Source organism: Psychrobacter sp. Choline-02u-9, assembly GCF_002836505.1.
GTDB lineage: Bacteria > Pseudomonadota > Gammaproteobacteria > Pseudomonadales > Moraxellaceae > Psychrobacter.
This window is the reverse complement of record NZ_PJBF01000043.1, coordinates 1-57671: the sequence shown is the minus strand read 5'-3', so window position 1 is coordinate 57671 and position 57671 is coordinate 1. Positions and strand designations below refer to the sequence as shown.

The following is a 57671-nucleotide window of genomic DNA, read 5'->3' as shown; positions in this document are numbered from 1 at the left end:
CTAAAAAGCGCGTTGGCATTTTGGGCGGCGGTACTGCGGGATCGACGATTGCGATTCGACTTGCTGCGTTAGGATTAGAGACCTATTTGTTTGAAAAGAAAAAATCTCTCATTGATGGACCACCTATGTGTCATTTGCATGCAGGTGGTAACTTGTACCGTGAAATACCGGACGAAGATTGCGTAGCGCTGCTTAAGCAATGTATCGATATTTTGCGTTTGTATCCGCACACTATTGACGTCCGTCCTACTGTGTTTGCTGTACCGACACGTGACGAAGGACTGCCTGAAGATTTACTACCGCGTTTAGACATTTTGACCGATGCTTATCAAGAATTGATCGAGCAAGATGCTAATAATAAGGTATTGGGTGAGCCTGAAGATTACTATCAACTCTACAGCCATGAGCAATTGATTGAGCTGTCTGAACGTGAGCAAGTCGCTGTACCAAGTACGATTGATGAATGGATGGTTCCAGTCGCTAGATACTTGGATTTAAACAAAGTTAAATTTCCGTTAATTGTTGTCCAAGAATATGGTTGGAACATTTTTCGTTTAGCCGCTTCTGCCAAACTTGCACTTGAAGAATACGATAATGCGCACGTATTTACCGAAACTGCTGTGCAAAAAGTCGTACCAGTAGATTGTGAGAACTGTACCAACGCTGACCATCATGTCACCAAATGGCGTATCGACTATCAACAAATCCATAGTCAAGAACATGCCTCTCAGCCTGAGTCTATTGAAGTTGATTATCTAGTCAATGCTTGCGGATTCCGTACAGGTGTTATTGACGATATGGTCGGTGTCGAAGTCACACGTATGGTCGAGTTCAAATCGTCTTATGTGACCCATTGGGGCGATGCTGGTGGACAGATACCAGAGATTATCGTCTACGGTCAACGAGGAACGCCAGAAGGCATGGCGCAGCTTACTCCCTACCCTGGCGGATACTTTCAGATTCACGGTATGAGTAAAGCCATTACTCTGTTTGATGATGGTCTTGTCGCATCGAGTGAAGACAGTGCGCAGCCCAAACTGCCACAGCAATATGTGCATTATATTGAAGATGGTTGGGATAAAGCGCCCCTACAGGCACGTAGTCAGCAAGCGATTGAGTATGTGGCGGAGTTTGTACCGACATTTAACAGCGCACGTACTGTTGGTAACGCACTATATGGTGGGCAGCAGATTCCTGGGCAGGATGATACGCTGCGAGTCGCTGACGTGAGCTTGTACTCTAATATACGCTATGCCCGTGCAGAAAACGTCAAAGCATCTTCGACCTTGATTGCCGCTGATCAAATAGTTAATGAGCTGACAAATCTAGGCTTGATAGAGAACGATACACCTCTGAATCGTAGTCGCTATGCCCATGAGTGGTCATATCTTGTCCATAACGATAGCCTCGCTGTCGATGAGGTTGCTCGTGAGCTCGCTGAGCAGCGTGGATTTCCAATCGCTATGGCTCATGTTAATCATAGTATTCGTGAAGTAGCATTGGACGATCTCACGCCTGCTGATGCCTAATAGACATGATTCGCTGATAGGTTGTTAATACATATAACAAAGGAGCAGATAACCGAGATTTGGTTATCTGCTCCTTTTTTCGTCATAGCTTTTAATATTTAAGCATTTGCTATGTATAAATAGCTATACGGCTTAACTATTACTGCCTGCCATCTTTTCTGTATCCACAGCATCATCTATGGTCACTACTGTCTGTAGCATATCGATCGCTTCGCTGATGGTATTGCACACCACTAGACGGTCTAAATCTTCCTGCTTCATAAAGCCTTGCTCAGTGGTATATTTCAAATGCTCAATCATACGGTCATAAAAACCATTGATATTTAGAATAATCATTGGTTTTTCGTGCTGGTACAATTGACGCCACGTGGCGATTTCCATAATCTCTTCTAATGTTCCTAGCCCGCCTGGTAGCGTGATAAAGGCATCGGCATACTCTGCCATAACGGTCTTACGCGTGTGCATAGTGTCAGTCAAATGCAAACGAGTCAGCTGCTCGTGAGCGATTTCGTGCTTGAGCATAAAGGTTGGAATCACGCCCACTGCTTGCGCGCCGCCATTGATTACTTCATCCGCAACTGCGCCCATCAGACCGATACTAGCGCCACCATATACTAGCCCCATGCCATTATTTGCCAAAGCACTGCCAAGCTCGCGTGCCGCCTGTTCATACACATCACCATTGCCCAAGCGCGAACCGCAATACACAGCCACGAGCGGCATTGACAAGGCAGACTTATCGACTGCTTTTTCGATATTTGTAATGTCTTTACTCGTGATTACGTCATAAGTATCATCGTTGATTTTCATTTGCATATAGCTTCCTTAATTACCTGTCAGTTTTTATTGAGCGCTTGTTATTAGTGAAGGCTGCATACCGACACCTGTCATTTATATTGTCATGCACATGATTCATAAGACAAACTCAGCCAAGCTATACAAAACTTGTAAGTCATATTTGAGCAACTGTCTTGCCAGCATTTATCTTAACATAAGCAATGCTACCACATAGTCACAACGATTTATCACTACGCAACGACTACACTTTCAAGATGCGCATTTATTGTTCATCATAGTTCGATATTCATTATCTACTAATAAAAATACTAAGGTATACCCATGGATAATCACAACACCTCTCCTACTGCCGAGCTATCAAGCTCTGTGGTTAATAGCAATCTCACTAGTAAAAGCAATACGAATGACGCGAGCAATATTGATACTTACTCATTAAGCATCATGACCGATCGCAACCAAGCATTGGCAGCCACGGTCTATCGCCCTAAAGATGCAACAAAAAAAGCCGTCATGATGGCACCTGCCACAGGTATTAAGCGTCACTTTTATCATAATTTTGCGACCTACCTAGCAGAAAGCGGCTTTGGAGTGCTGACCTTTGATAATGAAGGAATCGGTGAGTCACTATCGACCGAACTGGCAAAATGTAGCGCTTCCTTAATCAGTTGGGGTCGCCACGACATGCCAGCTGTACTTGATGCCTTACAAGATGAGTTTCCTGATGCGACTTATCATCTTATCGGTCATAGCGCAGGTGGTCAGCTCATTGGCTTGATGCCCAATTATCAGGCGATTGGCTCAGTGTTCAATGTCGCTTGCTCGTCAGGGCGTATCAAAAACATGGGCATGCCATATAAACTCAAAGCTATGGGCTTTATGGATGCGTTTATTCCATTCACTAATTTAACACTAGGCTATACGCCGTCAGACAAAATCGGTATGGGTGAGCCGCTACCACGCGGAGTAGCGCGTCAATGGCGTGAATGGTGCAATGGCGAAGGCTATATCAAGACCGCATTTGGCAAAAGCATACATACGCATTTCTATGATGAGCTCAGCATGCCAGCACTGTGGCTTGGCTTTAGCGATGATGATATCGCCAACAGTGAAAACATGGACGATATGATAAGGGTATTTACAAAAATGCCTGTCGAAAAGCGATTCTTAGACCCTGAGGATTTTGGACTAAATAATATCGGTCATATGCGCTATTTTAGCAGTAAGACCAATATCAAAGCACCGCAGCTATGGCAAATGGCAGTGACATGGTTGCACGACCAACCATAAGCTTAGCACCATGTCGCACCTTACATAGCAGACCTATGATAACTTAGATTACTTTTCCGCGTTTTCCGCTTCTTCTAGCTGTAAACGTTTAGTCAGTGCCGAATACAGCGAAGGCTGCATATTATGAATATTGCCTATCATCCATTTAACATAGCTGATGGGCACATCTTTGATCGGTTTGCCTTTATGCTTACCAAACGGCATCTTGCTCACAGGGGTCGCTTTATTAGAGATAGCATGTGCCGCTGCAAAATCTGTCGGCGCAATCTCTAGACGCTCGCAGCATGCTTGATACAGCAAATAACACATTCGAGCATCGCCAAGCGCGTCATGAGCGGCAATTGTCATTGCACTCGCCTCACCCTTGCCCAACAGCTGCTCGATACACTTAGATTGACCGTAAGCACGCCATTCTGGAAAGGCTGCCCGCGCAAGTCTCACTGTACAAATCAGCTTAGCAGAAGGACTGCCAATCACTCGCCAATCAAAGCGTACATTATGACCAATCAAATACTCTGGCAGCTCAAACTGATCCAGCTCAAAACGCTCAAGACCAGCTACATCATCATCGGTAATACCATGCACCTTTATGACAATAGGTGAAATAGATCGACCACTATTAAAGTATTTCATCCACTCAAAACCAGTTGCTACATTGATAGTAGCAACTTGGATAGGTCTGGGATCACTGCCCTGATCTGTTTCGGTATCGATAACCAGCGCTGTTTCGCGCGTGGCAGAAATATCAGTAGGCTTAAAAGCATCATTCATAAAGTATTAACCATCAGTAGCAACTGTCTATGCTCAGCAGAAATGTTAAGTAGATAAAACTGTATTTGCTGTCTATATTCTTAACCATAAGAATATCTATGGGGGTAAAAACGATAGATAACAATGCGATACATACGTTGTTAGACGAAGCTTTTATAATCAAAACTCAAATGACATCAAATATATATGAGACATCAATGCTAGCAGATGGAAATAACCAGCCTCCCAGACCTTCTTTTTTTAGTCGTTTAATAAGCCTATTGATTAAGGCTATCGTATTGCTAGCACTGTTATTTGTCTTCGATAAGCTACTACCTAGTATTAGCCAACAGACGCAGTCATTTGTGGTTGCCAAATGGCAGCAATTGAGTCTATTGCAACAAGAACTGCCGACCGAAAACAGCTTGCCCAGTCCACTACCAGAACGAAACCTGACAGACACTTGGGGCGCGGCACGTAGCCAAGGCCGCTCCCACGAAGGCATCGATATCTTTGCGCCGCGCAACACTCCTGTGCAGTCGACCACACAAGGCGTAGTAAGCAAAGTTGGTGAGAACACATTAGGTGGGCGCGTAGTCGTGGTGGTAGGGCCTGGTGGCGCAGGACATTACTACGCTCATCTAGAGGACTATGCTGACATCTCCCCCAATGACTGGGTCAATCAGGGCGACGTGATAGGTTATGTGGGTGATAGCGGTAATGCAAAAGGAACACCGACACATGTACACTATGGTATCTATATTAATGGCAGTGCGGTCAACCCTTATCCACTTTTGCAAAAGGATTAGCGAATACAGAAAGGTATGTCGTTAACCTAATTTGAAGTAGTGCTAAGTTTGTATTAACCAAAAGATCGAAGCCGAAAAACCAACGCTAATATAAGCCAGAAATTATATTAATTGGCTGTGACGGATCTGACGTAGTTTGAAGGAAATACCACACTAAATGTCGACCCTTCCCCTTCTACTGAATCGATTTGCAATTGCGCTTCGTGCTGGTGCAGTACGTGTTTTACAATCGCTAATCCCAACCCCGTACCACCTGTTGCACGGCTACGACCTTTGTCGATACGATAGAAACGCTCTGTCAAACGGGCGATATGCTCTGACGCAATACCGATCCCATCATCTTCGACCGCGAAACGGCAGCCATCAGACGTCCTTGTCCAGCTGATAGTGATATTGCCACCCTTTGGCGTATATTTGATCGCATTGATTACTAGATTGGATAGCGCACTATTCAAGTACATCTCTGACCCGTACAGCCCATCATACGTATCTATATGCAAATGAATGATGTGTTTGTACGCTTGGTTGTAGGCCTGTGCATCGTCATAGATATTGGTCAGTAGCTTAGTCATATCTATGTAATGCAGCTCGTGTGACTCTTCGATTTCAATCTTAGACAATAGCAGTAAGTCGTTCACAATTCTGTTCATACGGGCTGTTTGCTGGGTCATCAGCTCAAAACCACGACGCCATTGCGGCGGCATATCTGGCTGATCGGAGAAATTTTCTAGGTAGCCCATCATTACCGTCAATGGTGTTCTAAGCTCATGCGAGACATTTGCGACAAAATCCTGACGCATTTGCTCTAAGTGCCGCAAGCGGGTCACATCATATACAAACAGCAGTTTTTCATCACCGAAAGGGGTCAGTTCACACTTTAAGTAGCGACTAGGATCTCGCCATGATTCTATATGGACGCCATCGTTAGGTATCGTTGTACCTTCATAATACTGGCGGAACTCAGGTACAGTGATAAAGTCAAAAATATTTTGACCTTTATCTTCTGGCTGTAGCAGCAATAAGTCTTGTGCTGCCTGATTCCACCATTCCAGACCATCATTGTTGTTGAGCAAAATCACTGCATCGCGCAAGGCTCGTAGTGCACTGCCGATTTTTTTGAGTTGCTCCGCTGTACTTTGAGTAGATATTTGCTCTAATAGAGCTGATTGCTCACGTTGTGCTGGCGCTATCTTGTCCATTTTTTATCCTTACCACTATCCGCTGCCTTTATATTGCTGCGGCATTATTTGTACAAGATTAACTTGGCTCAATCAGGCTAGAAAATCGGTAGCCTGTTCCACGTACCGTCTGTATCAATGTATCACAGTCATAAGGTCGCAGTAATTTACGTAGACGTTTGATATGCACATCGATGGTTCGGTCTTCGATATATACATTGCCGCCCCATACCTGATCGAGTAGCTGCGTTCGTGTATAGGCGCGCTCAGGGTGACTCATAAAAAATGCCAATAGGCGATACTCTGTGGGCCCAACATCAACGATTTTACCTGCAGCTGTCACACGCTGACTCTTGGTATCTAGACTTAACTGTCCAATTTCGATAGGTTTATCGCTACTCATAGCACTACTGCGGCGTAGTACGGCTTTGATTCTAGAAATCAGCTCACGAGTCGAAAAAGGCTTGGTCATATAATCATCTGCGCCTGCATCAAGACCATGCACCTTACTGTCTTCTTCACTTTTTGCCGTTAGCATAATGACTGGTATTTCAGAGAGTAGTTCATCATTTTTGAGCATACGACAAAAATCCACACCGCTCTTGTCACCCGGCAACATCCAATCTAACAGTATCAGTGATGGTCTATGATCTACCACTTGCTGATGCGCCTCTGACACATCTGCCGCTTGCAAGCTATCAAACCCAGCCATCTCTAGCGTCATGACAACCATTTCACGAATCGCAGGCTCATCTTCAACAATCAAAATTTGCTCATTATACATAGGACATTCTCGGTGTTAGCGGACAAAATCTAGCATTTAAAAAGGCGATATATACTCACCAGTCTCTACCTATTAAACGGATTAATTATGACAGCTTGATGACACTCTAAAATCAGATTTCTAGTAAAAAATTAAGCGGCCCATCATTGACACTCGACACTTGCATATCCGCACCAAACTGACCAGTTGCCACGTTCGGGTGCTTAGTTTTGGCATAATCGACCAGTTGTTCAAATAATGCTTGCGCCGCAGCAGGTGCCATCGCACCACCAAAGTCTGGACGGCGACCTTTGTCTGTTTTTGCCATCAAGGTAAATTGCGAGACCAATAATAGCCCACCACCAATCTGCTGAACGTTTTTATCCAGTTTACCAAATTTGGCCGGATCTTCGTCATTTTCAAAAATGCGATAAGTCAGTATTTTGTCAATCATACGCTGTGCAGCGGCGAAATCGTCTTCATGCCCTAAGCCAATATATGCCAATACTCCATGCTCAATCTCACCAATACACTGTTGATCGACGACCACACTAGCGTGCTTCACCCGCTGTATGAGTGCTTTCATTTACTAATTCCTTAACAGATTATGGCCATACAATAATATGCTGTCCATGATAAAATACCGTCATTAACTTAACTATTATTAGGGCGTGTTTGATATTCACAAATAGGTACTGCGGATCGCTAAAACTGTTCCAGACAAGGCGTCAAACGACGATAATGCTCATGCCTTATCTAGATTTACAACGTAGTATGGCGCAATTTTAGCCACTGTCAGTGCCATGGTCGAATTTCCAACACGCCCCTATTACATTACACCTTATTTTGGTAGCCTTATTATGAATGTATTTACCACCTTACAACAGCTTGTGCCGCAGCAAAAGCTCAGTAAAGTCGCTGGACGTTTGGCCGCCAGTCGTCATCCTTATGTCAAACGCACCTTTATTCGTAGCTTTGCTAAAGCTTATAATATCAGCTTAGACGAGTACGAACGCCAAAGCCTTAACGCTTATGAAAGTTTTAATGACTTTTTTACCCGCGAGTTAAAAGAAGATGCTCGTACTATCGACGCCACGGCAAACGGTATCGTGAGCCCTGCGGACGGTATTATCTCTCAGCTAGGACAAATCGAAGATCACAAACTGCTACAGGCAAAAGGTCGTCACTATGATGTCGGCCAATTGCTTGCTGATAGTGAAGATGGCAGTTATTTTGCTGATGGTAGTTTTGCAACTATCTACTTAGCACCTAGCAATTATCACCGTGTGCATATGCCGTTTACTGGCACATTGACCAAGACTCGCTATGTACCTGGCACGCTATTTTCGGTCAACAATACTACGGCGGCTAACGTGCCAGACTTGTTTGCGCGTAATGAGCGTCTGGTCTGTATGTTTGATACCAAGTACGGCAAAGCAGCTGTCGTGATGGTTGGTGCTATGATCGTCGCTGGTATTGAAACTGTCGCCACTGGCAAGATTGCTCGTACTGACGACATATTCGAGTCTGATCATGACATGCAGTTTGCAGCAGGCGAAGAGCTTGGACGCTTCTATCTAGGCTCAACGGCTATCGTGGTATTACCAAAAGCAGCGAAGGCTGACTGGCTAGATAGTATGCAAGCCAATAGCGTCGTGCAAATGGGTCAATTGCTAGGAATGGCGAACGCTCAATAACACGCCTGTATAAGAGTACTGAAAATATCAGCCCAGTTAAGCGTGAATCATAAAGCTTAATTGGGCTTTTTTTATGCCTGCTACTTATGCAGATTTACGCATCAATCAGCCAGCCTTGCTGAGCTGCGTATGCAATATTATGTGAGAGCCAATCATGAATAGGAGGAAAGCTGTCTTCGATAAATGCATGCGCACCCGCCACCTGCGAGCGCGTAACACCAAGCTCAATCCATGTTTTACCATCGGTATTTAGATTGAGTAAAAACGGCAATAAGCGATCGACCACTCTGAGTAACTGACTCTCTTTGCTACTTCCTGTTTCCTGCGCTTCCCAAACTTCGCTTAAATCACTAATGCCATTGCCTCGCTCACGTTGCAATCTGGCAATGCCTGCACGCTCTTCGACGTGTGCATCAGTACGCGTATCAGCATATAAAAAAGTATCCCCCGCATCAATCTCACCCAAATCATGAACCAATGCCATCTTCAGCAATTTTTCATGATTGACGTCTAGTGCAAATAATTCAGCAATCGACCAACAGGCCATCGCTAAATGCCAAGAATGTTCGGCAGAGTTTTCTTTACGAGTAGTCTGTGTCACATAGCTGCGGCGACTCACGCGCTTGAGCGCATCTAACTCCAATAAGAAATGAGTGACATCGTCGATGTCGATATGTGAAGTAGATTTGGAATTAGTGAGTGATATAGAGCTGGCTTGCGACATTGATTTTCTCTGGTTTTCTCTAGTTATTGGTTTTAAATATTTATGAGTTCTGGCGATTTTAAGTTTCATTGTTCAAGATATTATAGTTAGTTTGATATCTAACAATGGTTAAAAGACTATTACCGTTGTCAAAAAAATAGCGCTTATTTTACCAAGCGCTATCTATTATAAATTAGAAAATAAATGGTCAAATTGAGTCCCTATTTATCCAAGTCCTTAAGCACCTAAATATTAACCACCTACTTAATCAAATTAATAATGGTTTTAAACGCAGGATCTTCACTGCTACGGCACAGCTCAAATAAGATTGATTCAACAGTGCTGATTACCCCACCTGCACGGCGAATACGGCGAATTGCTTGCTTTTTGTCATAAGGAAAACGAGAACCCACCGCATCCCCAATAATGACAGGCTGCATACCATTATCCAATAAATCCAGTGCCGTTTGCATGATACAGACATGAGCTTCAGCACCAAAGAGCAGAACAGTACTACGGTTCTGCTGCGCTAGATGGTGCCATGAATCATTGTTGTCGCAGGCACTAAAGGTGACCTTTTCAAAGCTCTTGGCATTGTCTCCTTCGAGTACGTCGCGCAGCTCTGGTAAGGTATCGCCCAATCCTTTTTTATATTGTTCATTGAGCATGATTGGAATATTGAGCGCTTGCAGCCCTTTAATCAAGGTAACGGTTTTTTTTACGATATTTTCGTGATCATAGATATGCGGCGTTAAACGCTCTTGCACATCGACAATCATTGCTTGGGTATTCTCACGAGCGATTCGATAGGTGCGATCATTAATCATAGTAGACATAGTACACTCCTTGTACGGCTGACAGTTGCAACTAAAACTATTTTAGAATTATCATAAACAGTGCCATGGTTCATCTTCCTCTTATTTAGTCATAGTTTCATGAATGCGTCAATGGAGATAATTTTTAATCACCGTGATACTGTGTTTTTCGACTCTATGATTTACTAACTGGCCAACTATTAATTTGATCTATAAAAAAACCTCTAGCCGTTATGACTAGAGGTTTTTCGTTAGCGAGTAGCTACTTATTGAGTGTTCAAATAATCTTGTTTATGTAAATGAGATTAAACACGCTCAATAATAGTAGCGATACCTTGGCCAAGACCAATACACATTGTCGCTAGACCGATTTCAGTATCTGACTGCTCCATCGCGTTTAGCAATGTCACCGTGATACGAGCGCCTGAACATCCTAGTGGATGACCTAAAGCAATGGCACCACCGTTGATGTTAACGATATCTTGCTTGTCAGATAGGTTTAGACCTTTTAATACTGATAGACCTTGAGCAGCAAATGCTTCGTTTAGCTCGATGGTTTGCATATCATCGATGCTCATGCCAGCACGCTTCAATGCTTTTTGGGTCGCAGGTACAGGACCATAACCCATGATAGCAGCATCACAACCAGCCACAGCCATACTACGGATACGGGCACGTGGTTTTAGACCTAGATCTTTGGCTTTTTGTGCGCTCATTACTAGCATCGCTGACGCACCGTCAGATAATGCAGATGAGGTTGCCGCTGTTACTGTACCGCCTTTTGGATCAAACGCTGGACGTAGCTTTTGCATTTGCTCCATCGTTGCGTCTGGACGAATGACTTCATCAACCGTACATAGTTGCAAGCGACCAGCAGCATCATGACCTTCGATACCGATGATTTCATTGTCAAAACGACCTTCAGTGGTTGCAGCCCATGCGCGGCGATGTGACTCAAGACCAAACGCATCTTGCTCTTCGCGCGTGATGTTGTTCATACGACCTAGCATTTCAGCAGTCAAGCCCATCATGTTTGATGCTTTTGCATAATGCTTAGAAGCAGCAGGGTTCAAATCAACACCGTGCATCATGCCTACGTGACCCATGTGCTCAACACCGCCGATGATGAATACATCACCTTGGTTGGTCATGATTTGTGCAGCAGCAGTATGTAGCGCCTGCATAGAAGAACCACATAGACGGTTAACCGTTTGGCCACCAGCAGTCTTTGGGATACCAGCTAGCAAACCGATGTTACGACCAATGTTCAAGCCTTGCTCTAGCGTCTGGTTGACACAACCCCAGATAATGTCTTCGATATCATTGGTGTCAAAGTCATTACGTTCTACTAGCGCACGTACTAGTTCCGCTGACATGCTATCAGCACGTACATGACGGAACATACCGTTTTTGGTTTTGCCCATTGCCGAGCGCACGCCATCTACGATGACCACATCTTTTGGACTTAAAGTTGTCATACCATATTCCTTTTCAATTTTTATTGTCAGTGTAGTCAGCCCAATTTACGACTATTACCTTGTTAATCTCGCTCAAAGTACAATAGGTACATTTGCGCTTGATTTACTCGTACTAGCATTAAACTGAACCAACTATAATCGTACGTTCGCTATTGGAGACGATTCATGTCTCAATTGCTTTCATGCAAAATAGCAAACGTACTGCACTTCATCCTAGTAATGACTGACTATTACGCTGTTGCGTAAAAAGTCTCGCCTGCGGCTGCCATGTCGCGAATCTTTTGTGGCGCTTCATAAGCTTTGCCAAGATGTGCGTATTTTTCACATAGTGCCAAGTAGTTATCTAGACCCATTTGGTCCACATAACGGCAAGGGCCACCACGGAATGGAGGGAAACCTACGCCCATAATCATCGCCATGTCGGCCTCGCTTGGTGTGCTTACGATGTTGTCTTCTAGGCAGCGAACGGTTTCGTTGCAGAAGGCAATCATAGTGCGATCAATGATTGCTTGATCGTCAAACGTTTGCTTTTCGCTGTCAGTCGTGGCTTTTAGCAACTCGTAAGTGGCTTCATCAGCAACTTTCTTTGGCTTACCGCGCTTGTCCATTTCGTACTTATAGAAACCGATACCGTTTTTCTGACCCAGACGCTCATTGTCATATAGATGCTGGATAGCACCTTTATAATCAGGCTTCATGCGGTCAGGGAAACCATCAGCCATCACTGCTGCGCCATGTACACCTGTATCTAGACCGACCACGTCGATTAGGTATGCAGGGCCCATCGGCCAGCCGAATTTTTCCATAACTTTATCGACATGAGCAAAGTCAGCACCTTGCTTCAGTAGCAAGTCAAACGCGCCAAAGTATGGGAACAATACACGGTTTACCAAGAAACCTGGGCAGTCGTTAACTACTACTGGCACTTTACCCATTTTAGAAGCAAGTGCAACGGTAGTCGCGATGGCTTCTTCAGATGATTTCTCACCGCGGATAACTTCGACGAGTGGCATACGATGTACTGGGTTGAAGAAATGCATACCAACGAAGTTTTCTGGACGCTCAAGCGCTTCTGCTAGGAACGTAATAGAGATAGTCGAGGTGTTTGACGCTAGGATACAGTCGTCTTTTACCAAGCCTTCTACTTCTTTAAGTACCGCACGCTTCACGTTTGGATTTTCTACGACCGCTTCGATTACGATATCAGTCTCAGCAAAATCACCGTAGTTCAAAGTAGGACGGATACGGCTCAACGTTTCACCCATTTTTGCTGGGGTCATCTTGCCGCGTTCTACCATTTTGCCAAGTAGTTTGCTCGCTTCGCCCATACCAAGGTCTAATTGCTCAGACTTGATATCTTTCATGATGATTGGCAAGCCTTTGCTGGCTGCTTGATAAGCGATACCGCCACCCATGATACCAGCGCCTAGTACAGCGGCTTCGCTGATGTCGTGTGCTTGCTTGCTGTGTTTTTTGGCCAGTTTTTTGACTAGCTGATCGTTTAAGAATAGACCAACCAAGCTCTCTGCTTGTGGCGTCTTAGCCGCTTTCGCAAAACCAGCAGCTTCTACTTCGATTGCTTTGTCACGTGATAAATTAACGTGCTTTTCAATCGTTTCGATAGCGATTGCTGGTGCTGGGTATTGCTTAGGATTGGCTTTAGCGAAAATAGCACCTTTGGCACTGTTGAACGCCATTGCTTGCTCAAGCTGGTTTAGCTTAACTGGAGCCAGTTTTTCTTCACGTTTTGCTTTCCAATCAAGCTCACCTGAGATACATTTTTTGACTAGGTCAATTGCTGCATCTTGCAAGTCATCAGCAGGAACCGTTGCATCAACCAAGCCTAGCTTCAATGCTGCCAATGCTTTCTTTGGGCTACCAGTCGCGATCAGCTCAAGTGCGTTATCGATACCGATGATACGCGTACTACGAACTGTACCGCCGAAACCTGGGAAGATACCTAGCTGAGTTTCTGGCAAACCGATGATGGCTTTGTCACTCATGACACGGTATTCACAAACCAAAGTCATTTCACAACCGCCGCCCATCGCCGCGCCATTGATAGCAGCTACTTTAGGGAATGGTAGGTCTTCAAAACGATTGAAAGCGTCATTAACATGAACGACCCAATCTTTGATCTCGCTTTCTGATTTTTTGAAAGAACCGACGAATTCTGTGATATCAGCACCAGCGATAAACACGCCTTTGGCTGAAGTAACGATAAGACCTTTTACGTTGTCGGCTTTTTCTAACGCACTAACTGCTTCACCAAACTGTTTGTTGGTTTCGGCATCAAATTTGTTCACGCTCTCATTTTCGGCGTTGTACTGCATGTTGGCGATGCCATCCTCTAGCATTGTCACCGTGATGCGATTTCCTTGGTATACCATTTGAAACTCCTTTCTATATAACGAAAGCTACGTTTTGAATTAAAATAAATAGCCAGTTACTGTTAGTAAAATGGGTAATAGCACTGTGCGCTTGTCATGTTATAAAGACAAACATATAACCAGCTCACAAGTGAAGATGTCTTTATTATCCAGCGTTCATCATGATGCACGCATTTTGCGTCTCTTGCATGACATCATATGACGCTTCATTTATGTACTGCTGTTGCAGGTACTGATGTTCAAAATATTGACTGAGACTTGGTCTAACACTCGGTATCGACGATTGAACATCCTGAGAAAAAACCCAGTAGGGTCACCATCAGACCATTTTCACGTCAATTAGTGTAGGGGATTATGCCCCTAACTGTCACAAGCTAATACCATACTCGCAAGTCACTCTTAAATCACTTGCAGGCATTTACCTTACGTTAAAAGTATTTTAGTGAATAAATGTATACTGAATTGTTAGTTTAGATTTATTTCGTGTTGTTGACTTCATGCATGCCATCTTTGGAATGACAGTCCGTTAGCGCTACTGAATAAATGCTACTTGGTCAGTGCTAGCTATTCAGTGTAAGCATTCAGTACCATTTTTCTACGGTAATAAGATGAACGTGCTAGCCTAGCTTGCTCTTTTATCAGAACATATTCAACCAGAGAGTGACATCATCCATCGGTAACGAAATCTTGTCGTTATATTGCAGCTAAGATTGCTCTACTTTCGAATAGCCTTCGGCAGAAAAATGCAAAAAACAATCAATTGATACCGTGTGTCACATAAGCGATATGACTGATCATGCTACACTAATAGCGTTTTTACCTTATCCCTAATAAGTTTTACTGTATCCCTGATAAATGGTTGGATTATGACTGTTTCCCTTACTTCTAGCACTACCTCTACTGGCTTCATCCCTTCTAACTTTGTCTCTTTTCAAAGCACTGAGCAGTTTCATGGTGCTGTGCGCGAGCAATTGGCGCAAGATATCGAGGTCTTGTTTGCTTATGCCAAGCTCCCTAGCCCGCTAGTAGATGCTTGCCACTATGTCATGACGGGTCAAGGCAAACTGGTACGCCCACTGATGGTTGCCAGCGCTTTTGCCAGTATTAATAACAGTAATAATGAACGTACAGACGAACCTAATGATGATATCGATACTCTCGATGCTGATCTGGACACGCTACTAGAAAACGACTCAGACTATGATATGTCGCGCCGTGCTGCATTGGCGGTAGAGCTATTGCATACTTATTCGTTAGTGCATGATGATTTGCCCTGTATGGATGATGATGAGCTGCGCCGTGGTCAGCCGACGGCTCATATCGCCTTTGATGAAGCGACGGCTCTGCTGGCAGGAGATGTATTGCAGACACTAGCCTTTGAAGTACTAACCGCGGAGATGCCAACCTTTGCGCCATTCGATGCAAATATCGCAAGTCAGCTTATGGCAATATTTGCGCCGCGCGCCAGACGCATGGTGTCAGGTCAAATGCTAGACCTCAATGCCGAAGCCAGTGCCAATATTGCACAGGATGATTTAGAAGCCATTCACCGTGATAAGACAGGGGCATTGATTGAAGCGGCGATGCTCATGGGCGGCGTCTGTGCTGGTGCAACGGCCCCACAGCGCATGGCATTGCAAGAATGCGCGCAATATATCGGTCTCGCCTTTCAAGTCCAAGACGATGTGCTAGACGTCACCATGACGACAGATACACTTGGTAAGCCTGCGGGTAGTGATGAAAAACTAGACAAATCTACCTATGTAAAACTAATGGGTGTCGATGACGCGACCAGCTATGCGCAATCATTGTTTAATGACGGGCGTGCAGCCATTTCTCATGAACTACATAGTCGTGAGCTTAGCGACAATGAAGATACCGTTGGCACAGATAATGATGCACTACTGGCACTGATTGAATGGCTCTGGTCGCGTAAAAAGTAGCTTGTCAAATAGCAGTCGAAAGTAGATATCTTAGTAAATTTTATTACCCAAAACGGCAATGAGTGGTCAACATGGACAGTTCCCCTACCCCGCGCATTTACCTCGGCACTGGTGGCTATAGCGATACCGATTTGCTCGGTACGCTGTATCCCACCGGCACCAAAAAAACCGACTTCTTACGTGAGTACGCCAAACAATATGGCGCAGTCGAAATCAACAGTACCTTTTATGCGCCCATCGGGCAAAAAGCGTTCGCGGGTATGGTCAATAAAGCCTACGTGCAAGCCGACAGCCAGTTAAAGTTTGCCGTCAAACTGCATCAAGACTTTACCCACGCTCGCAAAGGCACACCCGAGCATGCACAGGCATTTCTAAACGCCTTATCCCCGCTTATCGAAGCAAATGCTTTAGCGCCATTATTGCTTCAGTTCCCACACGGTTTTGACCGTACTCGCGAGCATCGTCTGTATCTGGCCAATCTCGTCAGTTGGTTTCAAGACTATCCACTCGCCATTGAGTTTCGTCATAATGGCTGGCACACACCGCAAGTGGTTGATAGCTTCCAGCAGCAAGGTCTCATTTGGTGTAGCGTCGATTATCCCAAAGTTAGCGGACTGCCACCATCACGATTGATATTTACTGAACGCACTGGCTATCTACGTATGCACGGCAATAACCTAAACTGGTGGGATGCGATGAGCGCGGCTGATCGCCATGATTATCGCTATAGTGAGTCGGAGATGCAGGACTGGGCACAAGCGATTGCCAACCAGCGTCAGCATTTTGATACGCTCTATATTTTCTTTCAAAACACTGTAAATGCACATGCTTATTATAATATTGCGATGTTGCGTGAAGCGTTGGGCAAGTTTGGGTTTGAGGTTTTGTGAATACTTACATTACAAGGCTATCACTACTAAAATCTAGCCTAATGCGAATACAGCATAGTATTATATCCAAGCTTTATTTATGTTATAGACATTAACTCTTCAACTCTATTCAAGAGAAAATCTCAATTTTTCTTGACAGCTATAGGCGTTAAATCCGAAGAGTATGGTATTTTACAATAGCTCATTCAAGTCTACTAACCAATATCATACTATACAAATATATATAAAGACTTCCGTAGTTTAAACAACGATGTTAAGAGAATAAAATGACTATAGACTATAACGATGGGCTAGAAGAGCTCCAAAGTGAAAATAATGACCTCGAAGCAACACCGGCTGAGTATGAGGTCATTACTTACCCTGCTGATTATACTTTAGAAGGACTAGTTTCTAAATTTAAAAAGGGCTCAATGACAGTACCAGGTTTTCAACGTAACTACGTATGGAATATCAAACAAGCAAGTAGACTAATCGAATCATTCTTGCTTGGACTGCCCGTCCCTTCGATATTTTTGTTCACTGATGAAGCTAATAATGAACAGTTAGTGATAGATGGTCAGCAAAGACTAATGACTGTAGTATATTTTTTCGATGGTTATTTTGGTGAGCCTGACTCGAATAACAAAAGAAAAGTATTCCATTTAACAGGACTTAACGAAAAAAGCCCTTATTACAATAAAACTTATGCCGACCTTCAAGAATCAAATCAGCTAGCTTTCAATAAGCTAAATGATAGCGTCTTAAGAGCATTTATCATTAAGCAGATAACACCAAACGGAAATACTAGCATTTATCATATTTTTGAACGGCTAAACACTGGTGGTACTCAACTAGTCGGGCAAGAGATCCGAAACTGTGTATATCATGGTTCGTTCAATGACCTTTTGTGCGAGCTCAATGAATATGGAAATTGGAGAAAAATATTTGGTAGCGTGACTCCGCATAAAAGACAAAAAGATGTAGAGCTTATTTTACGATTTTTTGCATTTTATGAAAATGGAGAGAATTATGAACGACCAATCAAAGACTTTATGTCCAACTACATGAGAGATAATCAGGAAATAACAGATATTAAGTATCGAAGACTAGAAGAACTATTTAAGAAAACTTGTGATGATATTGTAGATACTTTAGGCGAAAAACCTTTCCACATATGGTCTGGCTTAAATGTAGCAGCATATGATTCGATATTCACAACTCTAGCAATTCATGGTTTTAAAGATAATCTAGCAGAATCATATGAAAAACTTAAATCAGATGAAAATTTCGTCAAGGGTGTGCGAGGAGCAACAGCTGATGAGTCAATCATTGAGTTGCGAATGAACCTTGCTAAACAATATTTGGTGCAATAATGCTATATCAAAGAATTGAGAATGCACTAAAGCTCTGTGGCGAGCATATAGCTAGCTTTGACTCTAGTGAGGCTAGATATAGAGAGGTAGAAACGTACTTAGTTGCTGGTCTCGTCTTGTTAATTGTATCAGAATATGAAGACCACCTTGAATCCGTATTTGTTAAACGAGCTGAACAGTGTGGCGATTTACACGCTATAAATTATATAAAAAAGACTCTGTCACAGAAATTTAGAAGTCCTGACCTTGGAAAAATTAACGAAACTTTGAATAGGTTTGATAATTCGTACAAAACTTTATTTTTCAAAGATATAGAGAATTCACCAGAACATGCAGCTTGGGATTCCTTGCTTAAGGCTCGTCATGCAGTTGTACATAAGAAAGGAACTTTGAACCTCACATTTCGTGAACTTCAAACCAACTACCTTTTGACGAAGAAAATTGTTCGTGAGGTTGAAACTGTTTTGAATGTAAATACTCAAACTGATTTAGTATAAGAACGATGACAAAAATTTATACTACAAAAAGGACGCCTCACAGCGTCCTTTTGTCTTATCCAAACCCTCAGCAACGCAAAATTTTTATCTTTCAAACCTACAGAAACCCAGCTCATACACTTATCTAAAAACAAGCATACAGAATCGTTCTACTTATTCGTTTTGCACACTGGTAACTTATATCCTACTAATCAAGAGACATCAGTCAAAACGCAATATAAGCGTACTGATATTCACTGATAATATTGGAGAAAGTATCGATGACAACACTAAAAAATAAAGTCGCGATTGTAACCGGTTCATCAAAAGGTATCGGCGCACAGATAGCCTTATCACTTGCAGAATCAGGGGCTAAAACCGTCATTAATTATGCAAATGATGATTCAGCAGCGAATGATATCGTAAGCCAGATTAAATCAGCAGGTGGTGAAGCCATTGCCATTCAAGCTGATGTCAGCAATACCAAGCAAGTCGAAGCAATGTTTGATGCCACTATCAGCGCGTTTGGTAAGCCAGATATTTTGGTCAATAGCGCAGGCATAATGATTAATAAACCCATTGCCGAGACCACCGACGAAGACTTTGATCGTATATTTGCTATCAATGTAAAAGGCACGTTCAATACATTGCGTGAAGCTGCGACTAAACTCAACGACGGTGGTCGTGTCGTAAATCTCTCAAGCACAACCACTCGCATGCTGCTACCTAGTTACGGCACCTACTGTGCGACCAAAGGCGCGGTCGATCAGCTAACCCGTATATTTGCCAAAGAAGTTGGCGCGCGCAACATCACGGTCAATGCAGTATCTCCCGGCCCTACTGATACCGAGCTATTTCATCAAGGTAAATCGGATGACACGGTAGAAAGACTTGCTAGCATGTCACCGTTTAATCGTATCGGTGAACCAGTCGATATTGCTCATGTGGTAGCATTTTTGGTCAGTGAAGAAGCGGCTTGGGTTACTGGACAAAATATCGGTGCAAACGGTGGTATTGCCTAATAGCGATGCTCTATCAAAAATATGTTTTGATCAGATATCAAAATAGAAAGCTATTATAGAAAGTTATCACAAAAAAAAGGACACCTCTCGGTGTCCCTTTTTTCAATCAAATACTTAGTCGTTAAAGATTACTCTTCAACGCCAGCATCTTGACCTTTATATTTTGCGTTTGCGTAGTCCCAGTTCACTAGCTTGTCTAGGAACGTATCAACATAGTCAGGACGACGGTTACGGTAATCTACATAGTAAGCGTGTTCCCATACATCACAAGTCAATACCGCTACTTGGTCATGTGCAAGTGGGGTGTCAGCGTTAGCAGTTTTGGCGATTGACAATTTGCCACCGACTTTATCAGCAACTAGCCATGCCCAACCTGAACCAAACTGAGTCAACGCTGCATTTTTGAACTCTTCACGGAACTTGTCGTAGCTACCGAAATCTTCTTCGATTTTTGCTTTTAGATCGCCAGTAGGTTCGCCGCCGCCGTTCGTTGGCGTCATGCAGTTCCAATAAAACGTGTGGTTCCATACTTGAGCTGCTTGGTTGAACATACCTTGCTTGCTGTCATCTTTAGCAGTCGCTACGATGATTTCTGGCAATGTTTTGTCTTCTAGACCAGAACCTGGCAACATGTCTTTTAGCTTGTTTACATAAGCAGCATGGTGCTTGTCATGATGATACTCTAGCGTTTCGGCACTGATATGTGGCTCTAGTGCGTCTTTTGCATATGGTAGGTCTGGTAAAGTAATGTTTGACATAATTATTTTATCCTTGCTGTTTAGCCGTTAGTTTATAAAAACTTGCTTATAGAAACTGGATTTTACGCTATTTTTACACCGTAAAAAACACTATAAAATAGCGGACTAAATTGGCTGAGTTTATTGTTTGAAATGAACTTTATCGCTTGATACACGGTACTGCTCAATACAATATCACGTATCATTATGAATCCAAAATTAACCTAGCGGTTACTTATTGCTATTATTCTTCGCCAAAAAGCCAAGTCTCTGACTTTATAGACTTTTATTAAATTAATATTCACAAGCTATAAGATATAATTCACTGTAGCTTGGTATCTATTATAGCAATAGTGACCAATAATATCAGTTACCAAATGTTATAGCCCGTACAATCTGTATAGCGATTGGTTATTTATTAAGCGGTAACTGCATTCACTCTAAACTCATGCGTTATCATTGTTAGTATAACTACTTCAATCGACAAACAATTTACCGATTAACGCTACAGAAGATAAATAAAGCCTACTCGAATAATAATTTTTCATCATTTTCATATAACGGACTGACTTTATGAGTATTACTGATACCTCGTTAACTGCTACCCATCCGACATCTGGCAACCAATGGGTACTGGCCAGTAATAACAAAGGCAAGTTGGCTGAGTTTAAACGGCTATTTGCCGAAGCGAACTTGGACGTGACGATTGTCCCGCAAGGTCATCTCGATATTGAAGACGCCATCGAGGATGGTCTAAGCTTTGTGGAAAACGCTATTATCAAAGCCCGTCATGCGAGCCGTATCAGTGGACTGCCTGCTATCGCTGATGATTCAGGACTGTGCGTGCCTGCACTAGGTAATGCGCCAGGTATCTACTCTGCTCGCTACGCTGGTGAGCACGGCAACGATAGTAAAAACAATGCCAAGCTCGTCGCTGACTTGCAACCTATCCGCGCAGCGAGTCCAGATGCTCCGATCAAAGGTATGTTTGTTTGCGTACTGGCAATGGTACGTCATGCTGATGATCCGTTACCAATCATCGCCCAAGGATTATGGCATGGCGAGATTTCAGAGACAGCGCATGGTGACGGCGGTTTTGGCTATGATCCATTGTTTTGGTTACCTGACTTGCAAGCCAGTGCGGCTAGTCTAAGCGCTGCTGATAAAAACAGCATCAGCCATCGTAGTCAGGCAATCCAGCAGCTATTGGCGCAGATACCTTTATAAGTACCTTATAGCTATTCTATCTATAGCTATCCGTAAGTGCGCTTAATGCTCATAATGCGCTTACAACCTTATCGCTGTTTTTTATCCGTTATCTTATTTATTGAATACGAATATGACTGATTTTTTATATAAAATTAAGCCATACAAGAGCAAACAACATAAGGAAACATGCCATCAAAGAGATAATTTTTACTTTAATAAACAGATAGATTATACTGTTCTACTTTTAAAATTTTATTGAAAGCCGTTATTTGTCTGTATAATTGAGCAAAAAGCGTTATTATGCGGTACATTAACGGCTTATTATTGATATTTGGTAGCGTTTATTAAAATAAAGCGTTTCACATTTTTGTGTCAGTAGCGATTGCTACAGGCATGGGCTGCGAAATTGCGCGCTATCAATATCCCCTATTTTATTCCAGCGGCAATCAGCAGCACGCGCCCGTATTTTGCGGCACGATTGTCTATTACCATTTAACCCTAAGTACTATTTAATTCAAAGTACGATTTAATCCTAAAGGTGTAATTAACATGGCTACAGATTTACAAGTCACAACCAACAAGCTATCTAATAAAGAAACTCAGCTAACGGTTAAAGTACCCGTTGAAAAAATTCAAAACAAAGTTGAAGGCCGTATTCGCCAAGTAGCGAAAACTGCCAAGATTGACGGTTTCCGTAAAGGTAATGTCCCTATGTCACATATCCGTTCACAGTACGGTGCTGGCATTCAACAAGAAGTCATCAACGATGTGATCCGTGATACCGTTTTTGAAGCGATCAAATCTGAAGACATCCGCGCAGTTGGCATGCCTAACATCGACGATGTAAAACTAGAAGACGATTTCTTGGTTTATCAAGCCACTGTCGAGATCTTCCCAGAAGTTGACGTCCAAGGTATCGATGAAATCGAAGTTGAGCGTCACACGGCTAAAGTTAGCGAAGAAGACGTCGACACAATGATCGAAAACCTACAAAAACAACGTGAAGAGTTCGTTGAGAAAAAAGGTAAAGCGGCCAAAGACAACCAAGTAACCTTTGACTTTGAAGGCTCAATCGACGGCGAAAAATTCGAAGGCGGCTCATCTGAAGACTTCAAATTGGTCATAGGTAGCAACCAGATGATTCCAGGCTTTGAAGATGGTATCAAAGGCATGAAAGCTGGCGAAGAAAAAGTGATCGACGTCACGTTCCCAGAAGATTATCAAGCTGAAAACTTAGCGGGTAAAGAAGCGCAATTCAAAATCAACGTAAAATTGGTTGAGAAATCAAAATTACCTGAAATTGATGATGCGTTCCTAGAGCTATTCGGTGTTAAAGAAGGCGGCGTTGAGAAGTTGAAAGAAGACGTGCGTAAAAACATGGAACGCGAAATCAAGAACGCAGCGCGTAGCCAAGTAAAACAAGCGACTTTTGATGCGCTACTAGAAAAGAACGAGTTTGATGTGCCAAACGCCATGCTAGAGCAAGAAATCGAGCGTCAACGCAACATGATGATGCAACGTTTTTCTCAGCAATTCGGTGCCAATGCTGATAGCTTCGATAAAGACATGCTGCCAAATGAATTGTTCGAAGAGCAAGCGCTACGTGCTGCCCGTCTTGGCATCATCGTTGCTCGTGTTATCGACACCAAAGGTATCGAAGTGGACCAAGACCGCGTTGAGACTTTCATTAAAGAAGCCGCTGAAAACTATGAAGATCCAGCAGAAGTGATCGAGTACTACACCACTGATAAGCAACAGCGCGCGAACATTGAGTCTGTCGTTCTAGAAGACCAAGTGGTTGATTATCTAATCGAGCAAGGTAAAGTCACGGATAAAGAAGTGAGCTACCAAGATTTGCTAGCTGCTCAGCAACAACAGCAGCAAGCAATGTAATTAATACGACAAGCTGTCTTTTGAGATATGCTGTAGTCGGTTATCAAAACTAAAATGCGCCCCCGACCTTTTGATCGGGGGCGCATTTTTTATGGCGTTCGCTAGCTAAGTAAGTTCAGCAGCAAACATCGTACTTGTACTATAAAGCGCGCTTTATACCAAAACAGGTGCAAATACGGCGCTCAATCCTAGCAGCACTAGTCCTCGCTGTAACCACAAGCTATCACTAAAGCGTTGCTGCAACTGCTGACTAACCAGCGTACCAACTGCATATAGCGCTAGCATCGTGACCATCATCCCTGCATAAAATCCTAGCTGACCGCTCACACCGACATTCGCTGGTACTTCCATCGCGTGTGCCATGCCATGAAACACTGCCAGACCACCAAAACCAAACAATGACAGCCGCTGAATACTTGGCGTGCGTGCTGTATGGGTCTGAGCAGAGAATGCTTCTTGTCTGCTTTTTTGGCTCATCAAGACCATAGCCAATACGACTACCGACAGTGATATTGCCACTTCAATTAGCCCAGATGATGCAACAAATGCAATACCGCCAATCAGCACACCAGCCGTGCCCAATATCGCGCCTAATGACAACCCTGCCGTCAATGACATCATGCCTAAGCGCTGCTTTTGCAGGCCATAAAACAACATGCCCATGCCGACTGCTAAAAACAAATGATCAAGGCCAGTTACTGGATGCATCAGTCCTGCTTGCAACGTACCCAAAAATGACGGCGCTTGCGCGGTAGTCGAGTGAATATGACCTGAATGCGCCTGCGCCAATGACGGTAGCATTAGTGACGTCATCACAGCCGAACCAGATACGATATGAGGAGCTGAGAGCACTTGTGAAAAGCGAGAGCTTTCGATATGAAGACCTTTTGTACACTGTGTCATGCGGTTTTTCCTTATTCTTTATATTTTAATGGTAAAAGCTCATCTGCTCTTTAGGCAAGCATGCCATGTTCTTTAATAAAGGCGATAATCTCATTTAGCCCATCACCCGTTTTCATATTGCTAAAAACAAAAGGTTTGTCGCCACGCATTTTTTTGGCATCGCGTTCCATCACTTCAAGCGAAGCACCAACCATTGGTGCAAGGTCAGTCTTATTAATAATCAACAAATCAGACTTGGTAATGCCGGGGCCACCTTTACGAGGTATCTTATCGCCTGCAGAGACATCAATGACGTACAAGGTCAAGTCAGACAACTCTGGGCTAAATGTCGCAGCTAGATTGTCGCCACCTGACTCAATGATAATCAACTCCAACCCTTCAAAAGTCGCTTGTAGCTCAGCAATCGCAGTCAGATTAATAGAAGCATCTTCGCGGATAGCCGTATGCGGACAGCCGCCCGTCTCTACGCCGCGGATACGCTCAGCGGGCATGGCATCATTGCGGGTCAAAAACTCTGAATCTTCTTTGGTATAGATGTCATTGGTCACCACTGCCATATTGACCGTATCACGCAGGTTTTGGCATAGCCTTAAAGTCAAAGCAGTCTTACCACTACCAACTGGCCCGCCAATACCAAGGCGTAAGCACGATAAGGCAGAAGATGGTTTCTGGCTATCACTATCAGTTTGTACATCTGATGCAACATTAGAGTTTTTTGGTTTGAGCGGAGTTAGAGACATATTAATTTCCTAAAACAGTTTGTATATTAATAAGTATAAATAGAAATAAAGATAAAATTATGAGCGGAACAACCGACTGTATTGCTCCTCGTGCATGCTCGAAAGAATAGCCAAATTGGGCAAGTTATTCGAGATATTAAGCGATTCATAGAGGTCTTGGCATAACTGCTGACAGTCTGGTTCTTCACTTGTATCTAAGGTATCCATAGTATTTATCGATGTGATTAAAGCATCGAAAGCCTGTTGCACATTAGCGCTTAGAGCATCAACCTGAGCACCCAGATCGCTTTGCAATTGCCACAGAATACGCTGACCTGCCATTTGTCCTAGCGGCACTGTCTTGACAGCGGCGAGCACCATATTCTCTAATTGCGCAAATCCATAAGTAGTCATCGACTGCGCTAGTGGCAGTTGCCAATGCTGAGCAACATGAGCAAATAGCGGTAAAAACCCATCTTCAGGTATTTCGGCCGGTATGCCAAGACTCAGGACTTCGTTGAGCCAAGACACCATTGCCTGTGCCAATTGCTGCGACTCCAGTACAAACTCTTTACTCTCGAGACCAGCATGATAATCATGTGCCAGATTTGCCGCTAGCGCTTCATGACCTTGGCTGAGCGCACACATTATTAGCCCTAATACGGGCAACTCGTAGCCAATCACTGCAAGCGCTAGATAGTCCTGCATAAATGTAAGCGTACTGGCTTCATCAGAGACAACCCCTGACTCAATCGCTGACTCCACACCTTGCGAATAGGTATAACTACCAATCGGCAAATTGCTCGATGCCAGCATCAGTAGCTGTCCAAGTTGGGCAGATTGAGCAGGCTGAGCACTGGTATCAACCATCATTTGAACGACCTACAGGCGCATCATGATGGCTATGGCTATGGTGATGTCCGTGGCTGTGGCTTTCGTCATGGCTATGACTTTTCTTATGACTATGAGAGTCACTATGCGAATGTGCATGGGAGTGAGAGTGGCCATGCGCATGCCCTTGTCCCGTTTGATAAGCGCCCGTTTCAGGCTCAAAAGGCACTGACGTAGACTCGATATGTAGACCAAGATTTTCTAACATTTGTGCAAGTACATGATCGTTTTCAAAATATAACGCATAGCCTGCATTACCCTGATCAAAACTGTGGTCAAACATCAATGGCACATGACGGTTGCCCAAGTGATAAGCGCCTTTCATTAGTAGAAAATCATCTGCAGCCGTCACTTTGGTCACCGCTTGCGGCTTGGCGATGACTTGCATCAACTCCCCTGCTGCATTGATAAGGACATCATTTCCTTTTAGTACACCTGTACGAGGCAAGTCAACACCAACTGCCTCACCTGAAACAGTAATGGCTCTAAAGCGAGAATGCTGACGAGTATCAAAGTTTAACAGCAGATAATCATCGGCTTGATACTGTTCTGCCAATTGCGCTTTTTGGACATCGCTAAGCGTACTTAAACGGGTATTAAATATTTTCATTATTCTTCTCTGGCTGTTGTTGCTCAAACTATTGGTCAATAGTATTGATGGTAAAAGTGTTGGGAATAAAGATACGATCTCATTCAAGAAACCAACTGACTATTGGTATACATGGTTTATGGCTCACTGTCCTAGAGCTCTTATAAACGTGCATCATAAGCTTTAAAATAAGAAGTAACGCTGTGCCATGGGTAATACATCAGCTGGCTCGCAGGTCAGTGTCTTACCATCGGCACGTACTTCATAAGTCTCAGGATTGATATCCATATCTGGGCAGTAGCTGTTAAAGCGCATATCGCTTTTACGAATTTTACGGATGCCGTGTACTGGCTGAATGACTTTGGTCAACCCAAGCTGCTTATCCACTTGTTTGTCGATCGCCGCTTGCGACATAAAGGTAATGCTGGTCTGGGCAACCGATTTTGGATATGTAGCAAACATAGGACGATAATGCACAGGCTGAGGAGTAGGAATAGAGGCATTAATATCGCCCATCGGTACCGCAGCGATAAGCCCGCCTTTGATGATGCACTCAGGCTTTACCCCAAAAAACTTGGGCGACCATAGCACTATATCTGCCCATTTACCTACTTCGATTGAGCCGACCATATCGCTGATACCGTGAGTAATCGCAGGATTTATGGTATATTTTGCGATATAGCGTTTGATACGAAAGTTGTCGTTATCCGCGCTTTGGTCATAGTCTGTCAAAGTGATGTACTGTTGCTCATCCTCAATGTTCGCCGTTGCATCTGGCGCTAGATGGCCACGTTGAACTTTCATTTTGTGCGCGGTTTGCCATGTACGGATGACTACTTCACCCACCCGCCCCATCGCTTGCGAATCACTACTCATCATCGAGATAGCACCCAAATCATGCAAGATATCTTCTGCGGCGATGGTTTCTTGACGAATACGGCTCTCAGCAAAGGCCACATCTTCAGCAATAGCAGGACTTAGGTGATGACAAACCATCAGCATATCGAGATGCTCATCAATGGTATTGACGGTGTATGGTCGCGTTGGGTTGGTTGAAGATGGCAGCACATGCGACTCGCCAATAGCCTTTAGAATATCGGGCGCATGGCCACCACCTGCCCCTTCAGTATGAAAAGTATGGATACAGCGGTTTTTAAAAGCAGCAAGTGTACTCTCTAGATAGCCACTTTCATTTAAAGTATCGGTATGAATGGCCACCTGCACATCATAGTCGTCAGCGACACTCAAGCAGTTATCAATAGCTTGCGGTGTTGTACCCCAATCTTCATGTAGCTTCAGCCCCACGGCACCTGCTTCGATTTGTTCAGCAATGGGTTCTGGTACACTCACATTGCCTTTACCCAGTAGTCCAATATTCATAGGGATACTATCAGTAGACTTTAGCATTGAGGCAATATGATACGCCCCTGGTGTACAAGTAGTAGCGAGCGTACCTTGAGCTGGCCCTGTGCCGCCGCCCAGCATCGTAGTTACCCCTGACATAAGCGCCGTCTCACACTGCTGGGGCGCGATAAAATGAATATGACTATCGACGCCACCTGCTGTCAGGATTTTGCCTTCGCCAGAGATGATTTCGGTAGCTCCGCCAATAGGAATATCAATAGCGGGCTGGATATCAGGATTGCCCGCTTTGCCAATGGCACTGATACGACCATCTTTGATACCAATATCCGCTTTATAGATGCCTGTATAGTCAACGACCAATGCATTGGTAATAACCGTATCGGCAACTTCCGCGCCTAGTAACTGTCCTTGTCCCATGCCATCACGGATGACTTTACCACCACCAAATTTGACTTCTTCGCCTTTTATCTCGATAGGTTTGCTAGCACGCTCACCGTTTTGCAGTGCTGCAGCCTGATCAGTATCCTGATAACTGGTCAAGTCAGCCTCAACCTGTAGCCACAATTCCGTGTCGGCTAGGCGAACCTTGTCACCTGTGGTAGGACCAAAATGCTCAGCATAAATACGACGACTGACTCGCTTCTGCGAAGTAGTGGTTACCTTTTTATCAGTAGTGCTCTCTAATGCTTCGTCTGGATGAGCGGCGCCCATGACGCGCCCAGCAAAACCATATACATCTTGCTTGCCAGCGTATGCTACCAATTCTACTTCCCGCGATTGACCAGGTTCAAAACGTACGGCGGTTCCAGAGATAATATTGAGACGAAAACCCCGAGTCTGCTCTCTCTCAAAACTCAAGGCATCATTGACTTCATAAAAGTGATAATGCGAGCCGATTTGGATAGGTCTATCACCAGTATTACTCACACTGATGGTCTGCACCTGTCGCCCTTGGTTTAAGATAATATCGCCATCTTGGATATGGTATTCGCCTGCTTGCATGGTAGCCGCCTTATTTTATAGTGAGCATTTCAGTGCTATAACAATGGTATACAGCGTTACACGATGGGATTATGTACCGTGACCAGTTTGGTGCCATCAGGAAAGGTCGCCTCGATTTGCACTTCATCGACCATCTCTGCCACCCCTTCCATGACATCATCAGCAGACAAATACGTAGCACCTTCACTCATCAGCTCGGCGACTCTTTTACCGTCTCGTGCGCCTTCCATCAGCAGCATACTGATATAAGCGATGGCTTCGGGATAATTGAGTTTAACACCGCGATTTTTGCGACGCTCAGCCACCATACCAGCCGTAAATAGCATGAGTTTGTCTTTTTCTGTTGGGGTCAGGTGCATGACAATTCCTTATTGTACTTATCATTATATTTATAGCAGATTAGAGGTTTTCAAAGCATTAAATATCGATTAAAAATAGTCGCAATATATCTTAGTTTCATTATTAAAAGTGGCCGTATTAGGTGTCCCAAATACGTGGACGACAAGGCTCAAGTTGCCACCAATGATCTCGCAAGACTTCTCTTAGCTGATAAAACGCTTCAAAACAACCTCGTACATCTGAGCCAATGTAGCGGATATTGATCGCTTGGCAATTATGAGTGCAGTAGACAGGCAGTTGTGCTTGAGCAATTACTTGTCGTAATGCTGCTACGGTATTGTCTAGATAGCGGGTTAATGACTGCTTGATAGTTGCTTGGGCTGTTTCGGTCGATTGCGTGGTTTGTGACGCGGAGAGTGCAAGATTGTCATGGACATCGATTAAGCTTGGTACTGCCCAAAACGATCCATAAATATGCTGGTTTGCTAATCCTAAATTTGAGGTAAACCAGCGATTTTGTGCTGCCTGTGCCACTCGCTCAGCAACGACAACCTTACCATCTCGGTAGATGTTCAATCCAGTATGATAATGCCCTTGCAAAAACTGCTCGTCGTAAGCTTGCCGCCCAAATACGCTAATCTCCCATGTTAGTAGACTAGAGGAATCTGTCAAATCGAAGCGACTCACTGCATGCATATTGGCTTCGTTATAAATGATACTCTCTTGCAGCAGCCATTCTAAACGGGTATGTGCTGCGAGGTTTGCCTGTACATGTTGGCTTGCATAGGCAGCTATTTCATTTTGATCCATACTTTGGTGAGTGTCGTTGGCGCCCAACGGAGCTTTATGTTTTTGGCTAACGCTGTCCTTGCCGTACCACTTACCTGCCCCTGGTGTGGTGATAACAGCGTGGCTACCACTATCTAAGTTTAGGTCTATGGTCAACGTATCGCCACCTGCGATACCGGCTGGCGGGTACAACATTAGTATGTGACAAATACCCTGCTGTACGCTTGGCTCAGGATATAGAGCACGCTGTACCATCAAGGCACCTGTATGCTTACGATGATAAAGCCGCGTTTTTGAGTTATCAGCCGTACCTTCTTTGGCCGTACTTGTACTGCTAACAGTGTCAAAGCTTAATGCTAAAGAAGAGGCCCAACTCATTTTATATACTCATTTACCAATTAAATATGTTTCAGTATTTTGTATGACAGCTATCATTTGCTATGTGTTAAGAACCCTATTGCCAATCGTTAACTACAGTACATTAGCGACAGTAATATCAGAATAATAACGGAGAAATACAGCGTACACCATTTATCGTGCCTATAGCGCACCACGATAAATAAAAGCGTCAATGTTTTTATTGATACAAGCACTGTGCCAACTCTTGATAGCAGATAGTCAAATAAAAACCTTACCAACTCAAAACTTTGATTTGTCTGTGCTTTTTCTTTTTTGGATTGGACGATAAAAATAACCGTATATTTCCAGCTATTTTCTAAACGTTTTTTGAGCCTTATCTATTTATAAAATCAGCAGATATTTGCACCAAAACGGTACATTTTGTCCATAACGGTGCATTTTTTAGCGTTATTGTTAGCGCAATACTCTCTGAGGACATTAGATAAGCAAAAATACTAAACGCATAACTATTTGCAGGCTTAGTCAGTAAGATAGGTGGATTATAGGGCTATTAATCAGGTATTCTATGTTAAAAAGTCAGGTCAGACATGATTTACGCTATTTGTATCGATACAGATACTGTCGATATCTGTACGACTTGATAATAGATAAGATAGTATTTATCTACTTCTAGACGTATTTTTAGTATCAGTTTTAATATAAGTAATGAGTCCTAGCAATATCGGAGGGTCACTTTTTCACCTATTTTATGCACAAACCAGTTTTGTAGGCTTGAATAGTGAGCGCAGCCCCCTTATAAACAACCCATTAGTCAAAAACTACTAGACAATAAAATCATTCAATCCATTTTTATTTTATACATTTATCGATAGGACTTTTCTATGACAGATTATGATCGCATCACTGCCAACCCGCATTTTGATATGCTGATGAGTGCGCACAAAGAAGTACAGACCACACAAGCGGCTTTAGTACCTATGGTGGTTGAACAGTCCTCACGCGGTGAACGCTCGTTTGATATTTTTTCACGTCTATTACGTGAGCGCGTTATCTTTTTGACCGGTCAGGTCGAAGACAACATGGCTAACCTTATCGTTGCCCAGTTGCTATTCTTAGAAGCTGAAAACCCTGACAAAGATATCCATTTGTATATCAACTCACCAGGCGGCTCAGTAAGCGCTGGCTTGGCTATTTTCGATACCATGAACTTCATCAAACCTGAAGTATCTACTATCTGTATGGGCGGTGCTTACAGCATGGGTTCATTCCTATTGGCCGCTGGTCAAAAAGGCAAGCGCTATTCACTTGCTAATGCTCGCGTTATGATTCATCAGCCTTCAGGCGGCGCGCAGGGTCAAGCAACAGATATCGAAATTAATGCTCGTGAAATCCTTAAAACTCGTGCACGTCTAAATAGTATCTTAGCTGAGCGCACTGGTCAGCCAGTAGAAAAAATCGAAAAAGACGTTGAGCGTGATTATTGGTTAGATGCACAAGAAGCCAAAGAGTATGGTTTGGTTGACGAAGTATTAGAGCGTCGCCCCGAGTCTTTGTAATCTAAGCATTAACGTGATGCCTCTTCATCGAGAGTGCAGTCATAAGACCTTTTATAGTTTATTTGCCGTACGATAAACCGTTATCAATGTCATACCTGATCTATTGGAAGGTATGACCATTGAATGAATACGATAATTGACATACTACAAATAAACTAACCAGTTTTAAATTTTAGGAGCGCCTTTTATGGCAGAAGATAATACCCCGCAGTGTTCGTTTTGCGGTAAAGCCAAAAGCGATGTACAGCAACTGATTGCTGCTGACGATGCCAATATCTGCAATGAATGTATCGAGCTATGTACTGACTTAATCGCAGACAGCGCAGAGCACGGTGATGACGATAGCGAAGTAGATACTTCTTGGGTCAATAAAAAACTACCAACGCCAAAAGAGCTGCGTGCCAAGCTTGATGAATATGTCATCGGTCAGGACGCTGCCAAAAAAGCATTGGCTGTTGCCGTCTATAACCATTACAAACGTCTAAAAGTTAGCCAGACGCTAGCCAACGACAGCAAAAAAGCCAAGATCGGCGCTGACGATGCAATGGTAGAATTGGCTAAGAGTAATATCTTGCTAATCGGTCCAACTGGTTCTGGTAAGACGCTACTTGCGCAAACCTTAGCTCGTCTATTAGATGTACCTTTTGCGATGGCTGATGCCACGACCTTAACCGAAGCTGGTTATGTTGGTGAAGACGTTGAAAACATCGTACAAAAGCTACTTCAAGCTTCTGACTATGATGTGGCCAAAGCTGAGCAAGGTATCATCTATATTGATGAAATCGACAAAATCAGTAAAAAAGGCGACAACCCATCTATCACGCGTGATGTGTCAGGTGAAGGCGTGCAGCAAGCGTTGCTAAAGCTAATCGAAGGTACTGTAGCTGCTATCCCGCCGCACGGTGGTCGTAAGCACCCACAGCAAGAGTTGATCCAAGTTGATACCAGCAACATCCTAATCATCGTTGGTGGTGCATTTGCTGGACTTGATAAAGTCATTCAGCAACGTACCGAAAAAGGCGGTATTGGTTTTAACGCCGATGTTAGCTCAAAAGACGACAGCCGTCGTAGCTCAGACTTGCTACAAGAAGTCGAGCCAGAAGATCTGATCAAGTTTGGTCTGATTCCTGAGCTGATCGGTCGTCTGCCAGTACTTGCGGCACTGCAAGAGCTAGATGAAGCAGCCTTGGTACAAATCCTGACCGAACCTAAGAACGCACTGGTAAAACAGTACAAGTACTTGTTCGATATGGAAGGTGCTGAAATTAGCTTTACCCAAGGAGCACTAGATGCCATCGCCAAAAAAGCAATGGAGCGTAAGACTGGTGCTCGTGGTCTACGTTCTATCGTAGAAAATGCGCTGCTTGAGACCATGTATGAGCTACCTTCTATGGAAAATGCTAAAACTGTAATGGTTGATGCGGACGTTATCAATGAAGGTAAAGTACCTAAAATTGCTTAAGTTATAATTGTTATAAATAGTCCGTTATCATTAGCGGACTACTAAAAAAGCGTCTGGCTAAATAAGCTCAGGCGCTTTTTTTATGCCTATTATTTAATCAAGTTATCTGTTAGATAGCTTGCCTACTAGATAACTTGCCTACTGAAAATTGGCGACATTCATTACTTCTGTCCTGAAATGACAGCAGCGTTTATCAATCGCGAGTAAGCATCAGTGCAAACCATGCTAATGTAGATAGTCTGTTTTGACCTTTATACTTTATTTCTATATACCACTATATATAGTCCTTACAACTCATATGATTAATAAGACAAAGGATTGTTTATTATGCTCAACCATGTGACCGCTATGGCGACTTCATTGCGCCAACATTTACCATTTTCTTCTAACCATGCTTCATTGGATGACTCGGACGTTGAATCCTACTATCGCAACCATGTCGCTGCTATCACAGGCGCAGGCTCTGGTATGGGGCGTGAGCTGGCCGTTCATTTAGCAAAAATGGGCTGTCACGTTGCACTATCAGACATCAATCCTGAACAACTGGCAGCGACCAAACAGTTACTTACCAATTATGATGTCAACGTCACGATGACTGTACTCGATGTGTCAGATCATAAAGCTGTAGAATCGTGGGCTGATAGCGTCATGAGCGATCATGGCAAAGTAAATTTTATCTTTAACAATGCAGGTGTCGCGCTCTACTCTACTGTCGAAGGCAGTAGTATTAGTGAGCTTGAATGGGTAATGAACATTAATTTTTGGGGCGTGGTTTACGGCACTAAGGCATTTTTACCATTAATCAAAAACAGCGTTAAACAAAGCCAGTTTGGCGAGCATGGACATATTATCAATATCTCAAGTCTGTTTGGTTTGACCGCTCAGCCATCACAGTCCGCCTACAACTCTAGTAAATTTGCCGTACGCGGCTTCACAGAGAGCTTACGCCAAGAGCTAAACATTCAGAACTGCGGAGTATCAGCGACTTGTATCCATCCAGGTGGCATCAAAACCAATATTGCCAACAGTGCGCGCGGCAATGAGAGCATCCATGATATTGGTATGAGTACTGGGCCTAAAACCATCAGAAGTTTTAATAAATTCTTAAAATTCGATGCCAATGAAGCGGCTTGGATTATCCTATATGCCGCAGCGACCAACCAACAGCGCTGCCTGATTGGTAACGATGCCAAGATGATTGATGCCATCCAACGTGTATTTCCCTCACATTATAGTCAAGTGCTGAACGACTTCCATCAACTGTCCCGCAAGCTAAAACCACGTCGTCATAAGAAGCTAAAGACGGTCAAATAATATTTTATAAACACTGCCTATTTCATGAGAAAGTGATGAATTTATATATAAAAAGCCCAGCTATAGTCGTAGCTGGGCTTTTTTAAGCATTGTTATTGCCGATTGAGGATAAGACTGAATTTTGAGACTATTGATGATATTTCAGTTCAATACTTCAAAGATTAAGGCAGCTTCATATCACCAGCGACTAACCAGCCTATACGGCGCATGATATAAGCCACCAACCCTGCAATCACCGCAGGCAGTACAAACATCAATAGAATAATCGCTGTCCACAGCTGACCAGTGCTCATAATCTCTTGTGACGCTTCAATCACCCCAAACACACCGACCAAACCAGCAGTACCCATACCCGCACCTGTCGCGGTACAAGCTAATCCAAAACCAACGGTCGCGATCGGCCCAACAATAGCGCTAGCAATGACAGCAGGTAGCAGAACGATAGGTTTTCTGAGCACATTAGGGATTTGCAGCATACTGGTACCCAAGCCTTGAGAGATAACGCCACTAACGCCATTGTCTTTAAAACTTGCAACAGCAAAACCAATCATATGCGCTGCACAGCCAACCACTGCTGCCCCGCCCGCCAAGCCACCAAGCCCAATAGCAATACAAATAGCTGCACTTGACGTTGGTAGGGTCAATAAAATACCAACCACTACAGCAATGACGATACCCATTAGCAGGGGCTGTAATTCAGTAGCGGCATGAATACCCTGGCCGATCGCAGCGACCCCTGCTACGATCGGCGGATTAAGCAGTGCGCAGACTAATAGTGCAATACCACACACAACCAATGGCACCAATAGAATATCAAGCTTCGTCTTACCAGCGACCCAAGTGCCAGTACGATAAGCAAACACAGAGGTCAGATAAGCACCAATGGGATTACCCGGCAGTGCTACAAAGGTTGCAGGCCCACCCACTTGCGGCGTAAAGAGCGTGCCTGCCATTAGTGCTTCGGAATGGGCACCAAGCATACCCGCTACGAGGCAGCTAAGCATCACTAGCGTTGGTGCTTTGAGATAGTAAGCGATACCTACCCCGATACCAGCACCCATTAATATCGAGGCAAGTTTCCCGACCGCGACCAATGCTGGCAAATCTAACCAGCCACCGATTTGCGAGATAATTAGACCTGCGATCAACGTGACAAATAGCCCGAGAGCCATACCAGTAAAAGCATCGATAAAGTATTTTTGAAAGAACGCTTTAATAATGCCTGCTTGCGGTGTTACTGAGTTAGATACGGTCATAGCCATACTCTTAATGGACGTTTAATAGGATAAAACAGCTAGAAAGATTTTGATAAAATAAAGAGATAAAAAAAGCGTCATTACGACGCTTTTTTAATAAATACAATAACTTTAAACGACTGAACCTAGCGACGCTGTTCAACGATAATAGAGTCTATACCATTGTTCTGTAGGCGCTGCTGTGCCGTCGTTACTGCTTGACGGTTATTCAAAGGACGCGAGATGACTTGATAAATTGGCAAGCCATTGCCCGTCGTGTTTTTGACCACGCGAGCATCGACACCCGCCATCAGTACTTGCGCACGGCGACGATCTGCTTCATCTGCATCACTAAAGCTATTGATCTGCAAGATATAGGTCGCTGCAGGTTTGGCAGCTTGGATGCTCGCCGTCCCTGCTGCTGCACTGTTATTGCGGGTTGTAGCGTTACTAGTAGCAGGCGGCGTACCATCATAAGTTGCATCTTCTTCAACGACAACGATATCCTCACTCGACCCAGCATTGTTAGCACCAGCAGGTTCGACAGTCGCATTTTCCGAACCACCGAAGCTGCCCGTTTCGGTACTGCCTGCATCACTATCTGGTTGAGTCACGACGACGTCTGGTTCAAACGCACCTATATCACCTATTTGATCATTATCAATGTCAGCGATATCTTCGTCAGGGATGGTTGCCATCTCTTGATTAGGTAAAATATCGTAGAACTCATAATCGCCATTGTCAGTATCAGTATCCACACGTGGCTGTACTTGGCGATCAGAATCGTTCTCAGCACTACCATCAGCGGGGCTGAAATTGAATAATGGTGAGAGGTAGATAAACACCCCAATCATAAGGGTCAATACGGCCCCAACAAACATCCACAATAAGCCTGATACGCTACTTGATTTGCGCTTTTCTGTTGCGCCTTTAGGTTTTTTGGCTAGCATGGATCTCGTTCTCCCTACTGGATTTAACTATCATCATCGAATTAATGCTATCAGCTGTCTATACTCATGTCACATATTAGAAAAGCACTACATGCTAGACGGTGCAGACAAGCCTAGCAGGCTAAGCCCATTTGCCAGTACCTGTCTAACGGCTTTGGACAGACGCAAACGTGCTTGCATTAAGTCTAGCTCATCTTGACTTGGCGTTTCACCTGACGTCAGGCTCATAGGCAAGATACGGTTGGTGTCATACCAACCATGGAACAATGCCGCCAGCTCTTTTAGGTAGTTGGTCAAGACGTGCGGCTCGTAACCAGTCGCTGCGCGAAGTAACGTCGCTGGATATCCTGCTAACAGTTTAATCAGCTCGTCTTCGTTTGGTGCACTTAGCAAATCTTGATGTGCCAAACCAACAGCATCATCTACTGCCAAATCGTAGGTTGCCAGTTTTTCTAACACGCGGCAAACGCGCGCATGAGCATACTGGATATAATACACTTGATTGTCTTTGCTTTGTGATTTGGCAAGTTCTAAATCAAAATCAACATGCACTTCAGGCTTACGCGCGACATAGTAGAATCGTGCAGCATCGTTACCGACTTCTGCACGTAGCTCACGCAAAGTCACAAACTGACCAGAACGCGAAGACATTTGTACCTTTTCAGAACCACGCCATAACGCGACAAACTGTACAAGCACCACGTCAAGGCGTTCGGCATCAATCCCAAGAGCCAATAGAGCGGCTTTTACGCGTGGGACATAACCATGGTGGTCTGCGCCCCAAACGTTAATGACTTTATCAAAGCCGCGATCAAACTTGTTTTTATGATAAGCGATGTCAGAAGCAAAATACGTCGACTGACCATTGGCACGGCGTACCACACGGTCTTTCTCATCGCCAAAATCGGTCGATTTAAACCAAATATTGCCGTCTTTTTCGTATAGGTAGCCTTTGTCATCTAGTATCTGTAGAACAGGCTCAATCTCGCTATCGATAGATCTTTCGCTAAACCAGCACTCGTAGCTCACGCCAAAGTCGTTTAAGTCGTCTTTGATATCCGCCAAAATACTGCTCAAGGCTGCGTTTAAAAATAACGCATAGCTGTCACCTAGCAAAGACTTACTATTGGCAATCAAGCCATCAATATGCGCTTCTTTATCACCTGAAACTAAGGTCTTTTCGCCGTCAGCATTAATCTCAAACTGAGCATCTTCTGGCACATCTTTGGCAACGTTTGCAAAGCTATGTACGTAGCTATCGCCATGCTGTGTTTTTAGCGTCTGGGCGATGTCACTGACATAATCACCTTGATAGGCGTTAACTGGGAAAGTTATCTCTTCACCATTTAGCTGTAGATAACGTAAATATGTACTGGTGGCCAAGATGTCCATTTGACGACCAGCATCATTTACATAATATTCACGCGTGACGTCATAGCCGATAGCTTCTAGCAGGTTAGCAACGCTCATGCCAAATGCAGCACCGCGACCGTGACCAACGTGCAGACTTGACGTTGGATTGGCAGAGACGAACTCAACTTGGACTTTTTGACCGTCAAACTGATTACTCAAGCCAAAGCGATCTTGCAATGTGAAGATATCATCCAATACGGAAAACTTAGCTTCCGAGTTTAAGAATACGTTGATAAACCCTGGTCCTGCGATTTCTACTTGGCGAATATCTTGATTGTCAGGCAATGCGCTGACGATTTTTTCAGCAAGTTGACGCGGATTGGCCTTGGCTGCTTTCGCTGCCGTTAGTGCGATATTACTGGCAAAATCACCGTGACTTAAATCTTTTGTACGGGTAATTTGACTGTTGTTTTGCCAATCGCTTGGTAGCGTACCATCTGCTTGTAGGGTTTGAATTGCATCATTAAATAGGGATGCAAGCGTATCAATTTGGGCTTGTGACATAGGAATTTGAACTCAATTAAATAAACAACAAAAACGGTGCGAATGCGAGCAATCGATAACTGCTTATTATAATAGCGGCCGACATTGCAGGGATAGAATAATGTAAAAAGATAAGTAACCTGTAAATATAACAATCTTTGCGCTTTATTGCACCATTTGCGCCAAAATTAGCACTAAAATCTTACCGTTATCGTGATTTGGGCTGACTAATATCAATGATGCAAAACTGATAAATAACTCATAACGTGAATTGTAGCGTTACTGTTGCTCAATACTGGGCAGTCGTTTATACCTGACTGCTTCCACGTTATAATAATGGTTTGTACGGCTCTTCTAAAATATAGAAGACGCGTTACTACTCTATTATAGGATTACGCCATGTTTGCTATTGCCGCCAGTACTGTCACCAGTTGGGGACTGTACGTCTTGTTGCCGATATTCATCGCTTTCTTGTTTTTTATTATGTGGGATATCTCTAAAACGTCTGAAGCTGGGCGCGCTGGTACTTTTTGGATATTCTTAGCCCTAGGCGCAGGTTCTGTTGGTTTTATCCTTAAGATAGTCATGGAAGTCGCTTTCAAAAAATGGTTAATCTAATTGGCCATTTTTATCACTATCCTTTGATATCGCTTAGGACATAAGTAGCAAAACTAAAAATGTAATGTATGGCTTGTGACTGCTGCGCTTTATAAGGTGTCAGTCATTTAAATCAAGGCTTCTTAGATCAAAGTCTTCTAAATCAAATAAGCTATTGAGCCTTAGCATCATTTTTTGTGACCTGACTCACATAAGTTGGTAGGTCCCACGCTCCGCCAGCAAAACCTCGGCACATGCCCGTACTAGACTCTTCACTCTTAGCAAACGTTTTACCATTCCACGTCCATGCAGTACGGTTCCAGCAGTCACCGATACCTCGGTCTTTGTGAGTAGCGAAAATCTCACCATCAAAATAATCATTCCCTGCTGTCGTGATAAGCGTAGGCTTGCTAGGTTTTGCATTATCAATGAGCCAATAGCCGTTACTGGAATTGTAAGCGCCTAGCCAGCAACTATGCGCGGCTAACGTATAGCTATCATCAACCGGTATAAAATCCCAACCAAGCAGCGTAGAGCCATACTCTGACATTCGCTGATATGTTTCAGTTTTTGGGTTAATCAGCTCACAGTCGCCCATCGCGTCCTTGGACCCTATAAGCTGCTCGACATTAATATCGACCCAGTTATCAATATTTTTCTGAAAATACGCCAGCTTTGATGGAGCAAGTGTTTTATTGTCTTTTGCTGAATACGCAAATGCTTTTTGAATGATTGGTTTTGGCAAAGCTACTTTAGGACGTTGACGATTTGGGTGGTTCTTACTAACCAATGCTATCGGCGTCCCTACTCGACCTTGTACATCGTCTAGTTTAAGCAATACTGCTGACATGCCTTTATCGCTAATCTGCCAGTAGTTGTCGCCTGCTCTAATTTCTATCTTAGTCACTATACGAGCATGATCAAGCAGTGCTTGAGTCTGCTTGGCTGATAAGTCGTATAGTAGACTGTCTTTTTTGTTGGCTTGCAGTACACCATAGTTTTTATTATTCAGCCAAAGCTCAGCAGGCTTCAGATCATCTAGCGGCACTTCTGAGATAAACTGAATTTGCGCTTTTGGCAGAGCTACTTTTGGCAACGCTGTGAGCAATATTGAGGCAGGCTCATCTATTAGTGCTTCACTAGCGTAACCAGCCGCTCGACAAGTCCGCGTATTATCACAAACCACTTGCCAGTCGTCTTGTACAAAGCCCCAGCCTTCGGATACAGTTCCATAACCTGCCATAGCAGGTAGCGATAGCAAGCTGATGGTAGCTACAATAAAAGTCTTCAATGTCTTCATAGTGCTTTCCTTATGTTAGCTACCACCATCAATGCTACTTTTTGGCAATCAAAGTCGCACGCATGGGAGCAGGATATCCTTCGACGGTCTTAGTAGAATCATTAGGATCTAAAAAATCTGCTAACGAATGATAGGTCATCCATTCGGTTTGTCGTTGTTCCTCAGTCGAGGTGACTGCCACATCGACGCAGCGCACGTCTAAAAACCCTGCTTTCTCTAACCAGCCAATTAATGCCGACACCGATGGCAAGAAATAGACGTTATTCATCTGCGCGTAGCGGTCGTGCGGCACCAGTACAGTATTGGCATCACCTTCAATCACCAACGTCTCAAGTACCAACTCACCACCTTTGACCAACTGTCCTTTAAGCTGTTGTAAATGCTCAAACGGTGACTGGCGATGGTACAGCACTCCCATGCTAAATACGGTATCGAACAGCTGACTGTGCTCAGGTAACGCTTCAAGCGGTACAGGGATATAATGCGTACGGTAACGGCCTGTATCACTAACGTCTGCGGCACCAACGAAATGACGAATCGCCATAAACTGATGATAAAACAAGCATGACGGATCAATGATAATAACCGTATCCGCGCCAGCCCCTGCCATGCGCCAGCCATGATAACCGGAGCCACCGCCCACATCCAATACGCGGCGACCGTCCAATCTACTTAAATGCGGCGCAACACGTTTCCATTTCCAATCACTATGCCACTCAGTATCGATCTTAATACCTGACTCATCATCGCCGATTTGACCGCCAATCTGAAATGGGCCTTTACGCCACGGCATCAACTGCTTTAATAGTGCTGTTGTTTGTTTGCGCTGAGACTCATTTAGATTTGCCTCAATCGTCAATGTATCGCTGTTTAGATCGACGTTATTGACAGCTAAGTTTGGCAAACGAGCAACTGACGCTTGGTAGGCAGGCGCATGCGCATAGTTAGCTTTGTCTTTTATATCACCTAGCCATGTTGGTAATCGTTTGAGCCATTCATAAGCGTTTGGCTGCTGCTGTGCCAACTCTAGTAGAGTTAGATATAATTCGCGTTCGGCGTTGATGATAGTGTCGTTGAGCATAAAAGCAGGTTACCGTATTGATTAAGAAATAACTGTGTTAAAAGTAAGGATTATTTAAACGCCACAATAGAGACGAAGTTCAAAAACTGAAACCACGTCAGATGACGTTTAAAGCCAACATCACTCAACCGTGCATGATGCTCATCTAATGTGTCAGTAATCAGCACATTTTCTAACGCATTACGCTTGCCACTGATTTCCATCTCGGTATAACCATTGGCACGTTTGAAGTCGTAATAACGCTCTACTAACCATGCATCATATTGCTCATCAAACGCATGGGTTTTTTCAGTCAGTACCAATATGCCGCCTTCACTTAATGCCGCATAAATTTTCTCTAATACTGCCACCCTATCAGCAGCTGGCAAAAACTGTAGCGTCAAGTTCAAAATCACCATATCGCACGGCGCAAGCTCAATATCGCGGATATCTGCTGTGATTACTTCGATATCGTGCTCAGGATAATTCTCACTCAGTAGCGTGGTCGCCTCGGTCGTCATCGCTGGTGATATATCAATTGCTTTAATCTGCAAGTCTTGTGGATCGAATTCACCAGCTAGCGTCATACTGGCTGCGCCCAATGAACAGCCCAAGTCATAAACACGACTAACACGCTGACCACTATCGCTCTGCTGACGATACTTGCAATGACGACGGGCAAATATGGGTAGCATAGCCAGTACCTGCCCATAACCAGGTACACTGCGACGAATCATGTCAGGGAAACAAGCCACCACTTGCTCATCAAATGAAAAGCGTGCGGCCTTATCCAGTGGCGTGGTAAACGGTTTATCAAATAGGGTGTCATGTTTGATAGCAGGCTGGGATTGGCTCATGGGACGACTCATTTTTTAGAATAGAACTGAAATTAAGAATTACTTGGTGAATTTTGCTTGGTAGTTCGCTTGTCATTATCAGTTGATAAAGAAGCAAGATAGCAAAAGCCCATTATAACATTACTGTTTGTTACTTATCGCCTTTGGCTTGCCTGCTAAGCTGAATAAATAGTGCCAAGGGTAATGAGACGTTTGAAAGAAGCATTGAAAAACGAGAGCATCACTACCAAATATAGCGCTTAACCCATATTTATAATAATAGGAAAAAATTATGCAAACGATCGTATTAGGTGGCGGCTGCTTCTGGTGCACCGAGTCTGTATTTTTATCGGTAAAAGGTGTGCAATCTGTCGTCTCAGGCTACATGGGCGGCGATGCTGTCTCTGCCAATTATGAAGCTGTCTGTAGTGGTACGACTGGTCATGTCGAAGTCATCAAAGTCAAATTTGATGAGTCTATCGTCCCGTTAGAAGTAATACTCGATGTCTTCTTTGCTACGCATGATCCCACCACGATGGATCGTCAAGGCAATGACGTTGGTAGTCAGTATCGCAGCGTGGTCTTTTATACCGAAGACAGTCAAAAACCGACCGTTGACCGTACCATCAATAAGTTACGCGATATGGGTGTTAATGTGGTGACGGAAGTACATCCTGCCGTTGAATTTTATCAGGCAGAAGACTCACATCAAGATTTCTTCAACAGAAACCCAGGACAAGCTTACTGTAACTTTGCAATTCCACCAAAGCTTGCCAAACTGCGTAAAGAATTTAGCAAATATATGGTTAGCTAAATTGAATAAGACATTATTTATTCAAAAAGTTTCTTAGCCTAATGTTAGATACCAGCCAAACACTTATATTATAGGTGTTTGGCTTTTTATTAGTTATTCCTTTGATATATCAGATCAAGATTAGAACCTTATATATAGAAACTTGCAAATAGAGGATGGCAGCATGAACCTTGAGTTTTGGCACAAACGTTGGCAAGAAGGTCGCATTGGATTCAATCAATCTATGGTCAATCCATTATTGATTGAGTACTTTAACCGCCTCAATTTAACTGCGGGTAGCCGAATTTTCGTTCCGCTTTGTGGTAAATCTATCGATATGGTTTGGCTAGCGACGCAAGGCTATGACGTGGTGGGCGTTGAATTGGTCGAAACAGCCGTACAAGCATTTTTTGCTGAGCAAAACATCGAACCTACCGTCTATCAACAGGCAGACAATCCAGCGATTAGATACTATCAAGGCCAGTTGTCGGGACAGACCATCACTTTATGGGTCGCTGATATTTTTGCACTGACTTTTGAAGATGTTGGCTCTATTGATGCAGTATATGATAAAGCGGCATTAATCGCCCTGCCAGCCGATATGCGTGTGAAATATAGTGAGCAAGTGCGGAAACTTAGTAGCGATACCAGTAAAGCTGATGGTGCTAACAATGAAATAACACCGCAGCTTTTACTCACGCTAAATTACGATCAGCGTAAAAAGAATGGACCACCCTTCTCTATTAATGCCAACCAACTAGAGCAGTATTATAGCGCTCACTATCAAATCTGTGAGCTAGCGAATAAGCCTTCCTCTATAGGCTCTGCACCTGATATCACCGTCACAGAACATGTTTGGCTATTGAGCAATAAATAAAAACTCATGTAACCTTCAATAAGCTGCTAAATCGCAATGGAGAAAATGAATGAAAATAATAATCGGCCTAACTAGTGTAATTGCTATTCTGCTAGTCGCTCTGGCAGGCCCATTGTACAAATTTGGCGTTGTAGAATTAGGCACTGCGTTTACAGGGTTTAAATTTGGGTTATTTGCTGGTATCGCAGCATTGGTATTGTTAGCTATTCAGCTATTATTTAAACGGAATACAGCCAGTCTTGGGAGCGCATTAGCCTCAGCCGTATTTGCTATCGCTGCAATTGCTGTCCCGCTTAGCATGATGAATACGGCCAAAAATGTACCACCTATTCACGATATTTCTACCGATTTGGTGAATCCGCCTGAGTTTGTCGCGACTGCTCCACTACGTGCAGATGCGCCAAATCCCGTAGCGTACGCAGGTGCAGAAGTGGCTGAACAACAACGTACAGCCTATCCTGATTTGCAGACACTGACCTATGCTCAGTCAAAGCCTGAATTGGTTGAGGCATCCAAACAAGCCATAGAAAATTTAGGGTGGGAGCTTGTAAATGTTGATGTAGATAAAGGTATCATCGAAGCAACAGATACGACTGCTTGGTTTGGGTTTGAAGATGATGTGATCATTCGTGTGACTGACAACGATAGCGAGCGCTTAGTTGATATTCGTAGTAAGTCGCGAGTTGGACAGAGTGATTTGGGCAAAAATGCGGCACGGATTCATAGCTTTATAAAAGAGCTAGATAGTGTGCTAGCCAAATAAACAGGTTCTACCTTCTCAGAAATAGACCTCGAGTTGAAATACTGTTTAACGCTTTGCATTTTCAGCTTTATGAAATCCTCTTCTAATCTCACGGCAGCGTCAATTTATCGTAACCATTTATAACCTTGGTACTTCGACAGCTTTTCTTTACTGTTTAGATTGGTTACTCTACGTTAATATCATTTTTTGCCTTTCGATAACTATTTTAACGTTTATAGGATATTTTCATGCGTTTGACTCCTTTTTCTACTTTGTCGCTGCTTAGTGTTGCTGTCGGCATCAGCCTTGCTACTACTGCTCAAGCCGCGCAGCCGCCAGCACCTGATTTATCCAATAGCGAGTTTCAACAGTGCTTAGACAATCTAAAAAACTCTAGCAAATTTAGCGGTGTTGATAGCTATACTTTTAATAACTATCGCCCAAGCCAGCCTGATCCTAGTGTCATTCAGTCACTCAACTACCAGCCAGAGTTTCAAAAAGATGTCTGGGACTACTTATCAGCATTGGTAGACAAAGAGCGTGTCGAGGACGGTATCCGAGCCAAGCGTCAATGGGGCTCTACCCTACGTCAAATCGAATCGCGTTATGGCGTAAAAGCTGAGCATGTGCTCGGTGTCTGGGGCGTAGAGTCTAACTTTGGTCAAACGCTAGGTAAAAAGCCATTATTTGAGTCTTTAGCGACCTTATCTTGTTTCGATCGTCGTCAAAGCTACTTTCAAGGTGAGTACGCCAATGCGCTAAAAATCGTGCAAAACGGTGATATCGCACCAAATGATATGACAGGCTCATGGGCAGGTGCCTTTGGACAGACGCAGTTTATGCCAAGCACCTTTTTAGAATTGGCAGTAGATTTCGATGGTGACGGTCGTCGTGACTTGGTCAATAGCGTACCTGATGCACTCGCTTCTACAGCAAACTTCTTGGATAATCGTGGCTATCGTACTGGCGAGCCTTGGGGCTATGAAGTCAAACTACCTGATGGATTTTGGGCCGCATCTAATCGCAAAGACAAAAAATCGATAAGCCACTGGCGTGAACAAGGTCTGACATTGGCTAATGGCAGTCCGTTACCATATGACTTGAGCAGTGCAGGCTTATTATTACCTGCTGGAATGGAAGGCCCTGCTTTCTTGGTCGGTAAAAACTTTGACACTTTCTACTCTTATAATGCCTCAGAGAACTACGCGCTGGCTATCGCACACTTATCAGATCTAATCACTCGCGAAGACAGCAGCAAAACAGACTTTATCACTGCTTGGCCGACCGACGATCCTGGTATCAGCCGCCAGCAGGCCAAAGACATTCAGCAAGCGTTGTTAAACGCAGGTTATGATATCGGCGGTGTAGATGGCATCATCGGAGACAATACTCGTACTGCTATCCAGCAATACCAGACTAGTCGCGGTATTTTCCCAGCTGACGGACGCGCAGGTCAAAAATTCTATCGCGCCATCGTTGGCAATGCAGCGCCGAGTCAAACTCAATACGGCCAGCCTGCAAACAGCCAGCCCCTGAATCCTGCACCTGCCGATCGCATGGGACAATTAATTCAGCAGCAAACGACTGCTCCTAGTAGCTACTCATCTCAGCCATCAGTGAGCTCCTCAACTTCTAGCAATATACGTTATCGCCGCGTTACTGATGCCGATGGTACTATCAAACTTGTTCGTATAGACCAAGGTTCATAGTAGCAATATAAATAACGCTATTTAGACGCATCAAAAAAGCCACGCTAACGATAGCGTGGCTTTCTTATTTATATATAGTTATTAATAGAACTTATCTCATTTTCTTAAAATACCTGTCTAAACAATAGGTGGTGGCTTAGGTTGACCATTGTCGCCATTCCAATTTTCACGAGCTTTGTCATCTAGATCGGCAGCCGTTTTTGGCTCCCACTTACCATTTTCTTTCCAAGTCGCATCGCCCCAATCTTCATCTTCCGCTTTACTGTCTAAATCTTTGTAGGCCTTGCTAGGATCTATACCGCGGCGTTTCATATCTGCTACTTGCTCTTCTAACGTATGAAACTGATCAGCATCATGCATGGACTTTTCTAGACCATCAATCTCTCTTTTTAACTCGTCATTTTTAGCATTGCTCATCGTACGCTCTCCCTAATTATTAATATTATAGTTCTCATTCTAAAATAGTTAACGCTGTTAATACTGCTAACTAACTGACTTTATTATTACGGGTCTGAGGAAGATTCACAAGCATTGCACGTATGCTTTGTATTACAAAACGTAGTCGTGATGCCAAAATGGACGTTTTAGATGACTATTTTTGAACGCGCTAGCGAATAATAATTACTAGTCTTGTTTATTCGTATTTGAGGTATGACTTTGCAGTAGGTTTTTTGCGTAGAAGGTAAGCTTCCAAAGCTCTTGTGATACTCGCGTACCATAAGTCATTAGTTGTATCCAATTTGCACTGACTAGCTTACGTTGCAAATTATTGATATCAGCTTGAGAGATTTGGCAGCGTGAGACAGCATGAACGTTTGGCATCTCTTTTTTAATGTCTACTTCCGCTTTAGCGGTAATCAAACGATTGATGGCATTTTGCAAGCCATAGCTCGAAAAAGTAGACGGTATTCTCATGAGTGTCATGAGTATCTCGTGCCACGAGAGTGTGAGTGATCTGGTTACGTCCGTTAGATTGCCACCCTCATAAGCCTGAGCACTATATTGAATCTCAAAAAACTCCGTTAACTCAATTGGCTCACTAACCTTATCCGATATAAAGTCTTCTTCATCAGGACTGTTTTTCTCTACCTCGGTAGTACTAGGTAATACATCGACTGGCTTCTCATACACGACCTTTTTACTAGTAGTATCCTCTTCATCATTCGCTCTGACCCAGCCACCTATCATTTTATTATTGGCGACGGCATTATAATGAGCCTGTACTAGCAATGGCTCAATATCTTCTTCCGTATCATAGTAATGTAGCTGGTTATCTTGCTTGGTGACTAACTTAATAAACTCTTGAAGTTGTCGGCTGATGTCGGCGTCTGGAGAATGGTTTTTGACCAGCACAATTAGCGGCTTAAGCTTCGCTTTGGCATTTAGATAACTTAAATGCATCTGGCTAACACCGTTTTTTTGCACAGTCCCGTAGCTGTCGCCAACGATCATGACTGCATAATCACAAGAGTCAATACACTGACGCCCATAAAAAGAGGCTTTAGATAATTTACTAGAAACATCATAGGTCAGAAATGCGCGCGCCTGAAAAAATATCGCTAAGCTGTCTAGAACCAACAACTGGTCATTGTCAGCGCATATAATATGAATATGATAGCGACGATTCGGCACAATTACCTCTAAGCGTAGGTCGTGACATAAAAAGGATAAGGTGTGAGATAGAACACAAAAATCTTGTCTTGCTCAGCCTAGCATACTCTTAGCTTGAAAAGATGCACTCAATTTATTTTAACTGAGTCAGCGTTGCATACAGCGTATTGATATCACTAGCTTTGATAATAACTAGTGAGAGTAGTATTGCAGTGCCATTTCCGTACCGAGTAAGCGCTCAACTAAAGCGCATAGTCTATCACTATATTTAGTGGCGTGAAAAGTTAATGGCGGTCTAGTAATGGTATTTTTATTACTGGTTTTTTGTGACAGATTTTCTCGTTTTTCACTCATCAATGATGCAGACAAGTTGTTTGCAATCAATAGCTGTCTAACCCGTTCAGCAATCGCTTGACCAGAATCAATGACTTGTATTGGTAGCTGCTGCTGTGCAATCTCATCTAACAAGAATGTCTTAAAAAACGGATAATGTGTACATCCCAATACTAACTGATCGACACCTTCATCAGCAAATACTCGTATCTGTTGACGTAATCTTTCGGCTGTCTCGTCTTGTTCTGACATACCTGCTTCTACCCAAGGTACCAGTTGCGGATCAAAATACTTAGTGACTACTGTATTATTAGGTTTAGCAAAATTGACAATAACATCATTTAATAAGGTGCCATTCAAAGTCGCTTTGGTTGCTAGCACCGCTACATGACCACTCTTACTCGCCAATACCGCAGGCTTTAATGCAGGGACAAGACCCACAATAGGTATATGTGGATAACAGCGTCGGGCGGTATCTAGCGCATATGCTGAAGCACTGTTGCAAGCAATAACAATCAGCTTACAGCCTTGCTTATGTAACCACTCTACGGCTTTTAGTGTTAATGCTTCAATATCTTCGCTGTCGCGATTGCCATAAGGTACGTTCAGCGTATCGGCGTAATATACATAACGCTCAGTAGGCAGCTGCTGTGCTAAATGCAAATAAACAGACAAACCGCCAACACCAGAATCAAACACGCCAATGGGCGCGCTACGGTTTTTATCGCTTACAACTGTGTTACCAGCATGTTTATTGACATCTACTAGATCAATAGCTTTGAGACTCTGGTCAACAGATATATCGACACACGGTCTGAGCTTTCCGACTGTCTGGTTTTTGATATCCATATTTATGCTAATGCCATTATCATATTATTCATCAATTTCATTACTCAGTTAAATGCTTAAATGCGCTATATATGTTGCGTGTATGACGTTACTCTACGTCGGCTGTCTATCGACTACCTTTATACAATAATAATTTTTCAACCCAATAGATAATCAAGCGACATTATAAAATTATAGCACTCATCGGCATACAGCAATTAATAGATAGACATAATACTTACTCAGTAGGCATCGATAATGAGTAAGATTGGCCACCACTCTGTAATGTTAATATCGTATTACCATTGTCTTCTGATAATGCTCCAATTTCAGTCAGGTGATAAAAAGTATTGCGGCCGATAAGCGCAGTCAATCCATTTCTGACCATCATGTATGGGCGTACTTGTTCTGTAGATGCTAATTCTTGAGAATCTGCAACATCGTCAGCGGTACTCAATTGATTCGCTGTATCACTGTTATGAAAGTCGCTTTCACTAAAGTCACTGTTATTAAAGTCGCTGTCATTAGAATCGCTCTTATTAGAATTATACGCCTTTAATACAATCGAATGCTCATCGTCTAAGCGAACCACATCTCCTGTCGTCGTTGTAAACTCCAACCAACTCATATCATCTTCATTGACAATACCGACATCATTAATAAGAAGTGGTGCATCTTCAACTTGGATACGGATTTTCTGTACAGGGGTCTTTAAAAAGTACTCAGTAGTGCCATTATTTTCTTCTTTCCATAGTATCGTGGCAAACAAGCTGACCAATGACTCACGGGTCATTTGACCGCCTTCATGCCACCACTCTCCGTTTGCCTTGATAGTCAAATCCATATCAGCAATATCTTCAGGATGCCATTTTTCAAGTGGTGGTATCGCACGCCCTTCGCGAGTGCCTTTCGTAGACTTAATATACTGGCTTAGTGCATCCAAATTATCTAAGCTATCTAGGCTAGAAGTCTTACTGATCGGGGCTTCCGCTATTCTTTCATTGCTGTCTTCAGTGCTGTTATTATCGTTATTCATTATTAATTCCTTTATTTAGTATTCAAAGTTTGGCTTATCTATTATTACTATAAATTTTTGTTTCAGGTATGATGAAACTTTATCGTTATAACAACCTCATTTTCTTAACATTACCTTAGCATCGATACTCATAAATGCGTATCGTGTTTGTAGGACTTTTCTTTTATAATGAGTAACGATTTTTTATTGAAATGGTCAAGTGGGTGTTGTATTGATGACACATCTTACGTTATGCGTTGATATCCTTAGATAAATTGGTATTAACCATGACGGGTCAATTGATGCCGCAAAGACAGTTTTATCGGGCAGCCATATGTCTGAGTGACGTTAGCGCCGCAAGTCTATTATTCAGTTGTTAAGCTAATGATGCCCTGAGATAAGCCACTAAAAGTTTAGGAGTAGGTATGCAAGAGCAAGACAATCAAACGCCAGTTATCGATGGTAATACTGTGAATGCTGACGCACCAGTAGCGACAGAGACCGCAACGCTAGATAAAGCAGAACCAGTCGTAGCGCCAGTTGCCGCGGAACCTGAAGTCGAACGCGAATCAATGGAGTTCGATGTCATCATCGTTGGTGGTGGACCTGCAGGTCTGTCTGCTGCCATACGTTTGCGCCAGCTCGCTATTGAAGCTGGTAATGATGAGTTTATGGTTTGTGTGGTCGAAAAAGGCTCTGAGTTTGGTGCCCATACGTTGTCTGGCGCAGTCATCGAGCCACGCGCTCTAAATGAGCTAATCCCTGACTGGAAAGAAAAAGGCGCACCGCTTAACGTGCCAGCGACAGAAGATCGTTTCTATTATTTGAACTCTGCCACACGCTCAACTAAAGTGCCTGACTCTTTGATTCCAGGTCCGATGCATAACGACGGCAACTATATTGTCTCGCTAGGTAATGTCGTTCGTTGGTTAGCCGTACAGGCAGAAGAGCTTGAAGTTATGATGTTCCCAGGCTTCCCTGCCGATGACATCTTATACAATGACGACGGTTCGGTCAGAGGTGTGTTAACGGGTGATATGGGTGTGGCCGCCAATGGTGAAGCCAAGCCAAGTTTTGAGCCTGGTTATGAGCTCCTTGCCAAATATACTATTTTTGCCGAAGGTAGCCGTGGGCATTTAGGCAAACGCTTAATCAGCCGTTTTGATCTAGATAAAGACTCTGATCCTCAGCATTATGGTATCGGTCTAAAAGAGCTATGGGAAGTTGAGCCTGAAAAGCATGAGCAAGGCGTTGTTATGCATGGTCTTGGCTGGCCATTGACTGAAACTGGCTCTACTGGTGGCTGGTGGTTATACTTTGATGAAAACAATCAAGTAAGCTTTGGTCTTGTGGCTGATTTGTCTTACCACAATCCTTACATGTCTCCATTTGATGAAATGCAGCGCTTGAAAACGCACCCTGTTATCAAAAATGTTTTAGAAGGCGGTAAGCGTATTTCTTACGGTGCACGTGCGTTGACCAAAGGTGGTCTAAACTCATTACCGAAGTTCACCTTCCCGGGTGGCGTGTTGGTAGGTGATGACGCTGGTTTCTTAAACCCAGCAAAAATCAAAGGCACGCATACCTCGATGAAGTCAGGTATGCTCGCAGCCGAAGCTATTTTTGAGGCGCTGCAAGCTGACCGTCAGCATGATGAAGTGGTTGCTTATAGCACAATGTACAAAGAGTCATGGTTGTATCAAGATAACTATGAGTCGCGCAACTTCTCACCTGCGATTCACCGTATGGGTCTGTTCATGGGCGGCGCTTTCACCTTTATCGAGCACAACTTGCTAAAAGGTAAAATGCCATTCACTTTACATGACAATATCCCAGATTACGATCAGTTGGAGCGTGCTAATCATGCTTATCAACCAACCTATCTTAAGCCTGATGGTAAGTTAGTATTTGATAAATTGTCGTCGGTATTTATCTCTAACACCAACCATGCAGAAGATCAGCCAACGCATCTAAAACTTACTGATCCAACGGTACCTATTTCAATCAACTTACCGTTGTACGCTGAGCCTGCACGTTTATACTGCCCAGCGGGTGTATACGAAGTGGTCAAAGACGCTGAAGGCGCTAAGTTTGTCATCAATGCGCAGAACTGTGTGCATTGTAAGACCTGTGATATCAAAGACCCTTCACAGAACATCACCTGGGTAACGCCAGAAGGTGGCGGTGGTCCTAACTATCCAAACATGTAAATCAGGATAATTCTGATTTGAGCTGGTACAGTTAATATCATTAAAACTGCGCTCCAATAAAAACCGCCCTTCTCTTCGTAAGAGAAAGGCGGTTTTTTAATGCTTAGAACAAGCAACTTTTACCAATCAATGCTACTTAGTCTGTCCAAGCGTCACGGTTGGCTTCATCTCTGAGTTTTACAAAGTTATCAGGATCAAACTTAATCTGATCGCCTGTTTTACCCTCTTTTACCTGACGCTCATAGTCACGTAGTATTCTTAACGCAACAGGAGACAAGAGCAAAATAGCCACTAAGTTGACCAAGGCCATTAGACCCATAGATAAGTCAGCGAAGTTCCATATAGCAGGTAGGCTAGCAACAGAGCCAATAAATACCATACCTAATACTAGGAAGCGGAAAATCATGATCATCACTTTGGCGTTTTTGGCACCAGAGATAAACTCAAGATTTGACTCACCGTAGCTGTAGTTGGCGATGATAGACGTAAATGAGAAGAAGAAAATCGCAATCGCCACAAACACCACACCTAGGTCACCGACATACTGTGATAAAGCTAGCTGAGTTAACTGAATACCTTCTTGCTCGATATTAGGATCGACCACACCAGACAAGATAATAATCGACGCCGTCGCGGTACAAATGATAAGGGTATCCATAAATACACCTAGCATCTGCATAAAACCCTGCACTGCTGGATGATCAGGATGACTCTTTGCCGTTGCTGCAGCATTCGGCGCTGAACCCATACCTGCTTCGTTAGAGAACAAACCACGTTTGATACCGTTAATCATTGCCTGCGCAATACCATAACCGATGACACCGCCTGCCGCTTGCTCAAAGCCAAATGCTGATTTTACAATCAACGCGATCGCTGCTGGGAACTGGCTGAAGTTAGTCACGATAATGAATAGCGCTAGCAGGATGTACAAGATAGCCATCACTGGTACGATTTTACCCGCGATACGAGCTACTGAGCGCAAACCACCGAATACCACTGGCGCTACCAGTACTACCAGTACCAAACCTGTCATCCACGTTGGCACACCAAAGGCTTCATTGGTCGCTTGAGCGATGGTGTTGGATTGTACGCCATTGAATGCCAAACCAAAGGCCACTAACAAACATAATGAGAAAAACACAGCGAGCCAGCGTTTGCCTAAACCTTTTTCGATGTAATAAGCTGGGCCACCGCGGTACACATTATCATTGTGCGGTACTTTGTAGGCCTGTGCTAAGGTTGACTCGATAAAGCTGGTCGACATACCGACCAGTGCCGTCATCCACATCCAGAATACAGCACCTGGTCCACCCAAATAGATGGCAATTGCCACACCTGCCAAGTTACCAGTACCAACACGCGCTGCCAGTGACGTCATCAATGCTTCAAACGAGCTAATACCACCATCTTTGCGTCCTTGGTTGGACACGCGTAGCAACTTCCACATATGACCAAAATGACGAAACTGAATAAAACGTGTCACAACGGTAAAGTAAAGACCCGCACCAATTAGTAAGAACATCAGTAATCCATACCAAGGGTTACTAGCAATTAGCCAGTCATTGTTACCCCAGATAATACCGACACCATAATTTACGATGTTATTAAACCAACCTACTATCCCTTCGTTCATATGGGCTCCTTATTAATTCTTTATACGCGTTACTTAAATTTCATATCGATATCATATTTTGATTGCTATGGACTATAGAAAGCTCTGCGCAAAATACCTGATACCAAAAAGACACGTGCATGATATAGATATTGAGCGACATGTGACCATCACGTTTACTTATCGATTTCATATAATTATTTTTAAAATAAATAATGCTTATGTTTCAGCTTATATAGAATAGATTAAGTGATAATTTAATCGCACAAATTACACGGTTGCCGTACCATTTGCGTAACGTTAGGTTTTTTAATGAATGCCAAACAAACTAATTGTTAGTAATTTAATTATTACTCATGCGCAGTAGTTTGCAATTATATTTATTAAACCGTGCTAATATAAATTCTATATCCGTTTAGCCTGTTTTACGGTTATCGAAACTATTAAGCAGTACAAGAAGCTATCAAGCTGTACAATAGGTTAGCGCGTTAAAAAGATTAAAACTCTTGTCAGGAAGACGAGATTGTTAAAAAGACACTGGATAGTCCACCCTTCTGTCTTCCTCAAGAAACGTTATTTTTGCCATTCGATGGTTTAGGTCAATACGATGCTTAAATAGTTAACTACTTTTATTTGAAGTAGAGAATTACCGAGCATTAAACGTACTATCACGCATCATCGTTTTCACTATATAAAGCAGTACCTGACTATTTTTTATACTTTTCGTGGTAAGAAATAATCGCAGTTCTTTTTATATGGTTGATATTTTTTAGGTAAGACAAAAGGAGTTGTCCTATGGAAAACCACAACGATCCATCTGGATATTGGCGCGCCAATATTCGTCTCATTCTCGGCAGCTTGGTTGTTTGGGCGCTATGCTCATATGGCTTTGGTATCTTGTTTCGTCCATTGTTAGCTGGTATCAAAATCGGTGGTACTGATCTGGGCTTTTGGTTTGCTCAGCAAGGATCCATTGGTATATTTATCATCCTAATTTTCTTTTACGCTTGGCGTATGAATAAGTTAGACAAACAATATGGCGTAGACGAGGAATAGCCCCATGAGTCAATTTGTAATTAATCTTATTTTTGTGGGTCTATCCTTCGCTCTCTATTTCGGTATCGCGATTTGGGCTCGTGCTGGTTCAACCAGTGAATTTTATGTTGCTGGTGGTGGTGTCCATCCGGTCGTTAACGGTATGGCAACAGCTGCTGACTGGATGAGTGCGGCGTCATTTATCTCAATGGCAGGTCTTATTGCTGCTAGTGGTTATGGCGCTTCTACCTATTTGATGGGTTGGACTGGCGGTTACGTTCTGCTAGCGATGCTTTTAGCGCCTTATTTACGTAAGTTCGGTAAGTTCACGGTTCCTGATTTTATCGGCGATCGTTTTTACTCAAAAACGGCTGCTATGATTGCTGTGGTCTGTTTGATTACCGCATCGACCACTTACGTTATCGGTCAGATGACCGGTGCTGGTGTTGCATTCTCGCGCTTCTTAGAAGTTGAGAGTAGTACTGGTCTTATCATTGCGGCTATTGTTGTCTTCTTCTATGCCGTACTTGGTGGTATGAAAGGGATTACCTATACGCAGGTTGCACAGTATGTGGTTCTGATGATTGCCTATACTATTCCTGCTGTCTTTATTTCACTTGAGTTGACCGGTAACCCGATTCCAGGCCTTGGTTTGTTTTCAAACCATGTCGAGTCAGGTGTCCCTATTTTGACTAAGCTTAACCAAGTTGTGACTGACTTAGGATTTGCCTCTTATACGGCTGATGTTCCTAACAAGCTAAACATGGTGCTATTTACCTTGACGCTAATGATCGGTACAGCAGGTCTACCACACGTTATCATTCGTTTTTTCACTGTACCTAAAGTGGCTGATGCACGTTGGACAGCAGGTTGGACACTGGTATTTATCTCGCTACTATACTTTACTGCTCCAGCAGTAGGTGCTATGGCTCGTCTAAACCTAATTGACACCGTTTACCCACAAGGGGTTGCAGAAGCGCCTCTAGAATATGATCAACGTCCAGACTGGATGATGACATGGGAAGAAACAGGTCTTATCAAGTATAACGATCTAAACAATGATGGTCGTATTCAGTTGTACAGTGATAGTGGGTTAGGTGCTGCTCAGATCGCCCTCAATACTGCTCAAACTGACGGTGGCGATGTTGCTGCAGCAACTGCAGCGGTAGAAACCGCTCGTATTGCACATGATGCAGAGCTTGATGGTCGTTTTGCTAACGCTGGATGGGCAGGTAACGAGCTTGATGTTAACGCTGATATCTTAGTTCTAGCGAATCCAGAAATTGCACAGCTTCCACCATGGGTTATTGGTCTGATTGCTGCAGGTGGTTTGGCAGCAGCACTATCAACCGCTGCAGGCCTACTGCTCGCAATTTCATCAGCCATCAGTCATGACTTGATCAAACGTAACTTAAACCCAAATATCACTGATAAACAAGAGCTAAAATATGCTCGTATCACTATGGGTGTGGCGATTGTAGTAGCAACTTACTTAGGTATGAATCCGCCAGGGTTTGCCGCACAGGTCGTAGCACTGGCCTTCGGTATTGCTGCCTCTTCATTGTTCCCTGTGTTAATGATGGGTATTTTCTCTAAACGCATCAACAATCTTGGCGCTATTGCAGGTATGTTGACTGGTTTAATAGTCGTTCTTGTCTATATCTTTATGTTCAAAGGTTGGTTCTTCATCAGTGGTACAGCGAACTTCCCTGATACTGAAGAGTACTGGTTATTTGGTATCTCACCACTATCATTTGGTGCAGTTGGTGCATTGCTTAACTTCATCGTAGCATTCGCTGTATCTTATGCTACTGCGCCACCACCAGCACATATTCAAGAGCTGGTTGAGAGCGTACGTTCTCCACGTGGCGCTGGCGGTGCGGTCGACCACTAAGCTCACAACTGAGGATATATCTTCTGTTACTATATATCACTCACAGGCAGTAGCTGCTTGTGGGTGATTTTTTTATCCTATAGCTATAATAACTAAATTTTAGATTTTTACTTTATCTAAGAGGTTCAAT

The 57671-nt window shown here is 43.5% G+C and carries 50 protein-coding genes (1 of these 50 running past the window's edge); 22 read left to right on the top strand and 28 right to left on the bottom strand.

The features are described 5' to 3' along the window. Positions 1 to 1529: the 3' portion of an FAD-dependent oxidoreductase gene (locus CXF69_RS04860; protein WP_102078192.1), read on the top strand. It extends 91 nt beyond the left edge of the window; only the last 1529 of its 1620 coding nucleotides appear in the window; the start codon falls outside the window, past its left edge; the stop codon is at positions 1527 to 1529. Between the two features lie 132 nt (positions 1530 to 1661). Here CXF69_RS04860 and CXF69_RS04855 read toward each other — a convergent pair whose 3' ends face one another. Next, positions 1662 to 2345: an LOG family protein gene (locus CXF69_RS04855; RefSeq protein WP_057761780.1), complete on the bottom strand. Its 684-nt coding sequence runs from the start codon at positions 2343 to 2345 to the stop codon at positions 1662 to 1664. 423 nt (positions 2346 to 2768) lie between these two features. Between CXF69_RS04855 and CXF69_RS04850 the strand changes: the two genes are divergently transcribed. Beyond that, on the top strand, positions 2769 to 3614 hold the full coding sequence (locus tag CXF69_RS04850) for an alpha/beta hydrolase family protein (protein ID WP_323807182.1): 846 nt from the start codon (positions 2769 to 2771) through the stop codon (positions 3612 to 3614). A 48-nt stretch (positions 3615 to 3662) separates the two neighbouring features. Here the strand turns inward: CXF69_RS04850 and CXF69_RS04845 are convergent, their stop codons facing one another. Beyond that, a complete protein-coding gene (locus CXF69_RS04845) occupies positions 3663 to 4385 on the bottom strand; it encodes a putative quorum-sensing-regulated virulence factor (RefSeq protein ID WP_101205335.1) in 723 nt (240 codons plus the stop codon). Positions 4386 to 4582: 197 nt separating this feature from the next. Between CXF69_RS04845 and CXF69_RS04840 the strand changes: the two genes are divergently transcribed. Continuing rightward, positions 4583 to 5173, top strand: coding sequence for a M23 family metallopeptidase (locus CXF69_RS04840; protein WP_101205360.1), 591 nt, complete (start codon positions 4583 to 4585; stop codon positions 5171 to 5173). 107 nt (positions 5174 to 5280) lie between these two features. Here CXF69_RS04840 and phoR read toward each other — a convergent pair whose 3' ends face one another. From phoR to dtd, 3 genes are all read right to left on the bottom strand, one after another. Then, positions 5281 to 6372 carry a phosphate regulon sensor histidine kinase PhoR gene (phoR, locus tag CXF69_RS04835; protein WP_101205334.1) on the bottom strand — a complete coding sequence of 364 codons (1092 nt, stop codon included), beginning with the start codon at positions 6370 to 6372 and terminating at the stop codon, positions 5281 to 5283. Positions 6373 to 6430: 58 nt separating this feature from the next. After that, a complete protein-coding gene (gene phoB, locus CXF69_RS04830; protein ID WP_057761786.1) occupies positions 6431 to 7135 on the bottom strand; it encodes a phosphate regulon transcriptional regulator PhoB in 705 nt (234 codons plus the stop codon). A 112-nt stretch (positions 7136 to 7247) separates the two neighbouring features. Continuing rightward, positions 7248 to 7700, bottom strand: a complete 453-nt coding sequence (gene dtd / locus CXF69_RS04825; RefSeq protein WP_101205333.1) for a D-aminoacyl-tRNA deacylase — start codon at positions 7698 to 7700, stop codon at positions 7248 to 7250. A 274-nt stretch (positions 7701 to 7974) separates the two neighbouring features. On the opposite strand from dtd, the gene asd reads away from it, so the two are divergent. Continuing rightward, on the top strand, positions 7975 to 8811 hold the full coding sequence (gene asd / locus CXF69_RS04820; RefSeq protein ID WP_101205332.1) for an archaetidylserine decarboxylase: 837 nt from the start codon (positions 7975 to 7977) through the stop codon (positions 8809 to 8811). Positions 8812 to 8905: 94 nt separating this feature from the next. Here asd and CXF69_RS04815 read toward each other — a convergent pair whose 3' ends face one another. The 4 genes from CXF69_RS04815 to fadB form a co-directional block, all read right to left on the bottom strand. After that, entirely contained in the window at positions 8906 to 9535 is a 630-nt protein-coding gene (locus CXF69_RS04815; RefSeq protein ID WP_101205331.1) for an HD domain-containing protein, read from the bottom strand. 239 nt (positions 9536 to 9774) lie between these two features. Then, positions 9775 to 10350, bottom strand: a complete 576-nt coding sequence (locus CXF69_RS04810) for an isochorismatase family protein (protein ID WP_101205330.1) — start codon at positions 10348 to 10350, stop codon at positions 9775 to 9777. Between the two features lie 284 nt (positions 10351 to 10634). Continuing rightward, positions 10635 to 11807, bottom strand: coding sequence for an acetyl-CoA C-acyltransferase FadA (gene fadA, locus CXF69_RS04805; RefSeq protein WP_057761795.1), 1173 nt, complete (start codon positions 11805 to 11807; stop codon positions 10635 to 10637). Between the two features lie 230 nt (positions 11808 to 12037). Continuing rightward, on the bottom strand, positions 12038 to 14197 hold the full coding sequence (gene fadB / locus CXF69_RS04800) for a fatty acid oxidation complex subunit alpha FadB (RefSeq protein WP_101205329.1): 2160 nt from the start codon (positions 14195 to 14197) through the stop codon (positions 12038 to 12040). An 866-nt stretch (positions 14198 to 15063) separates the two neighbouring features. Here fadB and CXF69_RS04795 point away from each other — a divergent pair. The 5 genes from CXF69_RS04795 to CXF69_RS04775 all read left to right on the top strand — a co-directional run bounded on the left by CXF69_RS04795 (position 15064) and on the right by CXF69_RS04775 (position 19880). After that, on the top strand, positions 15064 to 16140 hold the full coding sequence (locus CXF69_RS04795; RefSeq protein WP_102078190.1) for a polyprenyl synthetase family protein: 1077 nt from the start codon (positions 15064 to 15066) through the stop codon (positions 16138 to 16140). A gap of 71 nt (positions 16141 to 16211) precedes the next feature. Further along, positions 16212 to 17030, top strand: coding sequence for a DUF72 domain-containing protein (locus CXF69_RS04790; RefSeq protein WP_102078189.1), 819 nt, complete (start codon positions 16212 to 16214; stop codon positions 17028 to 17030). Between the two features lie 266 nt (positions 17031 to 17296). Next, the gene (locus tag CXF69_RS04785; RefSeq protein ID WP_102078188.1) at positions 17297 to 18382 is read left to right on the top strand and encodes a DUF262 domain-containing protein; all 1086 of its coding nucleotides are present in this window, start codon (positions 17297 to 17299) and stop codon (positions 18380 to 18382) included. Further along, a complete protein-coding gene (locus CXF69_RS04780) occupies positions 18382 to 18879 on the top strand; it encodes a HEPN domain-containing protein (protein ID WP_102078187.1) in 498 nt (165 codons plus the stop codon). Before CXF69_RS04785 ends, CXF69_RS04780 begins: the two co-directional genes overlap by 1 nt. 260 nt (positions 18880 to 19139) lie before the next feature. Beyond that, positions 19140 to 19880 (top strand): SDR family oxidoreductase, encoded by a 741-nt coding sequence (locus CXF69_RS04775; RefSeq protein WP_102078186.1) that lies wholly within the window; start codon positions 19140 to 19142, stop codon positions 19878 to 19880. A 128-nt stretch (positions 19881 to 20008) separates the two neighbouring features. On the opposite strand, the gene CXF69_RS04770 is transcribed toward CXF69_RS04775, so the two are convergent. After that, positions 20009 to 20638 (bottom strand): superoxide dismutase, encoded by a 630-nt coding sequence (locus tag CXF69_RS04770; protein ID WP_101205324.1) that lies wholly within the window; start codon positions 20636 to 20638, stop codon positions 20009 to 20011. Positions 20639 to 21190: 552 nt separating this feature from the next. Here CXF69_RS04770 and rdgB point away from each other — a divergent pair. Together rdgB and tig are read left to right on the top strand one after the other, a co-directional pair. Further along, positions 21191 to 21844, top strand: coding sequence for an RdgB/HAM1 family non-canonical purine NTP pyrophosphatase (gene rdgB / locus CXF69_RS04765; protein ID WP_101205323.1), 654 nt, complete (start codon positions 21191 to 21193; stop codon positions 21842 to 21844). Between the two features lie 531 nt (positions 21845 to 22375). Beyond that, positions 22376 to 23719 (top strand): trigger factor, encoded by a 1344-nt coding sequence (tig, locus tag CXF69_RS04760; RefSeq protein ID WP_101205322.1) that lies wholly within the window; start codon positions 22376 to 22378, stop codon positions 23717 to 23719. A 153-nt stretch (positions 23720 to 23872) separates the two neighbouring features. Here tig and CXF69_RS04755 read toward each other — a convergent pair whose 3' ends face one another. The 7 genes from CXF69_RS04755 to CXF69_RS04725 form a co-directional block, all read right to left on the bottom strand. Beyond that, the gene (locus CXF69_RS04755; RefSeq protein ID WP_101205321.1) at positions 23873 to 24622 is read right to left on the bottom strand and encodes a HupE/UreJ family protein; all 750 of its coding nucleotides are present in this window, start codon (positions 24620 to 24622) and stop codon (positions 23873 to 23875) included. 50 nt (positions 24623 to 24672) lie between these two features. Continuing rightward, positions 24673 to 25362, bottom strand: coding sequence for an urease accessory protein UreG (ureG, locus tag CXF69_RS04750; protein WP_101205320.1), 690 nt, complete (start codon positions 25360 to 25362; stop codon positions 24673 to 24675). 57 nt (positions 25363 to 25419) lie between these two features. Next, on the bottom strand, positions 25420 to 26214 hold the full coding sequence (locus CXF69_RS04745; protein ID WP_101205319.1) for an urease accessory protein UreF: 795 nt from the start codon (positions 26212 to 26214) through the stop codon (positions 25420 to 25422). Beyond that, positions 26204 to 26842 (bottom strand): urease accessory protein UreE, encoded by a 639-nt coding sequence (gene ureE, locus CXF69_RS04740; RefSeq protein ID WP_101205318.1) that lies wholly within the window; start codon positions 26840 to 26842, stop codon positions 26204 to 26206. Before ureE ends, CXF69_RS04745 begins: the two co-directional genes overlap by 11 nt. Before the next feature lie 162 nt (positions 26843 to 27004). After that, on the bottom strand, positions 27005 to 29188 hold the full coding sequence (gene ureC / locus CXF69_RS04735; RefSeq protein WP_101205317.1) for an urease subunit alpha: 2184 nt from the start codon (positions 29186 to 29188) through the stop codon (positions 27005 to 27007). 56 nt (positions 29189 to 29244) lie between these two features. Then, the gene (gene ureA / locus CXF69_RS04730) at positions 29245 to 29547 is read right to left on the bottom strand and encodes an urease subunit gamma (RefSeq protein WP_057761815.1); all 303 of its coding nucleotides are present in this window, start codon (positions 29545 to 29547) and stop codon (positions 29245 to 29247) included. Between the two features lie 118 nt (positions 29548 to 29665). Then, entirely contained in the window at positions 29666 to 30694 is a 1029-nt protein-coding gene (locus CXF69_RS04725) for an urease accessory protein UreD (RefSeq protein ID WP_101205316.1), read from the bottom strand. Positions 30695 to 31605: 911 nt separating this feature from the next. On the opposite strand from CXF69_RS04725, the gene clpP reads away from it, so the two are divergent. From clpP to CXF69_RS04710, 3 genes are all read left to right on the top strand, one after another. Next, positions 31606 to 32232: an ATP-dependent Clp endopeptidase proteolytic subunit ClpP gene (gene clpP / locus CXF69_RS04720; RefSeq protein ID WP_197411852.1), complete on the top strand. Its 627-nt coding sequence runs from the start codon at positions 31606 to 31608 to the stop codon at positions 32230 to 32232. Between the two features lie 187 nt (positions 32233 to 32419). After that, positions 32420 to 33694: an ATP-dependent Clp protease ATP-binding subunit ClpX gene (gene clpX, locus CXF69_RS04715; protein ID WP_101205315.1), complete on the top strand. Its 1275-nt coding sequence runs from the start codon at positions 32420 to 32422 to the stop codon at positions 33692 to 33694. 327 nt (positions 33695 to 34021) lie between these two features. After that, on the top strand, positions 34022 to 35008 hold the full coding sequence (locus CXF69_RS04710) for an SDR family NAD(P)-dependent oxidoreductase (RefSeq protein ID WP_101205314.1): 987 nt from the start codon (positions 34022 to 34024) through the stop codon (positions 35006 to 35008). Between the two features lie 161 nt (positions 35009 to 35169). On the opposite strand, the gene CXF69_RS04705 is transcribed toward CXF69_RS04710, so the two are convergent. The 3 genes from CXF69_RS04705 to argS all read right to left on the bottom strand — a co-directional run bounded on the left by CXF69_RS04705 (position 35170) and on the right by argS (position 39110). Further along, on the bottom strand, positions 35170 to 36264 hold the full coding sequence (locus CXF69_RS04705; RefSeq protein WP_101205313.1) for a PTS sugar transporter subunit IIC: 1095 nt from the start codon (positions 36262 to 36264) through the stop codon (positions 35170 to 35172). Between the two features lie 125 nt (positions 36265 to 36389). Continuing rightward, positions 36390 to 37193 (bottom strand): SPOR domain-containing protein, encoded by an 804-nt coding sequence (locus tag CXF69_RS04700; protein ID WP_101205312.1) that lies wholly within the window; start codon positions 37191 to 37193, stop codon positions 36390 to 36392. Between the two features lie 87 nt (positions 37194 to 37280). Beyond that, positions 37281 to 39110 carry an arginine--tRNA ligase gene (gene argS, locus CXF69_RS04695; RefSeq protein WP_101205311.1) on the bottom strand — a complete coding sequence of 610 codons (1830 nt, stop codon included), beginning with the start codon at positions 39108 to 39110 and terminating at the stop codon, positions 37281 to 37283. 378 nt (positions 39111 to 39488) lie between these two features. Here argS and CXF69_RS04690 point away from each other — a divergent pair, with 378 nt between their 5' ends. Then, positions 39489 to 39707, top strand: coding sequence for a DUF2788 domain-containing protein (locus CXF69_RS04690; RefSeq protein ID WP_101205310.1), 219 nt, complete (start codon positions 39489 to 39491; stop codon positions 39705 to 39707). A 151-nt stretch (positions 39708 to 39858) separates the two neighbouring features. Here CXF69_RS04690 and CXF69_RS04685 read toward each other — a convergent pair whose 3' ends face one another. From CXF69_RS04685 to cmoA, 3 genes are read right to left on the bottom strand one after another with little or no spacing between them, the layout of a single operon-like run. After that, positions 39859 to 40986, bottom strand: coding sequence for a DUF1176 domain-containing protein (locus tag CXF69_RS04685; RefSeq protein ID WP_101205309.1), 1128 nt, complete (start codon positions 40984 to 40986; stop codon positions 39859 to 39861). 34 nt (positions 40987 to 41020) lie between these two features. Next, complete coding sequence (cmoB, locus tag CXF69_RS04680) at positions 41021 to 42067, bottom strand: tRNA 5-methoxyuridine(34)/uridine 5-oxyacetic acid(34) synthase CmoB (RefSeq protein WP_101205308.1); 1047 nt, start codon at positions 42065 to 42067, stop codon at positions 41021 to 41023. A 50-nt stretch (positions 42068 to 42117) separates the two neighbouring features. After that, the gene (gene cmoA / locus CXF69_RS04675; protein ID WP_101205307.1) at positions 42118 to 42915 is read right to left on the bottom strand and encodes a carboxy-S-adenosyl-L-methionine synthase CmoA; all 798 of its coding nucleotides are present in this window, start codon (positions 42913 to 42915) and stop codon (positions 42118 to 42120) included. Positions 42916 to 43174: 259 nt separating this feature from the next. Here cmoA and msrA point away from each other — a divergent pair, with 259 nt between their 5' ends. The 4 genes from msrA to CXF69_RS04655 all read left to right on the top strand — a co-directional run bounded on the left by msrA (position 43175) and on the right by CXF69_RS04655 (position 47003). Continuing rightward, positions 43175 to 43696, top strand: coding sequence for a peptide-methionine (S)-S-oxide reductase MsrA (gene msrA, locus CXF69_RS04670; RefSeq protein WP_102078185.1), 522 nt, complete (start codon positions 43175 to 43177; stop codon positions 43694 to 43696). A gap of 163 nt (positions 43697 to 43859) precedes the next feature. After that, positions 43860 to 44552 (top strand): thiopurine S-methyltransferase, encoded by a 693-nt coding sequence (gene tmpT / locus CXF69_RS04665; protein ID WP_102078184.1) that lies wholly within the window; start codon positions 43860 to 43862, stop codon positions 44550 to 44552. Positions 44553 to 44601: 49 nt separating this feature from the next. Further along, on the top strand, positions 44602 to 45315 hold the full coding sequence (locus tag CXF69_RS04660; protein WP_101205304.1) for a DUF1499 domain-containing protein: 714 nt from the start codon (positions 44602 to 44604) through the stop codon (positions 45313 to 45315). Positions 45316 to 45542: 227 nt separating this feature from the next. After that, the gene (locus tag CXF69_RS04655) at positions 45543 to 47003 is read left to right on the top strand and encodes a lytic murein transglycosylase (RefSeq protein WP_101205303.1); all 1461 of its coding nucleotides are present in this window, start codon (positions 45543 to 45545) and stop codon (positions 47001 to 47003) included. Between the two features lie 117 nt (positions 47004 to 47120). Here CXF69_RS04655 and CXF69_RS04650 read toward each other — a convergent pair whose 3' ends face one another. The 4 genes from CXF69_RS04650 to CXF69_RS04635 form a co-directional block, all read right to left on the bottom strand. Then, entirely contained in the window at positions 47121 to 47420 is a 300-nt protein-coding gene (locus tag CXF69_RS04650) for a hypothetical protein (protein WP_057761845.1), read from the bottom strand. A 207-nt stretch (positions 47421 to 47627) separates the two neighbouring features. After that, entirely contained in the window at positions 47628 to 48635 is a 1008-nt protein-coding gene (locus CXF69_RS04645; protein WP_102078183.1) for a DUF4062 domain-containing protein, read from the bottom strand. Positions 48636 to 48806: 171 nt separating this feature from the next. Next, complete coding sequence (murI, locus tag CXF69_RS04640; RefSeq protein WP_102078182.1) at positions 48807 to 49796, bottom strand: glutamate racemase; 990 nt, start codon at positions 49794 to 49796, stop codon at positions 48807 to 48809. A 217-nt stretch (positions 49797 to 50013) separates the two neighbouring features. After that, on the bottom strand, positions 50014 to 50811 hold the full coding sequence (locus tag CXF69_RS04635; RefSeq protein WP_102078181.1) for a DUF1285 domain-containing protein: 798 nt from the start codon (positions 50809 to 50811) through the stop codon (positions 50014 to 50016). Between the two features lie 551 nt (positions 50812 to 51362). Here CXF69_RS04635 and CXF69_RS04630 point away from each other — a divergent pair. Further along, positions 51363 to 53000: an electron transfer flavoprotein-ubiquinone oxidoreductase gene (locus tag CXF69_RS04630; RefSeq protein ID WP_057762658.1), complete on the top strand. Its 1638-nt coding sequence runs from the start codon at positions 51363 to 51365 to the stop codon at positions 52998 to 53000. A gap of 136 nt (positions 53001 to 53136) precedes the next feature. On the opposite strand, the gene CXF69_RS04625 is transcribed toward CXF69_RS04630, so the two are convergent. Next, the gene (locus tag CXF69_RS04625; protein WP_101205299.1) at positions 53137 to 54633 is read right to left on the bottom strand and encodes an alanine/glycine:cation symporter family protein; all 1497 of its coding nucleotides are present in this window, start codon (positions 54631 to 54633) and stop codon (positions 53137 to 53139) included. 774 nt (positions 54634 to 55407) lie between these two features. Here CXF69_RS04625 and CXF69_RS04620 point away from each other — a divergent pair. Both CXF69_RS04620 and CXF69_RS04615 read left to right on the top strand, forming a co-directional pair. After that, positions 55408 to 55668, top strand: a complete 261-nt coding sequence (locus CXF69_RS04620; protein ID WP_101205298.1) for a DUF4212 domain-containing protein — start codon at positions 55408 to 55410, stop codon at positions 55666 to 55668. A 4-nt stretch (positions 55669 to 55672) separates the two neighbouring features. Then, positions 55673 to 57541, top strand: coding sequence for a sodium:solute symporter family protein (locus CXF69_RS04615; RefSeq protein ID WP_101205297.1), 1869 nt, complete (start codon positions 55673 to 55675; stop codon positions 57539 to 57541). Positions 57542 to 57671: the final 130 nt, after the last annotated feature.

Coding starts and splice junctions, on each gene's coding strand:
- CXF69_RS04650 (WP_057761845.1), bottom strand. CDS start 47,420: ATGAGCAATGCTAAAAATGACGAGTTAAAAAGAGAGATTGATGGTCTA.
- CXF69_RS04710 (WP_101205314.1), top strand. CDS start 34,022: ATGCTCAACCATGTGACCGCTATGGCGACTTCATTGCGCCAACATTTA.
- CXF69_RS04635 (WP_102078181.1), bottom strand. CDS start 50,811: ATGAATAACGATAATAACAGCACTGAAGACAGCAATGAAAGAATAGCG.
- phoR (WP_101205334.1), bottom strand. CDS start 6,372: ATGGACAAGATAGCGCCAGCACAACGTGAGCAATCAGCTCTATTAGAG.
- msrA (WP_102078185.1), top strand. CDS start 43,175: ATGCAAACGATCGTATTAGGTGGCGGCTGCTTCTGGTGCACCGAGTCT.
- asd (WP_101205332.1), top strand. CDS start 7,975: ATGAATGTATTTACCACCTTACAACAGCTTGTGCCGCAGCAAAAGCTC.
- CXF69_RS04850 (WP_323807182.1), top strand. CDS start 2,769: ATGACCGATCGCAACCAAGCATTGGCAGCCACGGTCTATCGCCCTAAA.
- CXF69_RS04795 (WP_102078190.1), top strand. CDS start 15,064: ATGACTGTTTCCCTTACTTCTAGCACTACCTCTACTGGCTTCATCCCT.
- CXF69_RS04770 (WP_101205324.1), bottom strand. CDS start 20,638: ATGTCAAACATTACTTTACCAGACCTACCATATGCAAAAGACGCACTA.
- CXF69_RS04840 (WP_101205360.1), top strand. CDS start 4,583: ATGCTAGCAGATGGAAATAACCAGCCTCCCAGACCTTCTTTTTTTAGT.
- ureE (WP_101205318.1), bottom strand. CDS start 26,842: ATGAAAATATTTAATACCCGTTTAAGTACGCTTAGCGATGTCCAAAAA.
- CXF69_RS04690 (WP_101205310.1), top strand. CDS start 39,489: ATGTTTGCTATTGCCGCCAGTACTGTCACCAGTTGGGGACTGTACGTC.
- CXF69_RS04785 (WP_102078188.1), top strand. CDS start 17,297: ATGACTATAGACTATAACGATGGGCTAGAAGAGCTCCAAAGTGAAAAT.
- CXF69_RS04700 (WP_101205312.1), bottom strand. CDS start 37,193: ATGCTAGCCAAAAAACCTAAAGGCGCAACAGAAAAGCGCAAATCAAGT.
- CXF69_RS04685 (WP_101205309.1), bottom strand. CDS start 40,986: ATGAAGACATTGAAGACTTTTATTGTAGCTACCATCAGCTTGCTATCG.
- clpP (WP_197411852.1), top strand. CDS start 31,606: ATGAGTGCGCACAAAGAAGTACAGACCACACAAGCGGCTTTAGTACCT.
- ureG (WP_101205320.1), bottom strand. CDS start 25,362: ATGTCTCTAACTCCGCTCAAACCAAAAAACTCTAATGTTGCATCAGAT.
- cmoB (WP_101205308.1), bottom strand. CDS start 42,067: ATGCTCAACGACACTATCATCAACGCCGAACGCGAATTATATCTAACT.
- CXF69_RS04755 (WP_101205321.1), bottom strand. CDS start 24,622: ATGACACAGTGTACAAAAGGTCTTCATATCGAAAGCTCTCGCTTTTCA.
- CXF69_RS04630 (WP_057762658.1), top strand. CDS start 51,363: ATGGAGTTCGATGTCATCATCGTTGGTGGTGGACCTGCAGGTCTGTCT.
- phoB (WP_057761786.1), bottom strand. CDS start 7,135: ATGTATAATGAGCAAATTTTGATTGTTGAAGATGAGCCTGCGATTCGT.
- CXF69_RS04615 (WP_101205297.1), top strand. CDS start 55,673: ATGAGTCAATTTGTAATTAATCTTATTTTTGTGGGTCTATCCTTCGCT.
- CXF69_RS04815 (WP_101205331.1), bottom strand. CDS start 9,535: ATGTCGCAAGCCAGCTCTATATCACTCACTAATTCCAAATCTACTTCA.
- CXF69_RS04705 (WP_101205313.1), bottom strand. CDS start 36,264: ATGACCGTATCTAACTCAGTAACACCGCAAGCAGGCATTATTAAAGCG.
- fadB (WP_101205329.1), bottom strand. CDS start 14,197: ATGGTATACCAAGGAAATCGCATCACGGTGACAATGCTAGAGGATGGC.
- ureC (WP_101205317.1), bottom strand. CDS start 29,188: ATGCAAGCAGGCGAATACCATATCCAAGATGGCGATATTATCTTAAAC.
- CXF69_RS04775 (WP_102078186.1), top strand. CDS start 19,140: ATGACAACACTAAAAAATAAAGTCGCGATTGTAACCGGTTCATCAAAA.
- clpX (WP_101205315.1), top strand. CDS start 32,420: ATGGCAGAAGATAATACCCCGCAGTGTTCGTTTTGCGGTAAAGCCAAA.
- rdgB (WP_101205323.1), top strand. CDS start 21,191: ATGAGTATTACTGATACCTCGTTAACTGCTACCCATCCGACATCTGGC.
- CXF69_RS04660 (WP_101205304.1), top strand. CDS start 44,602: ATGAAAATAATAATCGGCCTAACTAGTGTAATTGCTATTCTGCTAGTC.
- tmpT (WP_102078184.1), top strand. CDS start 43,860: ATGAACCTTGAGTTTTGGCACAAACGTTGGCAAGAAGGTCGCATTGGA.
- murI (WP_102078182.1), bottom strand. CDS start 49,796: ATGGATATCAAAAACCAGACAGTCGGAAAGCTCAGACCGTGTGTCGAT.
- CXF69_RS04790 (WP_102078189.1), top strand. CDS start 16,212: ATGGACAGTTCCCCTACCCCGCGCATTTACCTCGGCACTGGTGGCTAT.
- CXF69_RS04620 (WP_101205298.1), top strand. CDS start 55,408: ATGGAAAACCACAACGATCCATCTGGATATTGGCGCGCCAATATTCGT.
- CXF69_RS04855 (WP_057761780.1), bottom strand. CDS start 2,345: ATGCAAATGAAAATCAACGATGATACTTATGACGTAATCACGAGTAAA.
- CXF69_RS04780 (WP_102078187.1), top strand. CDS start 18,382: ATGCTATATCAAAGAATTGAGAATGCACTAAAGCTCTGTGGCGAGCAT.
- CXF69_RS04655 (WP_101205303.1), top strand. CDS start 45,543: ATGCGTTTGACTCCTTTTTCTACTTTGTCGCTGCTTAGTGTTGCTGTC.
- CXF69_RS04845 (WP_101205335.1), bottom strand. CDS start 4,385: ATGAATGATGCTTTTAAGCCTACTGATATTTCTGCCACGCGCGAAACA.
- argS (WP_101205311.1), bottom strand. CDS start 39,110: ATGTCACAAGCCCAAATTGATACGCTTGCATCCCTATTTAATGATGCA.
- CXF69_RS04745 (WP_101205319.1), bottom strand. CDS start 26,214: ATGATGGTTGATACCAGTGCTCAGCCTGCTCAATCTGCCCAACTTGGA.
- dtd (WP_101205333.1), bottom strand. CDS start 7,700: ATGAAAGCACTCATACAGCGGGTGAAGCACGCTAGTGTGGTCGTCGAT.
- ureA (WP_057761815.1), bottom strand. CDS start 29,547: ATGCACCTGACCCCAACAGAAAAAGACAAACTCATGCTATTTACGGCT.
- CXF69_RS04725 (WP_101205316.1), bottom strand. CDS start 30,694: ATGAGTTGGGCCTCTTCTTTAGCATTAAGCTTTGACACTGTTAGCAGT.
- CXF69_RS04625 (WP_101205299.1), bottom strand. CDS start 54,633: ATGAACGAAGGGATAGTAGGTTGGTTTAATAACATCGTAAATTATGGT.
- tig (WP_101205322.1), top strand. CDS start 22,376: ATGGCTACAGATTTACAAGTCACAACCAACAAGCTATCTAATAAAGAA.
- fadA (WP_057761795.1), bottom strand. CDS start 11,807: ATGACAACTTTAAGTCCAAAAGATGTGGTCATCGTAGATGGCGTGCGC.
- CXF69_RS04810 (WP_101205330.1), bottom strand. CDS start 10,350: ATGTCTACTATGATTAATGATCGCACCTATCGAATCGCTCGTGAGAAT.
- cmoA (WP_101205307.1), bottom strand. CDS start 42,915: ATGAGTCGTCCCATGAGCCAATCCCAGCCTGCTATCAAACATGACACC.